Raw genomic sequence first — 56,660 nt, 5'->3', positions numbered from 1 at the left:
TGGAAGCCAAGCGTCGGCTGGGTGTCGATCTCGTCACTCCCTTCAACCTTGGGAGTGTGCTCGTTGATGAAGTTGGTCAGTTCCCGACGAAGTTCGTCGGTATTGGCGGCGCAGGCGCGAAGCACCTCAGCGGCAGAGGGGTTGTCGAGCAGTGCGAGCAGCAGGTGCTCCACCGTGATGAACTCATGACGCTTCTGCCGTGCTTCGACAAAGGCCATGTGCAGGCTAACTTCAAGTTCTTGCGCGATCATTCAATTTTCCTCCATCACGCATACCAACGGATGCTGGTGCTGACGAGCATGGGAAACGACCTGTTCCACCTTGGTTGATGCGATGTCCCGTGGAAAAACACCACACACGCCCATGCCCTCTCTGTGGACTTGGAGCATGACCCGCGTGGCGCGTTCGCGGTCCATGGCAAAAAATTTCTGCAGAACTTCGATCACGAAATCCATCGGTGTGAAATCGTCGTTTAGCAGAAGCACCTTGAAGAGCGGGGGCGGACGAGTGCTTGTCCGCTTTGCTTCCAGTACGAATCCGTCTTGTTTCTGAGTGGCCATGCGACTCATTCTAATCAACTCGATGCAGAGTGCAACTGAGCGTTTGCCAGAATATCTGGGGTTGAAAAATGGGATATCAAGGTCTTCCCTGCGTCGCGTCGTTGCATGAATCGCATTGGAATTCAAGCCAGAAACGTGCCATGGAGGTTCGAAAAGGGCAGGATGTTGTTGCGTCGCAGCAGTTCGGTGGCTGCAATTATCCGTTGACGCTATGCGGACAAGTGCGTAAAAACCGAGACGTGTGTTGATCGTGTGTTGCAAGCGTTGAGTCGGTCGTCAGCTTGTCGGGTAATCGGCAAGGGCGTCAGGTGAAATGTTCGAATGCCTGATTGACGCGCCGTCCGGGAGGGCCCCGGGCTGTACTAAGTCACTTTGAAGGATTAAGGCAATATGGCAACTGGCACTGTTAAGTGGTTCAACGATTCCAAAGGTTTTGGTTTTATTACGCCTGATGATGGTAGCGACGATCTGTTCGCGCACTTCTCCGCCATCACCATGAGCGGTTTCAAGACCCTGAAGGAAGGCGAAAAGGTTTCGTTCGACGTGACCCAGGGTCCGAAGGGCAAGCAGGCTTCGAACATTCAGAGCGCCTGATTTTGCTTGGGCTGCGCCCCGGTGGCGCAGCCAAAAGATAAAGGCCACCTTTGCAGGTGGCCTTTATCTTTTGGAGCATCTAACGAGCGGCGTCTGGCGCCGAGCGTAGCGGGCCGTGGCCCGCTGCTGCATCCTTACTTCAGCTTGATTTCCTTGTACGGGACGTGCTTGCGCGCGACCGGGTCGTACTTGTTGAATTCGAGCTTCTGCGGGGTGGTGCGCTTGTTCTTCGACGTGGTGTAGAAATGACCCGTGCCGGCGGTTGATTCCAGCTTGATCTTTTCGCGGATGCCTTTTGCCATGGCGTTCTCCGTTCAGTTCGCGCGGCGCTGGGCCGCAGGGTTAACGCCAGGGCTTAAAGCTTTTCGCCGCGGGCACGAAGTTCGGCAACGACGATGTCGATGCCCTTCTTGTCGATCGTCCGCAGACCGGCATTGGATACGCGCAGGCGGATCCAGCGGTTCTCGGATTCGCTCCAGAACCGACGGTTTTGCAGGTTGGGGAGAAAACGACGCTTGGTTTTGTTGTTTGCGTGGGAAACGTTGTTTCCCACCATCGGTGCTTTACCGGTCACTTGGCAGACGCGAGCCATACGATGCTCCAGGGAATTCGGATTGCGAAAACGATGGAGGATAGCGTAAGAGCAGGGGTTAAGGCAAGTGCATTATCAGGATTTGCATCGTTAGATGGTTGCCGGCGATTAGAGCAGTCCGCGCTCGGCAAATGACAGCGGCCGCCCGTGGGCCGGGACGATGAAATGATCGAGGATCCGGATGTCTACGAGGTCGAGCGCATTGCGCAGGGTGCGGGTCAGCAACTCGTCTGCGGTGCTGGGCTCGGCTGCGCCGGACGGGTGGTTGTGGGCGAGAATGACGGCGGCGGCGTTGTGTTCGAGTGCCAGTTTTACGACTTCGCGCGGGTAAACGCTGGTCTGGGTCAGCGTGCCCCGGAACAGGTCGACGGCTTCGATGAGGCGGTTGCGGGCATCAAGGAGGAGAATGCAGAAGGTTTCGTGCGGCAGGTGGCCAAGGTGCAGTTGCAACCAGTCGCGGACGGCGGTGGGTGAGTCGAACAGGCTGCGTTCGCTCATCTGCTCGGCCAATGCGCGTCGGGCCAGTTCCATCACCGCCTGCAGTTGGGCATACTTCGCCAGCCCCATGCCGGGAACGGCGGCGAACTCTTCTGCGCTGGCATTGCACAGTCGTGTGAGTGAGCCGAAGCGGGTCAGCAGATTGCGTGCGAGGTCGACGGCGGTCTGTCCGCGGATGCCGACGCGCAGAAACAGGGCGAGCAGTTCCGAGTCGGTAAGGGCGTGCGCGCCACTGCCAAGCAGTTTTTCTCGAGGACGTTCGCATTCGGGCCAGTCGGTGATTGCCATGGCGATCCCGTTTATTCCAATGTACTGATAGTTTAACCTGAATGTCATGAATGAACTGCAGGGCAGGAAACTTGTTCTCGGCGTCACCGGAGGCGTCGCGGCCTACAAGGCGGCTGAGTTGGTTCGGCTTCTGGTAAAGGCGGGCGCCGATGTTCATGTCGTACTCACAGAGGGGGGCGCGCGTTTCGTTACCGCGGTGACCTACCAGGCGCTGTCGGGCAATCCGGTGTGGACGGATCTGTGGGATGCGCGCATGGATAACAACATGGCCCACATCGACCTCAGTCGCGATGCCGACGCAGTGCTCGTTGCACCTGCCACCGCCGACTGTCTTGCGCGGCTTGCGCAGGGCCGGGCCGATGACCTGCTGACCACCCTGTGCCTCGCGCGCGACATCCCGCTGCTGGTGGCGCCTGCGATGAATCGTCAGATGTGGGAGCACCCCGCGACGCAGCGCAACGCAGCAACACTGGCTGGCGACGGGGTGACGGTCATCGGGCCTGCGGCCGGCGAGCAGGCGTGCGGCGAGGTCGGGATGGGGCGGATGCTCGAACCCGAGGAGATCCTGGAGGCGGTGATCGCCTTCTTCACGCCGAAGCGTCTTGCAGGGCGCAAGGTGGTGCTGACAGCGGGGCCGACCTTCGAGGCCGTGGATCCGGTGCGCGCGATCACCAATACCAGTTCCGGAAAGATGGGCTATGCCCTCGCCACGGCATGTGCGCGGGCCGGCGCCGAGGTGGTGCTGGTGAGTGGCCCGGTGGCGCTGACTGCGCCGGCCGGGGTGCTTCGGGTCGATGTGCGCAGTGCGCTCGAGATGCGTGCGGCCGTATTTGATGCGCTGCCTGCGGCCGACGTCTTTATCGGGGTGGCGGCGGTGGCGGACTACCGGCCGCTGCAGGCTGCGGAGCACAAGATCAAGAAGTCGGGCGATACAATGCGCATCGAGTTGACGCCCAATCCCGACATTCTCGCTGAAGTAGCGTCGCGCCCCGATGCGCCGTTCTGTGTCGGTTTTGCGGCTGAAAGCCGCGATCTCGATGCCTACGCCGAAGGCAAGCGCAAGGCCAAGAAGCTGCCGATGCTGGTGGGCAATCTGGTGTCCGACGGCATGGGCGGAGACGACAACACCATTGTTCTCTACGACGAGCGTGGTCGCCATCCGCTGCCGCGCGCGGCCAAGTCGGTGCTGGCACAAGAGATTGTCGAGCATCTGGCGAATCTGCTCGCGCCCGCAGGGCGAGAGCACAACTGACAAGGAAGAGTCATGCAACGCATTGATGTGAAGTTGCTCGATGCCCGCCTCAAGGGCCATCCCCCTGCGTACGCCACCCAAGGTGCGGCCGGGCTTGATCTGCGCGCTTGCCTCGACGCGCCGATTCTGCTGCATCCGGGCGAAACGACGCTGGTGCCCAGTGGCCTCGCCATTCACCTCGCCGATCCCGGGCTCGCGGCGATGGTACTGCCGCGTTCAGGCCTCGGGCACAAGCATGGCATCGTGCTGGGCAACCTTGTGGGCCTGATCGACTCCGACTACCAGGGGCAGATTTTCGTCTCCGTTTGGAACCGCGGCCGCGACGTGTTCACCATTCAGCCGATGGAGCGCATCGCGCAACTGGTGGTCGTGCCTGTGGTGCAGGTGGGCTTCAACGTCGTTGACGATTTTGCGTCCAGCGAGCGCGGGGCGGGTGGTTTCGGCAGTACCGGAAAGCATTGAGCAGGCATGACGCATCCAGGTATTCCAACCGGTGTGCATGTGCTGTGCGAGACAGCGGACCGCATCCTGCTGATGCGTCGCTCGGGCACTGGTTTTTTTGACGGCCAGTACAGTCTTCCCGGAGGGCATGTCGAACCCGGTGAATCCGTGCATCAGGCGGCAGTGCGTGAGATGCGCGAGGAAACCGGATTACGTTTGCGCGAGGCAGACCTTCAGTTTCTCGGTGTCGTGCATCGACTGTCTGACACCAATCGCATCGATTTCTTCATGCTCGCCCGCGACTGGGCGGGGGAGCCCGCGATCTGCGAGCCGACAAAGTGTGACCATCTGGCGTGGTTTGAGCGCGACGCCTTGCCGGAATCCGTCGTGCCTTACGTCCTGGCCGCGCTCGATGCCGGCATGGGGCCGTGGGTGATGGAGCTGGGCTGGCCTGCCGAGGTCTGAACGCGGCGTGTGGCACGCGCTTGATGTATTAGCGAGTTCTGATAGTCTTTCCTGTCCAAACACAAGAACAGGCGGGAGACGAGAATGAGTCACTGGAAACGTGCGGTAATTTCGAGCTTGCTGGCGCTCTGCGCGTCGTCCGCAGCCTGGGCGGCAGACTTTCCCGAGGTTGATCTTGCCCGTGCGGAAGAGATCAGCATGGGGCGCTGCTTTCTTTGCCACGGTGCAGAAGGCGAGAGCACAACCGCGCTGTATCCGCGCCTGGCCGGGCAGCACTATCAGTACATCGCCAAGCAGCTGGCCGACTTCAAGGCCGGTCGGCGTCAGAGCGACACCATGGTGAACATGGCAGCCGACCTCTCTCCCGAGGAGATGCTGGCCCTCGGTGTCTATTTCGAGCAGAAGCCGACGCGTGCGCAGGACGTGCAGGATGGCGAACTGGCGGCGATCGGTCGCTTCATCTTCCGCCGCGGAAACGAGTATTCCGGCGTGGCCGCCTGTGCGTCCTGTCATGGAGAGCGGGGGCTCGGGACGTCGCAATTGCCCCGGCTGGCGGGGCAGGTGCCGCAGTACATCGAGAGACAGTTGCGCTCGTTCAACACGCGCAACCGCACCAATGACAACGCGGTGATGCATTCGATTGCCTCCAGGCTGACGGAACTGGAGATCAGGTCTGTCGCCCTCTACATCAGTTCCTTGAACTGAGTCGGCAGGGCAAAAGAAGGGGCCCGCCCGGGGCCCCTTCATCATGCACGCAGCAGGTCTGCTGCAAAGGCGCTGGCATCAGGTCAGCATATCGGCCCAGATGTTCTGTGCCCAGGCATGTGCGAACTTGCCTTCGATCTCATTCGCCGCAACCGACACGCCGCCTGCACCCGAAACCGGCATCGGCTGCTTTTTCACGTCGTCGTACTGGTGCACCGACGCGACGTGCATGGCATTCTTTCCGTCGACGAAGCTGTAGCAGGTGTTCATGACCACCGGTGTGGGGTTCGGTGCCTGTCCGGCGAGCAGGTTGATGATGGCGGCTGCCACCACCTTGGCCTGCTGATTGGCCATGTGCCCGGACTTCGGCATCGTCGGCGCAGGGAAGAGCGCGTCGCCGATGACATGCACTCCCGGTACGCCACGGGCTTCGTAGCCAAGCCATTCGACATCGACCCAGCGGTCGTTGATCAGCGGCAGCCCCGACTGCGTGGCGATGTTGCCCGCACGCATCGGGGGGATGACGTTGAGCACGTCTGCCTTGACCTTCTCGAAATCGAGTTCGGCGGTGCGCGTCTTTGCATTTACGCTGCGCAACTCGTTGTTGGGCATGTATTCGATCATGCCCTTGTAGCCCTCGAAGGCCTTGGTGAAGAGTGCCTTCTTCGACTGGATCTCACCGTTTGAGTCGAGTACAAGCACCTTGGATTTTGGCTTCGCCGTGCGCAGGTAATTGGCCACCATGCAGGCCCGCTCGTAGGGGCCGGGGGGGCAACGGTAGGGCGACTTGGGGATGTGCATGGCGAAAACGCCGCCATCCTTCATGTCCTGCAGTTGCTGGCGCAGCACCACCGTCTGCGGACCGGCCTTCCATGCGTGGGGGATGAGCTCTTCGTTGCCGGCGAGGCCGCCGATGCGCTCGGACATGAAGTCGATGCCGGGCGAAAGGACGACACGGTCGTATGCGATGGTGCCGTTCCGTGCGGTACTGATGGTACGTTTGGTCGCATCGAGCGCGAGCACTTCATCGGTGATGACCTTTACACCCCAGCGCGTGCGCAGATTGTCATAGCTGATGGTGATGTCGGCCATGTTTTTCAGTCCGCCGATGACGAGGTTCGACATCGGGCAGGAGACGAACTCGGTGTTGCGCTCGATCAGCGTGACACTGACCCGGCCTTCGCTCCACATACGAAGATATTTGGCGACCGTGGCGCCGCCATACCCGCCGCCGACCACCACCACATGTCCGCCCGAACCACGGGCCATGCCCGCACAGCCGGCGAGCCCAAGCAGGGTGGAGCCGGCACCAAGCATGCCGGCTGATTTCAGGAATTCGCGTCTGTTCTGCATTGTTTTCTCCCCCGGTTCTTACTTCATCGCTGCGTAATACGCGGCGATCATGTCGAGTTGCTCTTCGGTGTAACCCTTGGAGATCTGGTGCATGATCGAGGCCGGTTTTGCGCCAGAGCGGAAGTCGGCGAGTTTTTGCAGGAGCTTTTCCTTGGGCTCGCCCGCGAGGCTTTCCATGCCACCGAGGCTCTTGCCGCTGGTGCCGTGACAGTTGGCGCAGGTTGCCGCAAGGTTGCGCGCCAAGTGGGGGTCCTGGTCTTTCGCGTGCGCGAGCCCGGCGAGGCTTGCCAGGCACAGTGTGGTGAGTGCAAGTTTGGCGTTCACGTCTTCCTCCTCTTGATTTCTTGGTGTGTGCGAACGCCATCGACCGGCGCTGCGGCCACGTGCGGGCGCGTGTCTTGCGCTCGAAAGGCACTTCGCCAAATCAGTATATCCCAGCTGTTTCGCATTCAAAGCACCGTTTTCTGCGTATTCCTTCGGGATTTTTCGCAAAGATGATTTTTGCGCAATGCACAAATATTAGTAGTTGACCATATACGTGTATGGTTATAGATTGATTCAATCAGTGCATAAGGCCAATCGCGTCATGAACGAGTTGCACAAGGTCTTCGAAAGCGTGGCTGAGTACTTTGGACTGCTGGCGGAGCCCACTCGACTCAAGATTCTTCACTGTCTGTGCAGTGAGGAGCGTGCGGTCAATGAGGTCGTGGAGGCGATCGGGCTGACGCAGGCGAATGCCTCGCGTCACCTGAATCTGTTGTATCGCGCAGGGGTGCTGGATCGTCGTCGCGATGGCGCTCAGGTCATCTACCGGATCATCGATCCGAACTTCGCCGATCTGTGTCGCACGGTGTGCGTGAGTATCGCTTCGCGCGGCGACATGTCGGCGCCGCAGCGTGAGGAGTTGCTCAGGCTCGAGCAGGATCTCGGCTCGGGGCATTGAATGATGCGCATCATCAAAAAATACGAGTGATCGAATGCAGAGGGGAGCGTAGGCATGGAAAACAGTGAGTTCCGGCTCGGTCGGGTGAGACCAGCGCCAGAAAACTTCCTGACCGACGAGGATATTCAGTCGGTAAAGGAGGGGAGGCGTGATTTCTTGCGCAAGGCGTTCATCGGCGCCAGTGCTGCGATGATGGCACCTGCCGTGGCGCGCGCGGCAGGTGAAGGGGATCCGGCGATCCTCAACCTTCCGCCGTGGTCCACAAGCCTCGGGCTGCCGGTGGCAGCAAATCCCTATGGACTGCCGTCGAAGTACGAGCGTGGCCTGGTGCGGCGCGAAAGCCCGGGTCTGACCCGGGTCGGTGGCTCTTCGGTCGCCTTCACGCCACTGCAGGGCTTGTTCGGGATCATCACCCCGTCAGGGTTGCATTTCGAACGTCACCACCAGGGCTGGCACGACATCGATCCCTCAAAGCACCGCTTGATGATCAACGGTCTGGTGAAGTCCAGTTCGGTGTTCACCATGGACGACATCATGCGGCTGCCTTCGGTGTCGAGGGTACATTTCATCGAATGCGGTGCGAACACCGGCATGGAATGGGGCAATGTGGCGGTGCCCACGGTGCAGTACAGCCATGGCATGCTGTCCTGTTCGGAATTCACCGGTGTGCCGCTGAAGGCCATTCTCGACATGTGTGGCGCCGACTACAAGAAGGGGCGCTTCATTCTCGCCGAGGGGGCTGACGGCTCGTCGATGACCCGCACCATTCCGATGGAACTGGTCGAGTCCGGCGAGGTGCTGGTGGCTTACGGCATGAACGGCGAGATGCTGCGCCCGGAAAACGGTTACCCCTTGCGCCTGGTGGTGCCTGGGGTGCAGGGCGTGAGCTGGGTCAAGTGGCTGCGCCGCATCGAAGTGGGCGACATGCCCTGGGCCACGAAGGACGAGGCCGTTCATTACATGGATCTGATGCCCGATGGACAGCACCGGCAATACACCTCGGTGCAGGAGTGCAAGTCCGTCATCACGACACCGTCCGGCGGTCAGATTCTGCTCGACAAGGGTTTCTACAATATATCGGGCATGGCGTGGTCAGGTCGTGGCAAGGTCACCCGCGTCGATGTGTCGGTCGATGGTGGCATCAACTGGCGCCAGGCGCGCCTGGAAACGCCGGTGCTGTCGAAGGCGGTGACCCGCTTCAACATTGACTGGGTGTGGGATGGCAAACCCGCCATCCTGCAGTCGCGCGCGACGGACGAATCCGGTTTCGTGCAGCCGGGCTACGGACAGTTGCGCGCTGCACGCGGCACCAAGTCCATCTATCACAACAATGCCATCCAGTCATGGAAGGTGGTCGAGTCGGGGGAGGTGAGCAATGTCCAGGTTCTCTAAGACACTGTCCGTGCTCGCTGTCGTCGCTGCGACCGCCGGGCTGGTCGCCCCCGCAGCTGCCTTTGATCGCTACCCCGGCCTTGGCCGGGCAGCCACGCCAGCCGAAGTGAAGGCTTGGGATATCGATGTCCGCCCCGACTTCACCGGCCTCCCGAAGGGCAAGGGAACGGTCGATCAGGGCATCGAGGTGTGGGAAGCACACTGCGCCAGTTGCCATGGTGCGTTTGGTGAGTCGAACGAGGTCTTCACGCCGCTCGTAGGCGGTACGACGCGCGACGACATCAAGACCGGTCACGTCAAGTCGCTCGTCAGCGGGTCATTTCCGCAGCGCACGACGCTGATGAAGGTGCCCACCGTATCGACGCTGTTCGACTATATTCAGCGTGCGATGCCTTGGACTGCACCAAAGTCGCTCAAGCCCGATGAGGTCTATGCCGTTGTTGCCTATCTGCTCAATCTTGCCGAAGTGGTTCCGGCTGACTTTGAGCTCAGCGACCAGAACATCGCTGAAGTACAGCAGCGCATGCCCAATCGTAACGGGATGACGACCGATCACGGCATGTGGCCGGGCGCGTCGGCGGCCAAGGGCGGGATTGGAAATGGTGGAAAGCCCGATACGAAGAACGTTGCCTGCATGAAGGACTGCAAGAAGGATGTGCAGATTGTCTCTTCGCTGCCCGCGTATGCTCAGGACGCCCACGGCAACCTCGCAGAGCAGAATCGTTCTGTGGGGCAGACGCGTGGCAAGCAGACCGGCGAGCCGGTTTCTGCAGCGGAGCCTGCTGCAGCCTCTCCGGCAGCCGCGGCTCTGGCGCTGGCAAACGAAAAGGGTTGCATGGCGTGCCATGGCGTCGCAAACAAGATTGTGGGCCCGGCCTACGTCGATATTGCGGCAAAATACAAAGATCAGGACGACGCTGGCGCGAAGCTGATGGCCAAGGTCAAGGCAGGCGGTCAGGGTGTCTGGGGGGCGGTGCCAATGCCGCCGCAAGGCCACGTGAAGGACGAGGAAATCAAACAGCTCGTCCAGTGGATTCTGGAGGGCGCGAAAGCGCAGTAATAATTCAATGAGGAGAGACGGGATGAACAATCAACGCAGGGAGACCCTGAAGGCGGGCGGCGGTCTGGGCATGCTCGGTCTGCTGGCTGCGGCCGGTCTGATCAAGCCCGAATTGGCTGAGGCTGCCTGGAACAAAGGCGCTTTCGACGCCAAGACTCTTGATGCTGCAATGTCGGCCATGGGTGCGGGCAAGCCGGTGGAAAGCGCCGATGTCCAGATCGCCGCGCCCGATATCGCGGAGAACGGAGCCGTTGTGCCGGTCGGGGTGGTGAGCAACCTTCCGAAGACCGAGCAGATCTCGATCATGATCGAGAAGAATCCGAACATGCTGGCAGCGTCTTTCGATATTCCGGCAGGCACGCTTCCCGATGTCCAGACCCGGGTCAAGATGGGGCAAACATCGGATGTCTACGCGGTGGTCAAGGCCGACGGCAAGTTCTACATGGCCAAGAAAGAAATCAAGGTCACGCTCGGCGGCTGCGGCGGCTGAGCACGGTCACGAAATCAAGGAGATAAATCGATGGCAAATCCGATGCGTATTCGCGCAGCAGCCAAGGAAGGCGTGACTGAAGTGCGCGTGCTGATGTCGCACGTCATGGAAACCGGCCAGCGCAAGGACTCGTCCGGTGCGCTGATTCCGGCGCACTTCATCACCGAACTGACTGCCAAGCACAACGACAAGGTGGTGCTCTCGGCCCAGTTTGGCGCCTCGGTGTCCACCAACCCGTATCTGGCGTTCAAGTTCAACGGCGGCGCCAAGGGTGACAAGGTCACGGTGAGCTGGGCGGACAACAAGGGCGACAGCCGCACTGACGAAGTGCAGATTTCCTGATCGTTCGCCTGGGGCCGCACGCGGTGTGCGGACCCAGGCAGCGCCGGCGATCACGCCGGTGCGCCCACAAGCAGGGGTCTTAACGAAAGGTCCCAGGAGGAGAGACGATGAGAAAACAATTCATGTTCACCGCGCTCGGCGCTGCAGTGATGCTGACCAGCCCGCTGGCATCGGCGAACGAGGAACTGAACTTCGACGCCTATCGCGAAATGCTCGCCGACGGTAATCCGGCCGAGCTTTACGAAATGGAGGGCGAAGAGCTCTGGCGTACCGCACGCGGGCCCAAGAACGCGACGCTCGAGCAGTGTAACCTTGGCCTCGGGCCGGGTGTGGTCGAGGGCGCCGCGGCACAGTTGCCGCGCTACTTCGATGACACCGGCAAGGTGCAGGATCTCGAGTCGCGGCTGATGCACTGCATGGAAACCCAGCAGGGCATCCCCTCGGCCGAGATCATCAATGGCAAGTTCCTGAAAGGTGAGCGGGGCAAGCTTGCAGCGCTGGTGGCCTACGTGGTTACGCACTCGAAGGGCAAGCCGATCGCGGTCGACCTGTCGCATCCCAAGATGAAAGCGATGTACGACATGGGCGAGCGTGCCTTCTTCTACCGCACCGGTTCGATGGATTTTGCCTGCTCCACCTGCCACAGCCAGGACGACAAGCGCATCCGTGCGACGTCGCTGCCCAACATCACCAAGCCCGAGGGCGCAGCGGCGGGCTGGGGATCGTGGCCGGCCTACCGTGTGTCCAACTCGCAGTTCTGGACCATGCAGCACCGCCTGTGGGACTGCTTCCGCCAGCAACGCACGGCCGAGCCGGTGTTCGCTTCGGATGTGACGATTGCGCTGTCGGTGTTCATGGCGGGCAAGGGTAACGGTGCCGCGGCCCAGTGGCCCGGTGTGAAGCGCTAAGGAGGACATGACATGAAGAAACTGATCTGTGCGCTCCCGCTCGTGCTTGCCGCATCCTTCGCCCACGCCGACGAGATTCAAGGCAAGGTCGAGCAGATGATGGTGAGCTCGTTCAAGGCCAGCGGCATCGCTTCACTCGATCGCCAGAAGCAGGATGCGATCCAGAAGGCCTGCTCCAGCCTGACGCCGCTCGACGCGGAGACCATGAAGCGGCTCGAAGCCGCCGAGATGAAGACGATCAAGTGGCCGTCCGACGGCAACTACACAGGTGGCGACTGGAAGGAAGGGCAGAAGATCGCGGCCAGCGGTCGTGGCCTTACGTGGACCGACAAGACGCCCGACAACAACGGTGGCGGCTGCTACAACTGTCACGCGATGGACCCGAACGAGGTGTCAGAAGGCACCATCGGCGTCAGTCTCGAGGGCTACGCCAAAATCCGCGGCAACTCGGAAGAGATCGTCAAGTACACCTGGGGCAAGCTGTGGAACTCCAAGGCCTACAACGCGTGCAGCGACATGCCGCGTAACGGCTATGGCGGCATCCTCACTGAAGAGCAGATTCGCCACGTGATGGCCTACCTGTTCGATCCCGAGTCTCCCGTCAACAAGCGCTGACAATCGACCCACTCCGGCCCGGGCCGTGATACGGCCCGGGCTTTTTTCCGCCCGAATTTCCGTTTTTCGTCCATTTTCATGACGTAAGGATTCAGATCATGAGCATGAATCGCCGCGAATTTCTTCAGCTCCTGGCCATTGCCTCTGCAGGTGGCATGACCTTGCACAGCGATATTGCGCGCGCCGAAGCGGCTGCAGAGAAGCTTTACGAACTGCCAAAGTTCGGCAACGTCAGCCTTCTGCACATGACCGACTGTCACGCGCAGCTGATGCCGATTTACTTCCGCGAACCCAACGTCAATCTGGGTGTGGGCGACATGCTCGGCAAACCACCACATGTGGTGGGCGAAGGCTTCCTCAAGGCCTTTGGGGTCAAGCCGGGTGGCGCCGAGGCGCATGCCTTCACCTATCTGAACTTCGTCGAAGCCGCGAGGAATTACGGCAAGGTGGGCGGGTTCGCGCATCTGTCCACCCTGGTCAAGCGCATGAAGGCCAGTCGGCCGGGCGCGCTTCTGCTGGACGGCGGAGACACCTGGCAGGGCTCGGGCACGGCCTTGTGGACCAATGCGCAGGACATGGTCGATGCCTGCAAGCTGCTCGGTGTGGATGTGATGACGCTGCACTGGGAGTCCACCTACGGCGCCGACCGGGTGAAGGAAATCGAGGAGAAGGACTTCGCCGGCAAGATCGACATCGTGGCGCAGAACGTGCGCACGACCGACTTCGAAGACCCGGTGTTCAAGCCCTATGTGATCAAGAACATCAACGGCATTCCGGTGGCAATCGTCGGTCAGGCCTTCCCCTACACGCCGATCGCGAATCCGCGCTGGATGACGCCGAACTGGAGCTTCGGCATCCAGGAGCAGGGCATGCAGGAGGCTGTGGATGCCGCCCGCGCAGAAGGCGCACAGGTCGTCGTCGTGCTCTCGCACAATGGCATGGACGTGGACCTAAAGCTCGCTGGGCGTGTAACCGGGATCGATGCGATCTTCGGCGGACATACGCACGATGGCATGCCGGCGCCGACCGTGGTGACCAACCCCGGTGGCAAGACCCTGGTGACCAATGCGGGCTCCAACGGCAAGTTCCTCGGTGTGATGGATTTCGACGTACGGGGCGGCAAGGTTGTGGATTTCCGCTACAAGCTGCTTCCCGTGTTCGCGAACATGCTGCCCGCGGACAAGGAGATGGCCGACTTCATCGACAAGGTGCGTGCCCCCTTCATCGAGAAGCTCTCCGAAAAGCTGGCGGTGACCGAAGGCATGCTCTATCGCCGGGGCAATTTCAACGGTTCCTGGGATCAGTTGCTGGTCGATGCGCTGATCGCGGAGAAAGACGCCGAAATCGCGTTTTCGCCCGGCTTCCGCTGGGGCACCTCGCTGCTGCCGGGCGACACCATCACCATGGAGCACCTGCTCGACCAGACCGCGATCACCTATCCGTGGACGACGGTGACCGACATGAGCGGCGAGATGATCAAGACGGTGCTCGAAGACGTGGCCGACAACCTGTTCAACCCCGATCCCTACTATCAGCAGGGGGGCGACATGGTGCGTGTTGGCGGTCTGCAGTACAGCTGCGACCCGAACGCGGGCATGGGCAAGCGCATCGACAACATGATGCTCAAGGGTAAGCGCATCGAGCCCGGCAAGACCTACAAGGTGGCGGGCTGGGCGCCGGTGTCGGAGGCCGCGAAGGATTCCGGGCCTGCGGTATGGGATGTGGTGGCCAACTACCTGCGGGCGCAGAAGGTCATCTCGCAGCGTCCGCTGAACCTGCCCTCGCTCAAGGGCATGGACGGCAATCCGGGCGTGGCGGTCTGAGCTTCGGGACGACGGGCGGCGCGCGGCCGTCCGTCGGTTTGTGGCAAGCGGAGCATTACGGCGATTGAGCTGAATCCGGTGCTGGGCAGGGCTACGCGCCTGCCCAGCACGGCCATGCTCACTCAGTGTCTGATGCTGGTGCCTGTCCTGCCTGCGCCGGGTAGAGATTGCAGAAGCGCAACTCCTGCGGGTAGGGGAAGAAGTCCTCCACATGGCCGCTGCGAATGCTGTCCTGTGCCTTGCGCCAGAAGTCCGGCGCCAGCAGGTCGCGGTGATGCTTCAGAAAGGCCTTGCGAATGCGAGGGGTGCCGAGCAGGAAGGTGGCGAACTCTTCCGGGAATACATCCATGGGGCCGGTCGAGTACCAGGGCTCGGCCGCCATCTCCATTTCCTCATAGGGTGCCGGCGGGATGGCGCGGAAGTTCATGTCCGTCATGTACTCGATCTCGTCGTAATCGTAGAAGACCACGCGACCGTAGCGGGTGACGCCGAAGTTCTTCCATAGCATGTCGCCCGGGAAGATGTTGGCGATTGCCATCTCGCGAATCGCGTTGCCGTACTCGCGCACCGCGTGTTCCACGCCTTCGTCGCTCGCATGCTCGAGATGGATGTTGAGCGGTGTCATGCGGCGTTCGATGTAAAGGTGCTTGATGACCACCGAGTCGCCATCGAGCTCGAACGATGTCGGTGCCAGACGGCTCAGCTCTTCGAGCAGGTCTGGATGGAAGCGCGACAGCGGCAGTGCGGCGTAGGAAAACTCCAGTGTGTCGGCCATGCGCCCGACCCGGTCGACATGCTTCACCATCAGGTACTTGCGTTTGACGGTGGCGCGGTCCATGTTCTTCGATGCCCCGAAGACGTCCTTGATGATCTTGAACACATAGGGGTAGGACGGCAGCGTAAATACCAGCATCACAAGGCCGCGAATGCCCGGCGCGATGCTGAACTGGTCGTTCGAGTGGCGCAGGTGCGAGACCAGATCGCGGAAGAACATCGTCTTGCCCTGCTTGCCGAGGCCAAGCATGGTGTAGATCTCGCTGCGCGGCTTGTTGGGCATGATCGAACGCAGAAACTGGACATAGCCCGAGGGCACTTCCATTTCGACCATGAAGTAGGCGCGCGACAGCGAAAACAGCACCGAGATGCGCCATGGGTCGAGCAGCAGGGTGTCGATGAAGAGCTTGCCCGACGGCGTATGGCGCACTGCCAGCGTGAAGGGGTATTCCTGATAGCCGTTGATCGCCTTGCCGATGATGTAGGCAGTCTTGTTGCGATAGAAGGCGGAGTACAGGACCTGGATCTGGCAGTTGACCTCCATCTCGGGCCAGGACGCCAGATGCGCTTGAGTGGTGCGCACGATGAAGTCGACATCGCGTTCGAGATCCTCGAACGGGCGCTGCCAGTCGAAGTCTTCGATGATGTTCCTTACCGTGGCGCGCAGCCCGGCTTCCTGCGGGTAGTAGCTGGAATACACTGGCGGGTAGGAGTCGATGTATTCGGTCGAACTTGCCGGCCGCGCGAAGATGTAATCGTTGTTGAAGTAGGTGCGATGCAGGATCTTGCAGCACACCGAGTTGAAAAAGGTTTCGGCGAGCTCGGGTTGCTTGTGCCGGATCAGCATGCCGATGAAGTGGAGTTTGACCTGCTGCCAGGTGGTGTCGTCGAGCGAATCTGCGTCGAACTCCCCGTGCAGGCGGGCAACGGTTTCGTTCACCCGGCCGTCGTAAAACTGCACACGCTCGCGCACTGCGTCGAGTTGTGCCTGCCATTCACCCGACTCGAAGTACTCCTTTGCCCGCCGGGATGTGTCGCGAAAAATCCGGTAGTGCTTGTTGAAGCCTTCGATCAGGGTTTGCGCGATCGCCTGCGCAACCGGATTTTCTCCCATTGGTGCATCCATCCCCGCTCTCCTCCGTCAGGACTCGTTTGCGATTGCCCGGATGGTGCTCGGGGCTGGTCTGGATTTTATCATTCGCGCTTCTCGTGCAAGCTAGTGCGTATTGTTTCGGACGTGCCGGATATCATAGATAATCATTGCTCGGTGGCGTGGCGACGGGGCTCCAGAGACAAGTCCTTTCGTCCCGGCTGTCGATGACAGCCGCACCCTTCGAAAGATCAACAGAGTCCAGCGAGGGAACTGCAATGAGCGAATCCAAAATCACGGTGCCCACCGGCGGCCAGAAAATCGTACCGGGGCAGCCGATCCCCGACAATCCGATCATCCCGTTCATCGAAGGTGATGGCATTGGCGTGGACATCACGCCGGTCATGATCAAGGTGATCGACGCCGCGGTCGACAAGGCCTATGGCGGCAAGAAGAAGATTCACTGGATGGAGGTCTTCGCCGGCGAGAAGTCCACCCAGATCTACGGTCCAGACGAATGGCTGTCGAAGGAAACCTTCGACGCACTCAAGGAGTTCTCGGTTTCGATCAAGGGGCCGATGACGACGCCCGTCGGTGGCGGCATCCGCTCGCTGAACGTGGCGCTGCGCCAGGAGCTTGACCTGTACCAGTGCGTGCGCCCGGTGCGCTACTTCAAGGGCGTCCCCTCGCCGCTGAAGGATCCGACCAAGACCGACATGGTGATCTTCCGCGAGAACACCGAGGACATCTACGCCGGCATCGAGTGGCAGGCCGAGTCCGAAGGGGCGAAGAAGGTCATCAAGTTCCTGACCGAAGAGATGGGCGTGACCAAGATCCGCTTCCCGAATACCTCGGGCATCGGCATCAAGCCGGTCTCGAAGGAAGGGACCACCCGGCTGGTGCGCGCAGCGATCAAGTACGCGATCGACAACGACCGCAGAAGCGTCACCATCGTGCACAAGGGCAACATCATGAAGTACACCGAGGGTGGCTTCCGTGACTGGGCCTACGAACTGGCAAAGACCGAGTTCGGTGCGGCGCCGATCGATGGAGGTCCGTGGTGCAGCTTCAAGAACCCGAAGACGGGCCGCGAGATCATCGTCAAGGACGCGATCGCAGACGCGTTCCTGCAGCAGATCCTGCTGCGTCCGGGCGAGTACGACGTGATTGCCTGCTGCAACCTCAACGGCGACTACATCTCCGATGCGCTCGCTGCGCAGGTTGGCGGCATCGGCATTGCGCCGGGGGCGAACATCTCCGACCAGTATGCCTGCTTCGAGGCAACCCACGGCACCGCGCCCAAGTATGCCGGCCTCGACAAGGTGAACCCCGGTTCGCTGATCCTGTCAGCCGAAATGATGCTGCGCCATCTGGGCTGGACCGAAGCGGCCGATCTGGTCATCAAGTCGATGGAAGCGGCAATTGGCGACAAGGTCGTGACCTACGACTTTGCCCGTCTGATGGATGGTGCAACCGAAGTCAGTTGCTCCGCGTTCGGTGATGCAATGATCGAACGCATGTGATTCCGCTCCGGCCTGTCGTGCCTGGAGCCAGACTCGCTGCGAAATAAGAAACCCCCGCATCCGAAAGGATGACGGGGGTTTTTCATGGCAGATGAAGCCCGGGTCAGTGCTCGCCGCGCACAATCAGCACCGACACGTGCACCTTGCGCACCAGGTTCTCGGCCACGCTGCCGAGCAGCATGCGACGGAAGCCGCGGCGCCCGTGCGAGCCGACGACCAGCAGGTCGGCGCCGGATTTTTCAACGGCCAGTGCGATCTGGTCCGCGGCATGCAGATCCTCAGCCGCAAGAAAACGCTCGCGCGGCGTCAGGCCCGCAGCGCGCGCAGTTTCCATTGCAGTCTTCAGGGTCTCGCGCCCGCCATCGAGCAGGGCGTCCTGCATCTTTCCGTGGTCCACCAGCGTCACGCCGTGATTTGAAAACGCCTGCAGCATGGACTCATCCACCGCGTGAGCGATCTCCAGTACCGCGTCGTGAAGTCGCGCCAGCGCGATGGCTTCGTCGAGGGCTTTGGCCGAGGTCTCGCTATCGTCGATTGCGACCAGAATATGTTTGTACATCATGGCTCCCGTGCCGGAAAAATATCGCCGCAAGCCTAGCACCGGAGGGGGCATCAGGGCATCGGCGTTTTCCTGTAAGCGCCGTGACCGGCGTGGGTGAATATTACGCGGCAATCAGGAGGCAGGCAGCATGGATTTCTCTCTTTCCAGTCTTCGCTGGGGGGCGACCTGCGCATGGCTGTTCGTTGAAGCTGACGAAGAAGTTTCCCTTTGTAAGCCAGAAGTAAGATCCGCATTCATATAATCCTCCTGCAGTTTTGTCGGCTGGCCTGATTTCGGCCCGTCCGGTCGCAAGGCAGGCAACAATCATCGAGAGGAGACAGTATGGAAAACAACAGTTCAGCCTATTGGAAGGCTACGCTGGCGCTGTTAACCAAGATCCTGATCATCTGGTTCTTGGTTTCATTTGGCGCCGGCATTCTCTTCGCGCCGATGCTCAACAACATCCACCTTGGTGGCTACCCGTTGGGATTCTGGTTCGCGCAGCAAGGGTCGATTTATGTGTTCGTCGTCCTCATTTTCTACTATGCGAAGAAGATGGGTGATCTCGACAAGCAATTTGACGTTGACGAAGAGTAAGGGGCGGACACATGGATCTTCAGACAATTACTTATGTGGTGGTCGGCGCGAGTTTTGCGCTGTACATCGGCATCGCCATCTGGGCGCGTGCCGGTAGCACCAGCGAGTTCTATGTCGCGGGCGGCGGAGTTCACCCGATCGCCAACGGCATGGCAACCGGCGCTGACTGGATGTCGGCAGCGTCCTTCATCTCGATGGCCGGCCTCATTTCCAACATGGGCTACGGCGGCGGTCTGTTCCTGATGGGATGGACCGGCGGCTACGTTCTGCTGGCGATGCTGCTTGCACCGTACCTGCGCAAGTTCGGCAAATTCACCGTGCCCCAGTTCATTGGCGATCGCTTCTACTCGAAGTCTGCCAGTACTGTTGCGGTGGTCTGCCTGCTGACCGCTTCCATCACCTACGTTATCGGTCAGATGACGGGTGTGGGTGTGGCCTTCTCGCGCTTCCTCGGCGTGACCAACGACACCGGTATCTACATCGGTATGGGCATTGTGTTCATGTACGCCGTGTTCGGCGGCATGAAAGGCATTACCTACACCCAGGTAGCCCAGTACGTTGTTCTGATCCTGGCCTACACGGTTCCGGCGCTGTTCATCTCGCTGCAACTGACGGGCAACGTCCTGCCGCAGATCGGTCTTGGCGGTACGCTGGTCGGTACCGATACGACCCTGCTGATGCGTCTCGACCAAGTGGTGACGGATCTCGGCTTCGGTGAATACACGACCTCTGTTCCGGGCAGCACGCTCAACATGTTTGTCTACACCGTGTCGCTGATGATCGGTACTGCAGGCCTGCCGCACGTGATCGTTCGCTTCTTCACCGTGCCGAAGGTCAAGGATGCACGTTCGTCCGCTGGTTGGGCGCTGGTCTTCATCGCCCTGCTGTACACGACTGCACCTGGCGTTGCCGCCATGGCCAAGTACAACCTCCACGCCACGGTGAACTCCGCTGTTGCGGCGGGTGGTGATCTGTACGCTGCCGAAGCCAGCCTCGAAGCTGAAAAGCGTCCGGCCTGGATGAAGCGTTGGGAGCAAACCGGTCTGCTGGCCTTCGAAGACAAGAACGGCGACGGTCGCATCCAGTACTACAACGACAAGCCGACTGCCAACGCCGAATCCAAGGCCAAGGCTGAAGCTGCGGGCTGGAAAGGCAACGAGCTGACGGTCAACCCCGACATCATCGTGCTGGCCAACCCGGAAATCGCACTGCTGCCCAACTGGGTGATCGCACTGATCGCTGCAGGTGGTCTGGCTGCTGCGCTCTCCACGGCTGCCGGTCTGCTGATGGCCATCTCGTCCGCCGTGTCGCATGACCTGGTGAAGAACGTGATCAATCCGGATATCTCGGACAAGAACGAACTGCTCGTGGGCAAGATCTCCATGGCTTTCGCGATTGTTCTGGCCGGTTATCTCGGTCTGAACCCCCCGGGCTTCGCCGCCGGTACCGTGGCTCTGGCCTTCGGTATTGCTGGTAGCTCGCTGTTCCCGGCCATCATGATGGGTATCTTCTCGAAGAAGATGAACAAGGAAGGCGCCATTGCCGGTATGCTTTCCGGCCTGCTCCTCACCCTGTTCTACGTGTTCGCTCACAAGGGTATCTTCTTCATCAAGGGTACTGAATTCACCGACATGATCGGCGGCCCGAACTCCTTCTTCGGCATCACGCCGGAAGCGTTCGGTGCAATCGGCGCACTGGTGAACTTCGCAGTTGCCTTCATGGTCGATAAGGTTACGAAAGAGCCGCCCGAGCACATCCAGGCTCTGGTCGAAAGCGTTCGTATCCCCCGCGGTTCCAAGGCGGTCGACGGCGCGCACTAAGCACGCATGTAGTTAGTCTGCATCGCGTGGCTCCCAGCGAGGCGCGCGATGCAGGTAAAACCCTGCCGGATTCAATGGCGGGGTTTTTTGTTTTGTGGCACCTTGCGGGCAATTTCGGTGTGTCTGCAAGCCTGTATAAGAGGAGTGCCTGATGACTATTAGTGTTGCCATTACCTGGATTCTTTTCCTGGCCTTGTTTCCTATCACTTTCTTCTGGATGAGACGTGCGTGGCGCATCGTCTTCAAGCGGGATTTTTCCGAGGTTGCGCTCAAGCGTGGCGAGGCACCACCCAATCCTGAAAAGTACGCACCCTATGCAGCAGCGATCAACCTGATTGGCGCCGGCATCATCATTTTCATCGTCGGCTGGGTTGTTTTGTATATCGCGTTTGGCGTTGGCGGAACTGCGCCTGACTACGAGACCTGGAGCGCAGTTGCTGGCAGCACGATCTGGTGCAAGTTTTTCGCTGATTTCATTCTCAGCCGGCAAGCTCATCCGATGGTGATCAAGAAGCGCGGCAAGCCTGCATCCGCTGCGGAGAAGCAGGGGCAGTAAGCGCCCGTCGGAAGGTTGCGGGATTGGGGCTCATGGCTTGCTGAGGCAGATTCGCGGCTCGGCAAGCAGGCCGGAGCCGGCTCAGGAGCGGCGTTCGGATACGCCGTAGCGGCGGTCCATCCGGTTCATGACCCGCACGTAGATGCCGATGATCAAGAGATAGGCGATCAGCGAGCCCTGCGCGAAGACGTAGAAACCGAGCGGGAAACCCATGAAGCTCAGGGAATTGAGCTCTACAGCGTAGTAGCCGGCGACGAAGGTACCGACGAACCAGATGGCCAGCAGGGTGCCGGTCAGCATCAGATTGCGCCGCCAGTAGGTGCGGTGACGTTCGGACAGTTCCATTGCGTTTCGGGTCGCGACTCAGGTTTTTTCTGGCGAACAGGCATGCCGGGTCAATGAATTCGCCGGCGTGACCCGCAGGCCGCGCCGGCGTTGCATCGGGACTACTGTGCGCTGTGTTCCCGGCGCAATTGTGCCTGTGTTTCGGCCGCGGCAGGCTCGTAGCCGCCGGCTTCGATCATGAATTCGCTCTCTCCTGCGCAAATCGCTTTCAGCCGCGCTTCAAACCCATCCATGCTGGCCATCGGCACGCGCGCCGAGATCATGGTCCAGCCGCTCGCCGGGCTGTCGGTAGCCGTCAGGTGGCCGCGGCGCCCCGCAAGCTCGGCGCTGACCTCGCCAAAGCGGTCGTCCGCCACCTTCACCGTGATCTCGAGCATGGGTTCGAGGATCTGCGGGCGGGCGGCGAGCACGGCTTCGGTCAGGGCGTGACGGGCTGCGGTGGAAAACGAGATCTCGTTCGAATCCACCGCATGGTGCTTGCCGTCGGTCACGATTACCCGCAGGTCGTGGATCGGGAAGCCCGCCACGGCGCCTTCGGTGAGCGCCTGACGGACGCCCTTTTCGACGGCGGGCATGAAGTGCGTGGGAATGGCGCCGCCTTTCACCTCGTCGGCAAGCTGCAGACCTTCGCCGCGAGCCAGTGGCTCGACGCGCAAGGCAACTTCACCGAACTGCCCCGAACCGCCGCTCTGCTTTTTGTGGCGGTAACGTGCCTCCGCTGTCGCCGAGATGGTCTCGCGGTATGGAATTGCCGGTGGGGCAGTGTCGAGCTGCAGGTTCCAGCGACTGGCGAGCTGGTCGAGCACGATCTTGAGGTGCTGCTCGCCCAGCCCGCGCACGACCGTGTGGTGTCCGCGTGCGTCGTAGCTCACCTCCAGACAGGGATCCTCGTCAGTCAGGCGCACCAGCGCCTCGGCCAGCTTGTGCTCGTCAGCCGGTTTGCGTGCGATCAGCGCCAGCCCGAATACCGGCTGGGGATAGGTCGGCGGCGCAAGGTGGAACTGGTCTTCGTCGTGTGAGTCGTGCAGGACGGCATCGCGATGGAGCTCGTCGACGCGTGACACGGCGCACAGGTCTCCAGGCACCGCGAGCGCGGTTTCGATCACGTTCCGCCCCTGCAGGCGCAGGAGGTGGGCGACCTTGAAGGGTTTGCGCGCATCGCCGATGAAGAGCGCGCTGCCGGGTTCGACCTTTCCCTGATGAACGCGGAACAGCGCAATCTTGCCGCGGTAAGGGTCGTTGCTGATCTGAAAAACATGGGCCAGGACGTGTCGTGCCGCATCGGGCTCGGTGCTGACGGCGACGGCCGCCGGCCCTTCGCCCTTGATGAAGCGGGGCGGGTTGCCCTCGGTCGGGTCGGGCATCAGCCGCCCCAGGATATCGAGCAGTTCGTTCACGCCGGCGCCCGTTCGGGCCGATACGAAACAGACCGGAATCAGATGGCCTTCGCGCAATGCCTGTTCGAAGGGCGCGTGCAGCTGTTCGGGGTCGAGCGCTTCGCCCTGCTCAAGGTAGCGCGCCATGAGCGCTTCATCGAGCTCGATCACCTGATCGACGATTGCGTCGTGGGCTGCAGTGGGCGACGAGAATGCGGTTGCAAGCGACGCGTCGGGTGCGAAGAAGCAATCGATAACCGAGCTGCCGTCGGCCGATGGCAGGTTGATCGGCAGGCACTCGCGGCCGAATTCGTCGGCGATGGCAGTCGTGAGTGCAGCGAAATCGGTGCCGGCAGCGTCGATGGCGTTTACCACGATCATGCGGCATTTGCCCGCAGCGGCAGCCATCATGCGGCGCGTTCCGCTCTCGATACCGGTTGCCGCATGGACCACAATCGCCGCGGTTTCGACCGCGGGGAGGGTGGCGAGTGCGCGTCCGGCGAGGTCGGGCAACCCCGGTGTGTCGAGCAGATTGATCCAGTGACCCGACCATTCGAGATGGGTCAGGCTTGCGGCAAGCGAATGCCCCATGGCCTTTTCCTGCGGGTCGTGGTCTGAAACGGTGTCGCCACGTGCCACGCTGCCACCGCTGGGAATGGCGCCGGACGCTGCGAGCAGCGCTTCCACCAATGAGGTCTTGCCGCAGCCGGCGTGGCCGAGCAGGCTGATGTTGCGGATGTCGTGAACCGACTCTGGCGTCATTGCACATCCCTCCGTGTAACGAATGGCTCAAGTTTCCGCCAGTGTCGGAGCCATGGCAATGCGCTATATCAAGCCGGATGCTGCGGGCTTCTTCCCGAACGTCCATTTGCACGGCAGCACGTGTTTTAAGGGAACCAAAGCGGCAATTGCATGTAGATATGTGCAAGCATGTAAGCCGTGTTTCTGAACCTGTTCCAGGTGTCCGTAAATGAATGCCAGATTCGAACATGATCCGGGTGGCGCGCAGGCCGATTGGCATGCCTGCCCGGCCTCCGATGCCATTGAGTGCCTGAGTGCGAACCGGCGGCTCGGGCTGAGTGCTGCCGACCTTCAGGAGCGCCAATCGCGCTTCGGCCCGAATGCGCTGCCGCCGCCCAAGGGGCGCGGCCCATGGCTGCGTTTTCTGCTCCAGTTTCACAATGTCCTGATCTACGTGTTGCTGGCTGCGGGCGTTGTCACGGCAACCCTGGGGCACGCGGTCGACGCCGGGGTGATCTTCGGTGTAGTCGTGATCAATGCCATCATCGGCTTCATTCAGGAAGGCAAGGCAGAGCGTGCGCTGGATGCGATCCGCAACATGCTCTCGCTGCAGGCCCAGGTGCTGCGTGACGGACGCCGGCAGGAGGTGATGGCAGACACGCTGGTGCCCGGAGACATCGTCTTTCTGGTCTCCGGTGACAAGGTGCCGGCCGACCTGCGCCTGCTGGAGGTGCGGAGTTTGCGCATCGAGGAAGCAGCGCTCACCGGCGAATCGCTCGCGGTTGAAAAGGGCACGGCAGCGGTGAGTGCAAGCGCAGCGCTTGGCGATCGTGTCTGCATGGCCTACTCCGGAACCCTTGTCATTTACGGTCAGGCAGTCGGAGTGGTCGTGGCGACTGCGACGCGGACCGAGATCGGTCGCATCAGCGCGATGCTCAACGAGGTGCAAACGCTCAGTACGCCGCTGCTGCGGCAGTTGGCCGGTTTTGGTCGTGTGCTGACGTGGGCCATACTGGCCATAGCGACGGTCACCTACGTGTTCGGTGTCATGGTGCGGGGATATCCGTCGGGCGAGATGTTTCTTGCAGCGGTCGGTCTTGCTGTCGCGGCAATCCCGGAAGGGCTGCCTGCAATCATGACGATCACGCTGGCAATCGGCGTGCAGGCGATGGCGCGACGCAATGCCATCATTCGCCGCCTGCCGGCGGTCGAGGCGCTGGGTTCGGTCACCGTGATCTGCACCGACAAGACCGGCACCCTCACGCGTAACGAGATGACCGTGCAGCAGGTGTTGATCGCTGACGGGGCGCTGGCGGTTTCAGGGGCGGGTTACGCGCCCCATGGCGGCTTCAGCCGCGACGGGCGCGAACTCGACGCGCTTGAGTGTCCGGGCTTGCAGCGTATTGGCCGCGCGGCGCTATTGTGCAATGACGCCACGCTGGCGCTGGACGATGATCTGTGGCATCTGGTCGGAGATCCGACCGAGGGCGCCTTGCTGACGCTCGCAGCCAAGGCCGGTCTGGATGCGGCGTTCGAGCGCGAGGCCCTGCCGCGGGTCGACGCCATCCCGTTCGAGTCCGAGCACCGCTTCATGGCAACCCTGCACCACGACCACCGTGGCGGCGGGCTGATTCTGCTCAAGGGGGCGCCCGAGCGGGTGCTGTCCCTGTGCTCGACTCAGCGTGAAGGCGAACTTGATGGCCCCCTGCAGTGTGAGCGCTGGTATGCCAGCATGGAGGAGGCTGCGGCACAGGGCATGCGTCTGCTGGCGATTGCCGAGCGCTACGATACCGAGCGTCAGAGCGCGCTCGATTTCGCCAATGTCGAAGCCGGTGGCTTCACCTTGCTCGCGATTCTCGGCCTGACCGATCCGCCGCGCGACGAGGCTGTAGCCGCGGTCGCCCGGTGCCTGTCGGCAGGCATCCGGGTCAAGATGATCACCGGTGATCATGCGGTCACTGCGCGGGCGATCGGGCAGCAACTCGGACTGGCTTCGGCGCAGAGCGTCATTACCGGGGCGGAGATCGAAGCGCTCGATGATGCACAGCTTGCAGGCGTGGTCGGCGACGTCGATATCTTTGCCCGCGCCAGCCCCGAGCACAAGTTGCGCCTGGTGAAGGCGCTGCAGGCGCAGGGCGAGGTGGTCTCGATGACCGGGGACGGTGTCAATGATGCACCCGCGCTCAAGCGTGCCGACGTTGGCGTGGCGATGGGACGCAAGGGCACCGAGGCGGCCAAGGAGGCGGCCGAGATGGTCCTTGCCGACGACAACTTTGCGTCGGTGGCCGCTGCGGTGGAGGAGGGGCGGCGGGTGTACGACAACCTCAAGAAGGCGATCGTGTTCATCCTGCCCACCAATATCGGTCAGGGGGCAATGGTTTTGGCTGCGGTGCTGTTCGGCCTTACGATGCCGATTACGCCGGCACAGATCCTGTGGGTGAACATGATCACGGCGGTGACGCTCTCGCTAGCGCTCGCCTTCGAGGCGCCCGAGCGCGACATCATGCAGCGTCCGCCGCGTGACCCCATGGAGCCGCTGCTGACCCGTTTCCTGGTATGGCGTATCGTGTTCGTCGGCGTATTGCTGGTCGCGGGCGGGATGGGGCTGTTCCTGTGGGAACTCAATCGTGGTGCCGGACTGGAGGCCGCAAGGACGGTGACCGTAAATGCGATCCTGATCGGCGAGGTCTTCTATCTGTTCAATGTGCGCAGCTTTTACGGATCCATCCTCAATCGCGAGGGCTTCTTCGGTAATCGCTACGTGCTGTATGCAATTGCCTTGCTGCTGATTTGCCAGGCGCTGTTCACCTACCTGCCGGCGATGCAGGCACTCTTCGGTACCGAGGCGCTGGGGATGGACGAGTGGGTACGGATTCTGCTGTTCGGCATCATCGTGCTGCTGGTGATCGAGGCGGAGAAAGTCATGCTGCGCAGGCTCTGAGCCGGTAAAGCCCGCGCGGGGCGCAATTCGATAACGGACCGGGGTCGGCAGCGATTCCGGATGAGATGAGGGAGGGTGATCCATGCAATCGATTCGTACGCTGCTTGCGGCAAGTGATCTTTCCGCCTTTGCGCGGCACGCGGCGGAGCGTGCTGCAATGGTGGCAAGCGAGGTCGGTGCCCGGCTGTCGATTGCCCACGTGGTGAATGGCAGCGGGCTTAACGCCTTGCGGCATCTGGTCGATGTCGGTACCGGTGACGTGGCGGCGCGTCTGCTCGACGAGGTGCGTGGCGAGGTCCGCGAACTGGTCGATGATATCGGCCAGCGCTATGGCGCCAGGGTCGACATGCATCTGGCTACCGGTGCGGTGATGTCGGAGCTGAGCGAATACGCGGAGGTCATCGATGCGGACCTGCTGGTGTTGGGCGCTCGCGGATCGAGCGTGGTTCGCGAGTGGCTGCTCGGGACGACGACCGAGCGCATGCTGAGCAAGAGCTCACGGGCCATGCTGGTGGTCAAGCAGATGCCGCATGAAAACTATCAGCGCGTACTGGTTCCGGTCGATTTTTCGCCGCGCTCCGCAGATGCGTTGCGTTTTGCCCGCTCAGTGGCGCCAAAGGCCGATCTGATCCTGCTGCACGCATTCGAAGTGCCTTTTGAAGGCAAGCTGCGTTACGCCGGCGTCGAGAGCGACGCCCTGGCTGCCCTGCGGGTAACCGCCAAGCGTGAGGCCGTCGAGAAAATGAATGCCCTCGTGGATGCCGCGGGGCTGGGGGACGCAGGTGTTCGTCGCATCGTCTTGCACGGAGATGCGGCTGCCACGATTCTCGCGCAGGAGCAGGAGCAGGATTGTGACCTGATCGTGATCGGCAAGCGCGGGCTGGGCTTGCTCGAAGAGTTGCTGCTGGGTAGCGTGACCAAACACATCCTCGCCCAGTCCAACGGCGATGTCATGGTGACCGACCGCGAGTTCGATTGAGTTCGGCGACTGACTTCAGTAACTGACTTCAGTAACTGACTTCAGTAACTGACTTCGGCGACCGAGTTCGTCGGGGCGAGCGGTTCCCGTTTTCCGGCTTTGCTTCATTACGCACGTTCGTCTTGTGGTTGGGCATGTGGCCCCGGGCGCCTTACACTTCCGGTTTCGCCGCAAGTCGCAGCCAAAGCCGGAGTCAGAATGAGAACCGAACAAGCCCCCACCATTCAACGGGTCGATTACCAGCCCCTGGCCTGGAGTGTCACGCGCATCGACCTCCATTTCCGGCTCGAGCCCACGGCCACGATCGTCACCAACCGCATGATTTGCGTGCGCAACCCGGCTGCAGCTGTCGATGGTCCCATCCGGCTGTGGGGCGAGGCGCTGGAGCGCGTCTCGCTGAGCATCGACGGGGTGACGCCGGCGGCTGGCGCGCTGCGCGAAAAGGGCTCCCTGCTCGAGATCGATGTGGCCAGTCCTGCGCAATCGGTGACGCTTGAGGTGGTCACCCGGGTCAATCCGAAAGCCAACACCACGCTCTCCGGGCTCTACCTGTCGAACGGCGGCTTCTTCACGCAGTGCGAGGCGGAGGGTTTTCGCCGCATTACCTGCTTCCCCGACCGCCCGGATGTGATGGCGCGCTTTACCGTCACCCTCGACGCCGACCGTGAGGCCTGCCCGGTGCTGTTGTCGAATGGCAACCTGCTCGAGCAGGGTGAGCTGCCGGACGGGCGCCATTACGCGAAATGGGAAGACCCCTTCCTCAAACCGTCCTACCTGTTTGCACTGGTGGCGGCAAAGCTGGTCGCGCTCGAGCGCGAGGTGGAAACCGCGTCCGGACGCAAGGTGCTGCTCCAGGTGTGGGTGGAGGAAGGCAATCTCGACCGCTGCGAGCATGCGATGGATTCGCTCGTCCACTCGATGCGCTGGGACGAGACAACCTTCGGCCTCGAGCTCGATCTCGACCGCTTCATGATCGTTGCAGTGGCCGATTTCAACATGGGGGCGATGGAGAACAAGGGCCTCAACATCTTCAACACCAAGTTCGTGCTGGCCAAGCCGGACACCGCAACCGACATCGACTACGAGAACGTCGAGAGTGTGGTGGCGCATGAGTACTTCCACAACTGGACGGGTAACCGCGTGACCTGCCGCGACTGGTTCCAGCTCACGCTCAAGGAAGGCCTCACCGTGTTCCGTGACCAGCAGTTCTCGGCCGACATGCTCGCCCGCGCAGCCGGCCCCGAAGGCGCTGCCTCGGCGCGGGCGGTGAAGCGCATCGACGATGTCCGGGTGCTGCGTGCGGCACAGTTCCCGGAAGACGGCGGGCCGATGGCGCACCCGATCCGCCCCGACAGCTATCAGGAGATCAACAACTTCTACACCGCCACGGTGTACGAGAAGGGGGCGGAAGTGATCCGCATGCTGCACACCCTGCTCGGGCCCGAGGGTTTCCGCAACGGCATGGATCTGTACTTCAGCTATCACGACGGCTGCGCCGTGACCTGCGACGATTTCGTCGATGCGATGGCCGAGGCCAATGGTCGCGATCTCGACCAGTTCATGCACTGGTACAGCCAGTCCGGCACGCCACGCCTGCGGGCCTCCGGCGCGTGGGATGCGGCCAGCGGCAGCTACACGCTGAGCCTGAGTCAGCATACGCCGCCGACTCCGGGCGAGGCCGAGAAGCAGCCGCTGGTGATTCCGGTGGCGCTCGGCCTGATCGGTCCGGACGGGCGTGACTGCGCACTGCAGCTGGAGGGTGAGGCTCAGCCGGGTGCAACGACGCGGGTGCTGGCGCTGAACTCGGCCGAGCAGTACTTCCGTTTCATCGGTCTTGCAGCCGAGCCCGTGCCCTCGCTGCTGCGAGGCTTCTCGGCGCCAGTGATTCTGGAGCTGGACGAAGACGATGCGCGCCTGGCATTCCGCATGGCTCACGACAGCGACCCCTTCAACCGCTGGGATGCCGCGCAGCGTTACAGCGAGCGCATCATCCTGGCCTCTGCCGGCGGTGCCATGCAGGCTGTGCCCGAGGCCTTCGTTGCGGCTTTCCGCACGCTGCTCGAAGACACGGCGCTCGACCCTGCCTTCCGTGCTCAAGCGCTGGCCATGCCGGCCGAAGGCTTCCTGCTCGAGCGCATGACTGTTGCCGATCCGCAGGCGCTGCGCGCTGCGCTGGTCGGGCTTACGCGCCATCTGGGCGCTGTCCTGGCCGATGAGTGGCGCGCCCTGTTCGCTGCAATGCAGGTGCCGGGCGAATATCGCTACCACCCGGCGGACGCCGGTCGCCGTGCGCTGGCCAATCTGGCCCTGCGCTATCTGGCCGCTGCGGGCGATGCTCAGGGCCTGGTGCTGGCGCAGGCGCGCTTCGATGCCGCGACCAACATGACCGAGCGTTTCGGTGCGCTGGCTGCGCTCGCGCAGGTCTCCGGTGCCGCACGCGAGGCTGCGCTGCAGGCATTCCATCAGCGCTATCTCAAGGACCCCCTGGTGCTCGACAAGTGGTTTGCGCTGCAGGCCGGTGCCTGGCGCTGGAGCGATGCGGCAGAGCCGACTGTGGAGCGGGTGCGCGCCTTGATGGCTGATCCGGCCTTCAGCCTGTCGAATCCGAACAAGGTCTATGCCTTGCTCGGCACCTTCTTCCGTGCCAACGCGGGCGAGTTCCATGCCGCGGACGGCAGTGGGCACCGGTTCTGGGCCGATCAGGTGATTGCGCTCAATGCGACCAATCCGCAGGTGGCTTCGCGTATGGCGCGGGCGCTGGAGAACTGGCGGCGTTACACCCCTGAGTTGCAGGCCAGCATCCGGCCGCAACTCGAGCGCGTGCTGGCGTCTGAAGGGTTGTCGCCGGATGTTGCAGAGGTTGTGGGCAAGGCTCTGAACTGAGCCTGCAGGGCTGTCTGCTGGCGGATGAGCCCCTTTCAGGGGCCTCCGCCAGACGAGACTCAGGTCGCGAGATCGCCGGCGATGTAGCTCGACAACTGATCAATGGTGGCCTGTTGCTGGCTGACGATGCATTTCACCATGTCGCCGATGGTCACGATGCCGGCGATCTTGCCGTCTTCGACAACCGGCAGGTGACGAAAGCGGTTTTCCGTCATGGTCTGCATGACCTCATCGACCGTGCACGACGGCGTGACCGTGCGCGGGTTGGGGGTCATCAGTTCACGGATTTTTACGTCGCGCGATACGAGGCCCTTGAGCACGACCTTGCGTGCGTAGTCGCGCTCCGTGAAGATGCCCACCAGACGCTCGCCCTCGATAACGAGCACTGCGCCGATGTCGTGTTCCGCCATGATCTGCAACGCGTCGAGCACGGAGCTGTTGGGTAGCACTGCCATGGCCTTGTTGCCCTTCTGGGCAAGAATCTGTCCTACGGTAGTCGTCATCTCCGGGTTTCCTCCTCTGGGTCTTTACTGCCACTCGCCTTCAGGGGCGATTCTGATTCGTCATAGCTTGAGATGTTACGCGTCAGCTTGCAAGGCAGGGCGAACCCTGATGTGACACCGCGGCTCAGATTTCGAGGTTGTCGATCAGTCGGGTCACACCAAGCCTTGCCGCCGCGAGCACAACCAGCGGATCGTTGGCATGTACCGGCGGCTGAAGGTCTGCGCGGTGGCGAATGGCAACGTAGTCGGGTTTCCAGCCGCGCGCCGCGAGTTCGCTCATTGCCTCGGTTTCGAGCTTCAGGAAGTCGTGGTCACCGCTGCGTACCGCCGCGCTGATGCGTGTCAGCAGGCGGTGAAGGGCAGGCGCCTCGGCACGCTGCTCGGCCGTCAGGTAGCCATTGCGGGAGGACAGCGCGAGGCCGTCTTCGGCACGTACGGTCTCACCGGGCACAACCTCGATCGGGAGCGCCAGTTCGCGCACCATGTTCGACAGCACCATCAGCTGCTGATAGTCCTTCTTGCCGAACAGGGCCACGTCGGGCTGCACGATATTGAGCAGTTTCAGCACCACGGTGGCGACGCCCCGGAAGTGTCCCGGACGGAATTCGCCGTCGAGAATCGAGACCTGGGCCGGCGCGGGATCGACGTGATAGTGCTGCACTTGCGGATACATCACCTTTTCGTCGGGCGCGAACAGGTGCTTGACCCCTGCTGCCTCCAGCTTCTCGCAGTCGGATTCGAGCGTGCGCGGATACTTGTCGAAGTCCTCGCTGGGGCCGAACTGCAGTCGATTGACGAAGATGCTGGCGATCACGCAGTCGGTTTGAGCTCCGGCCTGCCGCATCAGCGCGATGTGTCCCTCGTGAAGATTGCCCATGGTGGGCACCAGGGCGACACGGCCGGCTTTGGCGCGGGCTGCACGCAGCGACTCGATCGTGGTGTGAATCTGCATGTATTGAACCTCTTGATGTCCGCGAGCGGATTGCTTCAGTAGCAATGTTCCGCTGCCGGGAAGCTGCCATCCTTGACTGCAGCGACGTAGCTGCCGACGGCCTCGTCGATACTGCTCGCGCCGTTCATGAAGTTGCGCACGAAGCGGGCCGTCTTGCCCGGGTAGACGCCGAGCAGGTCATGCAGTACGAGGACCTGGCCATCGCACGATGGGCCGGCGCCAATGCCGATGGTGGCCATCGACTTGAGAATGGAGGTGATTTCGGTGGCTACCGTCGCCGGCACCATTTCCATGACCATCAGGCCTGCGCCGGCATCCTCGAGCGCGCGCGAGTCGGACTTGAGGCGTTCGGCGCCGGCTTCGTTGCGGCCTTGAACCCGATAGCCGCCCAGTTGATGGACTGATTGCGGTGTCAGACCAATATGGGCGCATACCGGGACGCCGCGTTCGACCAGGAAATGCACCGTTTCGGCCATGAACTCGCCACCCTCGAGCTTGACCATCTGCGCGCCGGCGGCCAACAGTCGCGCGGCATTGCGCATGGCCTGCGCCGGGCTCTCGTGGTAACTGCCAAAGGGCATGTCGGCCACGATGAACGGACGGTTGCATCCGCGCGCGACGCATTCGGTGTGATACACCATGTGGTCCATGGTGACCGGGAGCGTGGACTTCTGGCCCTGGAGCACGTTGCCGAGGGAGTCGCCCACCAGTACCACGTCCACGCCGCAGCGCTCTACCAGCGTGGCAAAGCTCGCGTCATAACAGGTGAGCATGGCAATCTTGCGGCCTTCGGCGCGCATCTTGCCCAGCTCGAACAGGGTGATCGGTTTGTTGTCCTGGAGGTAGCTCATCGTTCGCTCCTGAAAGGAGGGCGCAGTTTTCACCAAACTGGTGCAATGCACAAGCAGGAATTGAACGTGCGGTCCGACAGCTTAGCCCGCGTAGGCGAAAAACTCGCGATAACTGCGCATGTTGCGCAGGCGGTCGACCAGCAGTTCGAAGTCAGCCTCATTATCAACCGGATTGAGTATGCCAGCATCGACGACGAACAAGGGTGCGTCTTCGTACTGGTAGAAGAACCGTGCGTAGTGGTCGGCTACGCGTTCGAGGTAGGCTTCGGTGATACGTCGTTCGGCCTCCATGCCGCGCTTGCGGATGCGCTCGACCAGGGTATCGGCCCGTGCCTGCAGGTAGATCACCAGATCCGGCTTGGGCGGCGCGGCCGGTTTCATGGCGTCGAACACGCGCTGATAGAGCGCACGCTCTTCGTCGGTGAGGTTCAGGCTGGCAAAGAGGGGGTCTTTCTCAAGCAGGAAGTCGGAGACGATGCGGGGTGCTTCGGCATCGTCCTGAGGCAGCGCTGCGAGCTGGTCGATGCGCTGAAACAGGAAGGAGAGCTGCGTCGACATCGCCCAGCGCTCGGCATTCTGGTAGAAGCGCGCCAGGAAGGGGTTGGCTTCGGGTTGCTCGAACAGGGTGTTGGCCTGCAGATGCTCCGCCAGGCGGATGGCGAGCGAGGTCTTGCCTGCGCCGATCGGCCCTTCAACGACGATATAGCGTGCCTTGTCGAGCATCGTGGATTTGTCTGCCTGTTGCATGGAAGTGAAGTTTCAAGCCCGGACCCGCAGCGATCCTAACAAAAAAGCTGACCCGAGAGAAAACGGGCGAACTCGACGTCGGCCATGGGTGCGCCGAACAGTGGCCCCTGTTGGAGTTCGCAGCCAAGCGCGAGGAGGAAGGACTGTTGCGCCTCGTTCTCGACCCCGCGGGCAAGAACCTTGAGCCCCAGCGGTGCGGCCATGCACACGATGGCCTCGACTACGGCGTCGCAGTCATCGTCCTTGCCTACGCCGCTCACCAGTTCCGGTGCAAGCTTCAAGGCCTGGATGGGGTAGCGTTTAAGACGCGGCAAGGAGTTCAGGCCGTGTCCGAAGTTGTCGATGGCGAGGCGCACGCCGAGCTTGGCGAGCGAACTCAGCGTGGCCGAGACATTGTCGTCCGGCACTGCCAGTACCTCTTCGTCGAGATCGAGCTCCAGACGCTTCGGCGCGATACCGCTTTCGCTCAGTGCGGTGATGACCTGCTGCACGAGGGCGCCATGCATGATCTGTTCGATCGCGACATTGACGGTCACGGTGGGCGCCCGCCCCTGTGTGAGCGGCCACGCGTTTGCAGCACGGCATGCCGCACGCAGCGCCCAGCCGCCAAGCTCGGGCAGCCGGCCATCATCGCGCGCAGCGCCAGCGAATTCGCGGAATGGAATCAGCCCGAGCCGGGGGTGGTGCCAGCGCAGCAGAGCTTCGCCCGCATGAATCGCCCCGCTGCGGACATTGACCAGGGGCTGGAAGTGCAGGTCGAGGCGGGTGCTTTCGATTCTGGGGTGCTGGAGGCCGCGCGGCCCCTTTGTGCTGGCGGACACAGGGCCGCCGACGACGTCCGTGCGGGGCGGCAGCAGCAACAGGTGCCAGCCGTCGCGGGGGCCGGCAAGGATACGGGCGTCGAGCGCCTGGGTATTGCCGCGCGGGCTGATGCGGGCCAGCGGGGGGGTGCCAGGTGCTGGCCAGTGGATGTCGAGGCAACTGTCCGCGCTGTGGCCGATCAGTTCGCTGCGGTTCATGCCAAGGGTGTCGAGCGCAGCGGCGTTGGCGGCATTGATGCGATTGCGGTCGTCGATCACGATGACCGCTTGAGCGAGCGCGGCGGCGAGTCGGGGCCATACGCTGTCGGTCTGGGCTGCAGGAGCGGTGTCTGACGGCCCGGCCGGAGTCTCCGTCAGGTTCTCGGGGCTCAGAATCAGGGCGTGAATGCCCGGTCGCAGGCGTGCAGCAGCGACAAAGCGGAAGTCGCGTGGGCGTCCATCGGGGAGCGCGATCTGGAGGGTGCCGCGCATTTCGCCCTGGATCAGCAATCGGGCGCGCGCCTCGAGGAAAGCCTGCTCGTCGACAAAGAGCTCGGTCAGCGGGCGGCCGGCGATCTGCCGGTAGTCGCGTTCAAGCAGGCGGCACGCGGCGCTGTTGGCGTCGATGATGCGCTCGTCGCCGGTAATGATCAGGCCTTCGTCGATGAGTTCGAGAAGGGCCAGATACACGCCGGTTTCAGCCCCCTCCGAGAAGTCGGGGACGAAGGGCTCATCAGGATTGTTGTTGTCCCTTGCGGGACCAGCGTGCTTCATTGGCGACAGCATGTCCAAGTGTCCAAGCCTGTTATCGGCATGAGTTCAGGATACTTGAAGTGCTGCCGCCAAATCGGTCGAATAGCCGGGCGACGCGGGCCTATTTCCGCCCCAGCCCGCCCAGCAGAACCGCGATCGGACGCTGCGGGCGGCGCGGCGCGGCTTTTTCAGCGGGTGCGCCGGTGTCCGCTGCCGCTTCGGGGGTGCGGGCAGATTCGTAGGGTTTGCTGAAATCGAAGCCGTCCGGTGCGACAGTGGACTTCTGCCTGCCGCGATTTCCACCGCCTGTGTTGCCACTGCGGCCGCCGCGCGACTCCCCTGTGGCAGGTGCAGCGCGGGGCGCAGCCGGCGCTCTCTGCCGTGGTTCGGCTGGCATGGATGCGCTCGCGCTGGCGCCGCCACTGCGCCGACCACGATGACGGCTGCCGGCCTCGAAGAAATCGGGGTCGGGGTCGAAGCCGGGCACGATTTCCTGCGGGATATCGAGCTTGATGAGCTTCTGGATGTCGGCGAGGTAGTGCTTTTCTTCGGAGCACACCAGCGACACGGCGTTGCCCTTGTGGCCGGCACGGCCGGTGCGGCCGATCCGGTGGACGTAGTCTTCCGCCGTGTGCGGCAACTCGAAGTTGATGACGTTGGGCAATTCGTCGATGTCGATGCCGCGCGCGGCAACGTCGGTGGCGACGAGGACGCGCAGCTTGCCGGCCTTGAACGCCTCCAGGGTTTCGGTGCGCTGCTGCTGCCCCTTGTCACCGTGGATGGCATCGGCGGAGATGCCGCTGCGCTCAAGGAAGTGGGCAAGGCGGCCGCATACGATCTTGGTGGCAACAAAGACCAGTGCCTGGGTGTCGGGCTGATGGCGCAGCAGGTGCGCGAGCAGGTTGCGCTTCATGCCTGCCGAAACCGGGTGCACGACGTGCGTGATGGTTTCCGACACCATGTTGCGGCGTGCGACCTCGATCAGCTGCGGGTCTTTCAGCATCTGGTCGGCGAGCTTCTTGATCTCGTCGGAGAAGGTGGCGGAGAAGAGCAGGCTCTGACGGCTGGCCGGCAGCAACTCGAGAATGCGCTTGATGTCGGGGATGAAGCCCATGTCGAGCATGCGGTCGGCTTCGTCGAGCACGAGCATTTCGACCTGGTTGAGCTGGATGGTCTTTTGCTGGACGTGGTCGAGCAGGCGCCCAGGCGTGGCGATGACGATTTCGATGCCGCGGCGCAGTTCGGCGACCTGGGCCTTCATGTCGACGCCACCGTAAATGCAGGTCGAGCGCAGCGGGATGTGCTTGCTGTAGGTTTTGACCGACTCATACACCTGCATCGCCAGTTCGCGGGTCGGTGCGAGAATCAGTGCGCGCGTCTGGTGACGGGCGGGGGATGTGCTGGTGCTGGCGTGGCGGGCAAGGCGTTGCAGCAGGGGCAGGGTAAAGCCTGCGGTCTTGCCGGTGCCGGTCTGGGCGCCGCCCAGAATGTCTTTGCCGGCAAGCACGATGGGGATTGCCTGGCTCTGGATCGGGGTGGGTTCGGTGTAGCCGGATTCTGCTACGGCTTGCAGGAGTTCCGGGATGAGGCCGAGGTCGGCAAAACTCATGAGCGCCTTTCTGGTTGGGCCAACTGCCGCGCAATCATGTGACCACTGTGGGTGTCAGGATGAGCATGCGCCGGGAATGCGCCCTTGACGAGTGCGGGTGCCGGCGGGCGGGCTGGATACGGAAAAAAGAAAGGATTATACACACAGGCCGAAAAGCGTTTTGTGACAAGTGCTTCCGGCGCGAGTGCATGTGCGGGAGTGTCGTGCCGGTCTCCGCGGCGGATGCCGTCGCGCGAATGCGCACATCCCGCGCAATGCCGGCAAAGTCGGCTTGCGCGGGACGCTGGAACGGTCTCAGCGCTTGAGCGTCAGGTAAGCGGTAACTTCTTCGCGGTCGTGATAAAGCTGCTTGATGCGCAGATCGTAGGGGCCGACGCTGGCGAGCCGCTTCTGGATCAAGATGCGGCACTGCTCCACGGCTTCGAGGCGGCGCTTCATCGGCAGCTTGAGGTTGAAGATGGTGTGGCGGCAGCGTCCAGTTGCCACCCAGTCGGCCATCAGCGACGCAATCCGGCTCGGTTGCTCGACCATGTCGCACACCATCCAGTCCACCGCGCGCTGCGGGCGCCAGGTGAAGCCGTCGGCCTTGAGGTGCTCGACCATCTCGGTCGCCATCACCGAATCCTTCATCGGGCCGTTGTCGACGGCAATCACCCGCAGGCCGCGATTGGCGAGTTGCCAGGTCCAGCCGCCGGGCGCTGCGCCAAGGTCCACTGCGCGCTGACCGGCGCGGATGTTGTTTTCACGCTCCTCGTCCGAGAGCAGGGTCATGAAGGCTTCGGCGAGCTTGAGCGTGGAGCGGCTGGGCGCGTTTGAGGGCATGCGCAGGCGCGGGATGCCCATCGGCCACGGCGCGCACATGCCGGGCAGGCCGGAGGCAAGCCAGGCCGTGGTCGGGCTGGTGAAAACGACATGCAGCAAGGGCAGACCGGTCTTGCTGGTGCGCAGACGTCCGGCCTTTTCGAGCGCCCGCGTGAGGGGCTCGGCAAAGCGACGGCAGAAGCCCGACTGCTGCTTGGCTTCGTCATTGTCAGGCGTTTCCAGCACGACGCCGGAAAAGCGCTGTCCGGACGCATGCACCGCGGCAACGATAGGCGTGGCGCGGTCGCGTTCGGGCAGGTCCTCGACCTTCGCGAACCAGGGCAGGAGCTGACGGGCGAACACCGGCTTGCGCCAGTCGGCGTGCTCGCCCAAGGTGGAGACGGGGACGGGCTCGAAGGCTTCGAAGGCCGCATAGCCCGAGTTGGGCTGGGTGCGGACGAAGCCGATCATGCCGGCGTCAGCGGCGATGTCGTCCAGTTCGGAGGCCAGCTCTTTCTCGAAGCCGGGGCGGCAATAGGCGAGCAGGCCGGAGATGGCGATACTGGCGGGCGGGGTATGGTCGGACATGGGCAGGTGGCGCCGGAGCGCTGAAGTATCATGGTGATGCGAAGGGTCGCATGATATGTCGTGACGGCTTGAATCAACAGGAGAAATGCGGATGAGCGATGGCGGGATGATCTATCGGGTGCTGGGCGCGCAGGGGCCGCGGGTGTCCGCGGTGTGCCTCGGGACGATGACGTTCGGGCAGCAGACGCCCGAGAGTGACGCGCATGATCAGCTCGACATGGCGTTTGAGCGCGGTCTCAACTTCATCGATACGGCCGAAATGTACGCGGTGCCTGCGCGCGCAGAAACCTATGGCGCGAGCGAAACCATCGTCGGCAACTGGTTGAGCAGACAGGTGCGGGAAAAAGTTGTGCTTGCCACCAAAGTGGCGGGGCCGGCACGCAGTCTGGGCTGGATTCGCGGCGGGCCACTGGCGCTCGACCGCGCAAACATTCGCGAGGCGGTCGAGGGCAGCCTTAGACGCCTGCGGACAGACTATATCGACCTTTATCAGCTGCACTGGCCGGAGCGCAATCAGCCGCTGTTCGGGCAGTGGCAGTACGATCCCGCCAAAGAGCGCGAGTGCACGCCGATCCGCGCGCAGCTCGAGGCGCTGGCCGAACTGGTGGCGGAGGGCAAAGTCCGTCACGTGGGCCTGTCCAACGAGCATCCGTGGGGCGTAATGGAATTTACGCGCATTGCGAGCGAGTCCGGCCTGCCACGAGTGGTGTCCACTCAGAACGCTTACAGCTTGCTCACGCGGGTGTTCGAGTATGGTCTGGCCGAAGTCTGTCATCGTGAGCAAGTGGGGCTGCTGGCGTATTCCCCGCTTGCATTCGGGCACCTGACGGGCAAGTACCTTGCAAATCCGGCTGCGCCTGGCCGCCTGACTGAGTTCGAGTCCTTTGGGCAGCGCTATACCAAGCCGAACGTTCAACCCGCTGTCGCGGCTTATGCAGACCTTGCGCGCGAGCATGGTATGACGCCGACCGCGCTGGCGCTGTCCTTTGTGTATCACCGTGCCTGCGTGGCCAGCACCATCATCGGCGCCAGTACGTCAGGGCAGCTGGCGGAGGATCTGGATGCCTGGGCGAAGCCGCTTTCGCCCGACCTGCTTGAGGCGATCGAGCGCATTCACCTGCGCTACACCAACCCCGTCCCCTGACTTTGTATTACGCCCGGTCCTCAGTGTCCGCCGGCTTTGGCCGGGGGCGCGGAGGCGGGCGTTCCCGCCGGTGCTGCGGCAGCGGGTTCGGGCGCCGTCGTTGCCTTGGTCTGAAGCTGGGACGGGACGACCTCCAGCTTGTTTTCCATCATGTAGTCGTTCATCGACCGCCAGCCTGCGAACACGGCTGCCTTCTGTGCCGACGGGTTGAGGATGTAGCAGTCCTCCAGCGAGCGCCCGGCATGACGACAGGCGCTGCCGATAGCCTGGCCTTCCGCCTCTGCCAGCGCGGCCTCCTTCGCCGGGTTGGGAAGCTCGAGCAGTTCGATCAGCTGGTCGCACCCCGTTGTCAGCGGAATCAGGGCCAGCAGGATCAGAAACCGAATCTTCTTGCGCATGGTCTGTTCGAATCGATTGACGATATTGATGCTAACGGCAGTGCGGCCGAAATCTTGAAGCATGTATCAAGATGTGAGCGCATGTGAGCCCTTCACGATCTTCTCACGCACGCCGTCTATAATTTGAAACTTATCGCACGCCTTGTGCGTTATCCCGAACACGGCTCGTTCCAGTCCTGAGATCAAGATATCCCATGCATTCATTCGTTTCCCGATTCGGTATTCGTCGCGCACTTGGCTTTGGCGCAGTGGCCGTGCTTGCGGTCGCTAGCCATGCAGTCGCGGCTGCGCCCGCCAAGCCTGCTGAGGTTCAGCAGATCGAGCTCTTTCAGCGCCTCCCCGCCGAAGGGGCTGCTTCCCTGCAAGCCTTGATCGAGCGCTTCAATGCGCAGAGCAAGGAGTACCAGGTGGTGTTGTCCGAGCAGGACTGGAAGTCTGCCAATGCACCGCACCTGATGATTCTCGAAGGCGACGACGAAGAGCGTTTCCTGGCCGGCAAGCCCCGCTTCAAGCCGCTGTATGCGGTGATGAAGGAAACCGGCAGCGCGCTGCAGACGCTGCGCCCGCCTGCAATGATGACGCGCACCCCGGTCGATTCCAAAGGCCAGCTGCTGGCCCTGCCGATCGGCCTGTCGACGCCGGTGCTGTTCCTGAACCGCGACGCACTGCGGCGCGCCGGGATGAATCCGGAAACCACCAGCGTGGCAACGTGGTTTGACCTTCAGACCGTCCTCGGACGCCTTGCCGATGCCGGGCATACCTGCCCCTACACTGTGGCTGAACCGGGGCGGGTGATGGTGGAGAACCTCAGTGCGTGGCACAACGAACCGGTTGCAGCGATGCGCGGAAAAGTGTCCGCACCGTCGTTCAACGGCATGTTCCAGGTCAAGCACGTCGCGATGATGGCGAGCTGGCACCGGGCGCGTTACCTGCAGGTGTTCGAGCGTGGGAACGAAGCCGGGCAACATTTTGCCAGCGGCGAATGCGCGGTCATCGCGGCCCCGTCCAACAGCTGGGCCGGATTCCGCAGCAAGGGCACGATCGATGTCGGTGTGGCGCAGCTGCCGTACTACGACGATTTTCCGGGGGCTCCGCAGAACACGCTCGCCGACGGTCCGGCCATGTGGGTTGCGGCAGGCAAGAAAGCGGCTGAGTACAAGGGGGTCGCAAAATTCGTCAGCTTCTGGCTGCAGCCCGAAAACCAGGTCGTCTGGCAGCGCGAAACGGGCTATCTGCCGCTGAATCGTGCGGGTCTGCTGGCCTCGCGCAGCGAACTGCTGGGGACAGATCTTGAGAACATCAAGGTGGCAGTTGGCCAGCTTACCAACAAGCCGGTGACGGGCGACTCGGCCGCTCAACCGGTCGTGGGGCGCGAGAAGGTAAGGCGCATCATCGACGAAGAGTTGTCAGGCGTCTGGGCCGACCGCAAGGCGGCCAAGGAAGCACTCGATAACGCCGTGGTGCGCGCTGCCGGGAGCTGATCCAAGTGCAGCTGTGGCCTCTGCCTCAGGTGCTGGCGCATCGCTGCGGCGGTGCGCTTGCGCCGGAGAACACGCTGGCCGGGCTTGAAGTTGCGGTGAAGCATGGCTGTCGCGGCGTCGAGTTCGATGTCATGCTCAGCGCCGACGGCTTTCCGCTGCTGATTCACGACGAAACGCTGGAGCGAACGACAAGCGGCCACGGTGAGGTGAGTCGTCACACGCTGGCGCAGCTGCGCCAGCTCGATGCCGGCAGCTGGTTTGATGTGCGCTTTGCCGCCGAACGGCTGCCGACGCTGGATGAGGCGCTCGCGCGCTGTGCGGCCCTTGGTCTGGCGGTGAATCTCGAGATCAAGCCCGCAGCCGGTTTCGAGCAGCAGACCGGGCGCGTTGTCGCCGACTATCTTGCCCGGGGGCGCGCCAATGGCGTGCCGGGGCTGGTCATCTCCTCTTTTGAAGATGCGTCCCTGGCCGCGGCAATGGAGATCCTGCCCGGTGCGATCTACGGCCTGCTGGTCGAGGAGCTGCCTGAGGACTGGACAAGCCGCGCAGCAGGCCTGGGCGTGCACGCGATTCATGTCTGCGCAAGCGCGCTCGATGCAGCACAGGCCCGGACGATCCGTGACAGTGGCTATCATCTTGCGGTGTACACCGAAAATGACGCCGAGCGCGCGAAAGCCTTGCTGCGCATGGGGGTTGAGACTGTAATCACCGATTTTCCCGACCGGGTGCGTGCCTCGGATATGTTTCCTGCCTAACAGAGGCTCGTTTCTCGACCGATCAATCCGCGGTCTTCCTTGACGCGCCTTGCAGCAGCCCCCTACCATCCCGTTTTTTCCGCGAGCATCCAGTCTTGTCCGCCCAGCAGCTATTTGCACCTATTGCCGCCGATATGCAGGCGGTGGATGCCGTCATCCGACAGCGACTTCACTCCGATGTGGTTCTGATCCGGCAGGTCGCGGAATACATTATTCACAGCGGTGGCAAGCGCCTGCGCCCCGCGCTCGTCCTGTTTGCGGCCGGCGCGATGGGCTACCGCGGCACACATCATCACGAGCTGGCTGCGGTGGTGGAGTTCATCCATACCGCCACCCTGCTGCACGATGACGTGGTCGACGAATCCGAACTGCGGCGCGGCAACAAGACCGCCAACGCCCTGTTCGGCAACGCCGCTTCGGTTCTGGTGGGCGACTTCCTCTACTCGCGCGCCTTTCAGATGATGGTGAGCGTCAACAACATGCGGGTGATGGACGTGTTGTCGGATGCAACCAACGTCATCGCCGAAGGCGAAGTGCTGCAGTTGCTCAACTGCCATGATGCCGACGTCGAAATCGACGACTACCTGCGCGTCATCCGCTACAAGACGGCCAAGCTCTTCGAAGCGGCCGCCCGGCTTGGCGGCATCCTCGCCGGTGCGGATGAAGCCACCGAGACGCGTCTCGCAGCCTTCGGCATGCATCTCGGCACGGCTTTCCAGATCATCGACGACGTGCTCGACTACTCAGCTGACGAAGCGGAAACCGGCAAGCACCTCGGCGACGACCTCGCCGAAGGCAAGCCCACCCTGCCGCTGATCCATGTCATGCAGCACGGTACGCCCGAGCAGGCCGCCCTGGTACGAGGCGCCATCGAGAACGGCGGACGCGACGATTTTGCGGCCGTACTCGCCGCCATTCAGAGCACCAAAGCGCTGGACGAGGCACGGCGCTATGCGCGGGAAGAAGCTGATCGTGCAATCGACGCAATTTCTACACTTTCCCCTTCCATTTTCAAGGATGCGTTGCTACAATTATCGGACTTTGCAGTTGCGAGAAATTACTGATATAGTTTCTGGCTTCGCAGAGCACGAAGAAAAGTTGTAAATCAGTGTCGGGGAATAGCTCAGCCTGGTAGAGCACTGCGTTCGGGACGCAGGGGCCGGAGGTTCGAATCCTCTTTCCCCGACCAAAGAATCCCGCGGAAAAGCCTTGATTTATCAAGGCTTTTTTCGTTTACTGCGGTGCTTTGGAGCAAGGCCGGATACGGGATTGCTCCATTTCTGCGCCAAAGAAATTCGGAGCCAGGTTCGCCGCGCGACTTTTTCGCGCCGTACCGTCGCATCTTGCCGATCAAGATGCCCGCACTGCATCCTGCTTCACTCCCCCACTGCAAGCACCACACTCATCGGCGCGCTGCCCGTATGGCTGACGTACCGGACCCGTCCGTAATACGTGAAAGGTGCGGCCTTGCCCGCTTCAAGCTTGTGTTCGCGCACAAACAGGTGAAGCGCCAACCCCTTCTTCTGATGTTCGATGATCTCGCGGCCCCGCTTGCTCTCTGGCGTCGTCGCGTTCTGGCTTTGCCAGTGGAAGCTGTGCTCGTCGATCCAGTGATCCAGATAGCGGTGGTCCTCGGCTTTGCCTTGTTTGTTCAGTGTCACCAGCAGGATGTGCGCATTCTTGTTGGCAAGTACGACATGCCCGCTGTTCCAGTTGCCGGGGTTGAACGCCTCGCCAAACAGTGCGGGAATCTCCTCCCGCATCAGGCGTTCGCCATGCATGAGTTCCAGCGGGTCGATGACGGCCTTGAATCGCGCCAGCGTACGCATCTCATCGCTTGACGGCATGTCTTCGTAAGCGGGGTTGTTGGCCTTGAGAACGTATTGCCCATCGGGCCCTTTGGTGACGACCCGCAGCAGGTACTGGTTGTCTCCAGTGCCGTCGCCACGTTCGATGGCAACCGTTGCGCCCGTGATCGAGCCCGCACTGCCCGGGCTGATGAGCTCCAGCAGGAGATAGTCGCCGTCCCGGATCGGGTGCTTGCCGCCGTCCATCGAGTTGCCGCTCGCCCGGGCGATGAAGTGGCGAGCAGGGTCCAGGCGGCCGTAGCCGGCCCCAAGGCTGCGGTGTTCTTCGGCATCCGCCCGGCCGGTCCTGAAATGGCCGCAGGCGATTTTCAGATTCGGAAAGTAAGGCAGTTCGGTGCGCTCGGGCGCGGGTCTGCGCAGCGGGATGACATTGCCGCCGCCTTCCGGAGCGGTCGCCTTTCGCACCTCGTAAGCAGCAAGACGATAGTCGACCAACTCCTGCACCAGCTCAGAGAATGCGGCTGCGCGATCTTCTGGTACGACGAAGGTCCGCACGAACCGGTCATCAAGCACGCGGAAGAATGTGTCGGCACCGTTCGTTCGATTGCCACCGATCCAGGCATTGACCGGATTGTCCTTCCAGTACCGTAACCAGGTTTCCGGTGCCTCGTCGGTCCCCGTGGAGAGTGTGGCAGGCAGATCTGCCAACAAGGGGCGCCGCCGCTGAAGCACCCGCCATGACTGCGAAGCGAGCGCATGAAGTGTCGGGGGTTCCAGCCAGCCGTTCAGCTCCTGCAGCGCCTCCAGCAAGACCATCTTGTAGCTCTTGGTCATCGCCGTATTTTCGACCTCACGCAGGAAGCGCTTCTGTGCGAGGGCGACGCTTTCCTCATCAGCCGACAAATCCTTTTGGTCGAGCACGAGTTCGAACCACGAGCCGTGTTGCTGACGCATGCGCGATACGCTGACGCCGGCGCGGTAGAACTCCGCCAGGGAGGGGCGGCGGCCGAGTGCGCCTTTCAGCGCCTCGTATTCCTTGGCTGCGCTGTCACTGTCGAGCGACTTCAGAAACTCGATGAGCTGGAGGTCGTAGTTGATGAAACAGCCATCCGGTAATTCGAGGTTGCCGTCCTCAAGTTTGCGTGCGAAGGCCGCCAGTTGCCGATAGCTCGTACCCACCGCCAGCAGTGCCTGGGGCTTGTGCAGAAAACTGTGGTGGTTGCCGATGAAGTCGAGCACGACGAGCTTGTCCTTGTGCGGCGCTTTGCGCAGCCCGCGACCAAGCTGCTGCAGGAACAGGATCTTGGACTCGGTCGGGCGCAGCATCATTACCGTGTCGATGGCGGGGAGGTCGACGCCCTCGTTGAACAGATCGACCGAGAAAATGACCTTCAAGCGGCCTTCCGCCAACTGCTCAAGCGCATCCCCACGACTCATTGCTGATCCAGCATAAACTGCAGCGCTGGGAATGCCCGTGCGTTGAAATTGCTCGGCCATGTACTCCGCGTGCCGAATCGATACGCAAAATGCGAGCGTGCGTGCCTGGGCGCGCGACTGCCACTGGCGCAATGCGTGTCGTGCACGCGCAAGGGTGGCAAGCTTGTTGGACAACTGTTCGGGGTCGAAACGGCCATTGCGCCACGGAATGCCGGTGTAGTCGACCGACTCGTCGTAGATGCCGTAATAGTGGAAAGGCACGAGCAGTTCAGCCTCGATACCGGCAAAGAGCTGGCAGGTGAATACGAGGTTGTCGTCGCACAGGCTGAGGATGTCCGACTGATCGGTCCGGTCCGGCGTTGCGGTCAGGCCAAGCAGAAAGCGCGGCTCGAAGTACGCAAGCAAACGGCGATAGGTCGGCGCAGCCGCGTGGTGAAATTCGTCGACCACGATGTAGTCGAAGTGCTGCGGCCCAAAACCCTCCAGGTGCGCTGCTCGCCCAAGCGTTTGCACGGACGCACAGAGGACGTCGACATCGCGATCCCGTACTTGCCCGGCATAGAAGCCCACGCGTGCCGCCGGCCGGATGCGAAGGAAGGTTTCGGCGGCCTGCTGCAAAATCTCCTCGCGGTGCGCGACGAACAGCACGCGACGGGCTCGCACCTGCTCGGAATCAAACGCGGCAAGCCATGTCTTGCCGAGCCCTGTGGCCAGCACGACCAGGCCACGCTTGTAGCCTTCAATACGCGTCGCCACCAGCGCCTGCAGCGCTTCACGCTGAATCGCCGACGGGACGGGAGGTGGCTCCATCTCGTTGCTGCCGGGCGAGACTGCCTGCGGAAGTTGAACCCGGCGGCGCTCGTAGGCATCGATCCAGTAATCAGTCAGCTCCACCGTGCGCGGATGCCGAAACAGCTCCTCAAAGCGCGAGCGTGCCTGAAGGAAACCGTCATCGCCCGGGTAGTCGACGCGGTAGTTCCATTCGAGGCCATCCTTGAGCGCCTGACGACTGATATTGCTCGACCCGATGAAGGCCGTACCGCGTAACTCATTGCCGCCGTGAAGATGTGCGAACAGATAGGCTTTCATGTGGAAGCTGCTGCCCGCGGATTCAAATACCCGGATCTGTGCGCCGAGTTCCTTCAGCAGCATCAGCAACCGCAGTGCCTCGGGATCGGTCACGTCAAGATAGTCGCTGGTCACAACGCGCAGTTGCACCGGCGCGCGCGTCCCGTCATTCGCCTCACCTTCCTGAGGGGTGAGCGCTGCGCGCAGATCGGGCAAGAGCAGGCGCAGACCCGTTGTCTTGATGAAGGCAACGGCGAGGTCAATCTCGTCCGCCCCGCTGATTGCTGCACACAGATGAGGCAGGAAGTGATTACATTCGCCACCGACAATGAGCTTGGTCGCAGCGGGCCCGCGCTTGCGGATCAGCGCGTTGATCCACTGCTCGGTGCGTCCAGGGCGCTGATCCTGTGTTGTCCAGCACTCCGCTGCAGCAAGGTCGGCGAAGGGGGCAATCCAGGCACGGATCCTTGCCTCGGTTGCATCGGTAAAGTGGCGCCCGTCCTGTACCCGCTCACCCTCTCCGAGCTTGAAGCTCAGGTAGAAAACGCCATTGGGCTTGAGTGCGGCCCACAACCGTGCCAGCGCAGCATTCATATCCACGTCGGGTAAATGAAGCAGGCTCGCGCACGCCCAAATGCCGTCGTAGCAGAGCAGTTCATCGACATCGTCGAAACCGCGCGTCTCGACCGCCTGTCCGATGTGCCGTGAAGCCAGTTCGCATAGCGCAGCACTGGCGTCGAACGCCCGAACCCGGTAGCCGCGGTCTAGAAACGCTCGGCTGTCCCGGCCCGATCCACAGCCTGCATCGAGGATCAGGCCCTTTGCCGGGATCCCGGCCAGAAAGCGCTCATGCAGGGCGGACATATCGACGTCCACCGTGCTGGAGAAAAACTGCGGGGCATTCTTGTCGTAGTAGTTGTTTGTGCTGGACATCGTGGCAGTGACTGGAAACGCAGGCGCTTGCGACATTCGCAATGCATTTCCGAGAGACTACCAGGTCATGCCGCGATGCGAGCAGTCCGGAGTGCCGCACGTTCTTGGTGGCGACTCGCACTGCGTGCATCGCCGGGCTGCTAGCCCTGCCTCAGGACGCGCTGGCGCGTGCCATCGCAATCAGGCCCCGAGTGGAAGCGTCATGTTCGCCCGCCGGGCCTCCTGCCAGCTCGCCGGCGATGCGGGTGGCGATCTGCTTGCCGAGCTCGACGCCCCACTGGTCAAAGCTGTTCACATCCCAGATGACGCCCTGCACGAAGACCTTGTGCTCGTAGAGCGCGATCAGGGTGCCGAGCGTGCGTGGTGACAGCTCGGGCATGAGCAGGGTGTTGCTGGGGCGGTTGCCGGGAAAGACGCGGTGCGGCACGAGCGCTTGCACAGCGTCGGCATCCATGCCGCTCGCGGCGAGCTCCGCGCGCACTTCGGCGGCTGTCTTGCCGACCATCAGCGCCTTGCTCTGGGCGATGCAGTTGGCCAGCAGCAGGCGATGGTGATCGGGCAGCCCGTGGCTGGCCTTGAGCGGCGCGATGAAATCGACCGGGATGAGGTCGGTGCCCTGATGCAGTAGCTGGAAGAAGGCATGCTGCCCGTTGGTGCCGGGCTCGCCCCATACGACCGGACAGGTGGGTGAAGCCACCGGCTGGCCGTCCCGCGTCACCGACTTGCCGTTGCTCTCCATTTCCAGCTGCTGCAGGTAGGCCGGCATGCGCGACAGTGCCTGGGCGTAGGGTGCAATGCACTGGCTGCCGACGTTGAAGAAGCTGCGATACCACACGCCGAGCAGGGCAAGAATCACCGGCATGTTGGCTTCGAGCGGGGCCTCGGCAAAGTGCCGATCCATTGCATGCGCGCCGTCAAGCATGGCTTCGAAGCCCTCGCGCCCCACGCACAGCGCAACCGGCAGGCCAACGGCCGACCACATCGAGTAGCGCCCGCCCACCCAGTCCCAGAAGCCGAACATGTTGTCGGCGGCGATGCCGAATTCAGCCACCCGGGCGACGTTCGTCGATACCGCAACGAAGTGGCGGGCGATATCCTGCTCGCTGGCGCCGCCGGCGAGGAACCACGCCCGCGCACTGGCCGCGTTGGTCATGGTCTCGATGGTGGTGAAGGTCTTGGAGGCGACGATGAACAGCGTGCGCGCCGGAACGACCTTGGCCAGCACACGTGCCAGCTGGTCTCCATCCACGTTCGACACGAAGTGCATCCGCAGCCGCGGATGGCCATGTGCGGCCAGCGCCTCGCACGCCATGGCCGGCCCGAGGTCGGAGCCGCCGATGCCGATATTGACCACGTCGGTGACCGCTTCGCCCGTGTAGCCCGTCCATTTTCCGTCGCGGACGGCCTCGGCGAAGTCTCCTACCCGTTTGCGCACCGCCAGCACCGCGGGCATGACGTCCTCGCCATCGACCTCGACCCGGCTGCCGGTCGGATTGCGCAGGGCGGTGTGCAGCACTGCACGATCTTCGGTGTTGTTGATGTGCGCGCCGGCGAACATCGCATCGCGTGCGGCTTCAAGCCCTCTTTCGCGTGCGAGGGCGAGCAGGTGTCCGACGGTGTCCGTGGTGATCCTGTTCTTCGAGTAGTCGAGTGTCAGGCCAGCAGCACGCAGGCAGAAGCGCTCGAAGCGCTGCGGATCGTCCTTGAACAGGTCGCGCAGTTGGGCTTCGGCAATGTCGGCATGATGCGCGGCCAGGGCCTGCCATGCAGGCGTGACGGGATGCGTAAGTACGGTGGTCGGGTTCATGTCAGTCACCAAATCCGCGGACGTGCTTGAGCGGCGGGTGGTCGCCACTGAAGTCCTGCCGCGCGGAACAGTTAATTTTTCTCATCAGTTACAAAGATACCGGAGTTGCCAATGCCATAGCACCCCAATCTTCATTTGCGGCCAAGGCAAGCGAGTGCAAGCAGCGCCGTATCAGGGGCATATTGGAGGGTGCGCGCTTTCGTGCGAGACTGGGTTCCAGACGCTTGCGGGCTGCTCCGCTTTGTCATTCAGCGCTTCAGAGCTCCTTTTTCATGCCCACTTCGCATCCTGACAGCTTTCCACGATTGGTCGGCGACATCGGCGGGACCAATGCCCGCTTCGCGCTTATTCACGAGCCTGCTTGCCTGCCGCAGCAGGTCGAGACGTTTCGCTGTGCCGACTTTGCCAGCCCGCGTGAGGTCATCGCACGCTATCTGAAGGATTGCGGCGGCGTGCAGCCCGTATGGGCGGCAATCGGCATCGCCACCCCGATCGATGGCGACCAGGTACGCATGACGAATCACGACTGGGCGTTTTCGATCGAAGCGCTCCGCCGCGACCTGGGGCTGGCGCGCCTGTGCTTTCTCAACGACTTCACCGCGCTGGCGCTTTCGATCCCGGCGCTTGCACCGCATGAGCTGCGACAGGTCGGCGGTGGTCGGGCGGCAAAGGGGCGGGCGATCGGCGTCGTCGGCCCCGGCACCGGCCTGGGGGTGTCGGGCTTGCTGCCCAGCGGAAAGGGCTGGATTCCGCTTGAGGGCGAAGGCGGACATGTCACCCTCGCGGCCAGCACCGCACATGAGGCTGAACTGATCGCGCTGCTTGCACGCCGCTATTCACATGTTTCGGCCGAACGTCTGATCTCCGGGGCGGGGCTGGTTGCGCTCCATGAGGCGAACGCGGCCCTGAGCGGGAGGGTGGCCGAGGCGCTGGACCCGGGCGAGATCACCCGCCGGGCCCTGAGCGGTGAGTGCGAACACTGTGTCACCGTGGTGAACGACTTCTGTGCACTGCTCGGCACGGTCGCTGCCGACATTGCGCTGATTCTGGGCGCGCGGGGCGGTCTCTACATTGGCGGCGGCATCGTGCCCAGACTCGGCGCGTTTTTCGATGCCTCGCCGTTTCGCGCGCGGTTTGAGCACAAGGGCCGCTTCAGCGCCTACCTCGCGGAGGTTCCGACCTTCGTGATCGATGCGCCGTGGCCTGCACTGATCGGGGCCGCGCGCAGTCTCGAAAACTGAAACGAGACCCGCGATTTCGTCATCGGCAGCATCCCGGGCAAAGATGCAGAAGGCCGGTCACGCACGCAATACCGCCCTCGGAAGCAGTTTCAAAGTCGAATCCGTTCCTGAATGGGTGGAAATCGCCGAGGAGGTGAGCTTCCAGAACAATGTGGGTGTGACCAGAATCCGGGGATGTGGCCGCGCGCGGCCGATGCTACCGGACTGCCTGGAGTGCTGGGTCGGTCACGCGGGTACCGTGAGCGGACGCTGCCAAAAAAGATGCCCATCCGCTGCTGGCGGACGGGCATGAGGGAGCAAGGCTGAGGAGTGCTGGTTCTGTTTAGCTGGCCGCTGCGCTGAAGCGTCGCAGGTGGCTATCCGTCGTGCCAAACAGCTTTTCGATCGCAAACAGGCGCTTGAAGTAGTGACTGACGTCGAGCTCGTCCGTGACGCCCATGCCGCCATGAATCTGCACCGCCTGCTGGCCGACGAAGCGGCAGGCCTGGCCGATTACCACCTTTGCCGCGGACAGCGCACGGCTGCGTTCGGCGCCAGCTTGCTCGCCTGCGCGAATGGCGGCCAGGTAGGACATTGAACGGGCCTGCTCGCGATGGATCAGCATGTCGGCCATGCGATGCTGCAGGGCCTGGAACTTGCCGATCGGCACGCCGAACTGCTTGCGGGCGCCGGCATACTCGATGGTTGCTGCAAGCAGCTTGTCGAGGCTGCCGGTTGCCTCGGCGCACAGGGCCGCAAGTCCGAGGTCGAGCACGTCGGCGATGACCTCGTTTGCATCGGCCGAGCACAGGCGGGTATCGGCAGGGACGAACATCTGCTGGAAATGAAGATCGGCGGCGCGCCTGCCGTCAACCGTTGGATAGGCCTGCATGCGCAGCCCCGGGGTGTTTGCAGGTATCGCGAACAGCGCGAGCTGGCCTTCGGGAAGCTTCGCGCTGACCAGCAGAAGATCTGCCTGTGGCGCGTGATAGATCACGTGCTTGCTGCCGGAGATGACATAGCCTCCGCCCGCCGGCGTGGCGGTGGTATTGATCCGGAGGGGATCCGAGGACGCTGCTTTCTCCTCGTGTGCAAACACTGCAATAACTTCGCCACCGGCCAGCAAGGGCAACCAGGCCTCCTTCTGGACGGTGCTGCCGAGGCGGGCGATGGCTGAGGTCGACATGACGGCGCTGGTCAGGAAGGGCTCTACCACCAGGCCTTCGCCCAGTGCGGACATGACGAGCATGGTTTCAACCGGACCGGCTTCCAGACCGCCGTTTTCCTCTGGCACCAGCAGGGCAAGCAAGCCGATCTCGGCCAGTGAGGACCAGGTCTTGCGGCTCATGCCGGTTTCGCTGGAGGTGATCTGCTTGCGTGCTTCGAAGCCATATTCGCGTGATACGAATCGACGCGTGGTTTCCAGCAGCATGTTCTGTTCTTCGGTGAAGGAAAAGTCCATGGCGTGCTCCTTACAGCCCCAGAATCATCTGGGAAATGATGTTGCGCTGAATCTCGTTCGACCCGCCGTAAATGGAGAGTTTGCGCAGATTGAGATACTGGGCGGTTGGGGTGATGGCATGGAACGGACCGATGGCCTCGCCCTGATATCCGGCGCTCATGGCCTCTCGCCGATAGGGCAGAGCGTAAGCGCCGATGGCCTCGGTCATCAGTTCGACGATGCCTTGCTGGATCTCGCTGCCCTTGATCTTGAGGATCGACGCCTCGGGGCCGGGTGCGCGGCGCTCGGCTTCGGCGCACAGCACACGCAGGTTGGTGATCTCCAGCGCCATCAGTTCGATCTCAAGTTGAGCGATACGGGAGGCGAACAGTGCGTCTTCGATGAGCGGTCGTCCATCAAGTGACTCGCCTGCCGCAATACGCTTGAGGCGTCCCAGTTCGCGCTTGGCGATACCGATGCCCGCGATGTTGGTGCGTTCATGGCCCAGCAGGAACTTCGCGTAGGTCCAGCCCTTGTTCTCTTCGCCAATCAGGTTGGCTACCGGAACCCGGACGTCTTCCAGCCACACTTCATTGACTTCATGCAGACCGTCCATGGTGATGATCGGGCGCACGGTAACGCCAGGCGTCTTCATGTCGATCAGCAGGAAGGAGATACCGCGCTGGGCCTTCGCCTCAGGGTCGGTGCGCACCAGACAGAAGATCCAGTCGGCGTACTGTCCCAGGGTGGTCCATGTCTTTTGCCCGTTCACCACATAGTGCTCGCCGTCGCGAACTGCGCGGGTCTTGACCGAAGCGAGGTCAGAGCCCGAGCCGGGCTCCGAGTAGCCCTGACACCACCATTCTTCACCGGCAAGGATCGGGGGCAGAAAGCGCGCCTGCTGCTCGGCATTGCCGAAAGCCATGATGACCGGGGCCACCATCTTCAGTCCGAAGGGCACCAGGCGTGGTGCGCCGCCGGCAGCGCAGGTCTCGTCGAAGATGTATTGCTGAACGGCGTTCCAGCCGGTTCCGCCGAACGCCTCGGGCCACGACGAACCGCCCCAGCCGCGTGCATGCAGGGCCTTTTGCCAGCACAGGTAGTCGTCTCGCTCCAGATGCAGGCCATTGAGAACCTTGTGGCGGACCGTAGCGGGCAGGTGGTCGCGGATGAAGTCCCGCACCTCGTCGCGAAAAGCGATCTCGTCGGGTGTGAAGTTCAGATCCATAAAAACCTCGTTGGTCTGCACTGCAGACGTAATGATTGATGTGCAGACAAAGCATATTTCAGCTGAGGGAATTCCGCAAGGCATCAAATCGCGCAGATATATGCAGTGTTGTGCTTGATTAGGCCGTTCAGGCTGTTCAAGACCTCAAGCATGAGTGATAATTTGCAGAATCATTGACTGCATGGTGGAATGTATTGTGATCAACGTCAGATATCTGTCCAGCCCCAGCAGTGTCCAGATTGCGGTGCTGGAAATGCACAACCCGCCTGTCAACGGACTGGGGCACGCGCTCAGGTCTGCACTTGTCGCTGCACTTGACCGGGTAGAGTCGGAGTCCGACACGGATGCGATTGCGCTCACCGGTGCCGGCAAACTCTTCTGTGGTGGAGCCGACGTCCGCGAATTCGGTACTGAAGCGTCTACCGCTTCGCCTGACCTTCGGCAGGTGCTGGCTCGTGTGTTTGCGTGTGAGAAGCCGACTACGGCAGTAATCAACGGGGCTGCACTGGGTGGCGGGCTCGAGCTGGCCATGGCGTGCAATTACAGGCTGGCAGTGCCTGGGGCCAGCCTGGCACTGCCTGAGGTAAAGCTGGGGCTGATTCCGGGCGCGTGGGGTACGCAACTCGCTCCGCGCCTGGTCGGGGTTGGGCACGCATTGAGGCTGGTGACTCGTGGCGACGCTGTTTCGGGCGCAAGTGCAGCCGAATTGGGGCTCGTCGATGCGTTGGCGAGCGATGAGCTGGACTCGTCCATCGTGGCGTTCGTCGAAGCCCGGATGGGGCGTGACACGCATCCCGACACGCGGTTGCGGGTTCCGCCCGATGTCGGCGCGCTGCAGCCGGACTGGATGCAGCGCGCCGCTTTGGAGTTGGCTCAGGATTTTCCTGGATGCCCGGCGCCGCAGGCAGGCGTCGAGGCGGTCGGGCTTGCGCTCGAGCTTCCATTCGATGAGGCCGTACTGCGAGAGCGGGCGCTGTTTGTGCAGCTGATGAAGTCTCCAGAGTCCTCGGCGCTGAGATATGTCTTCTTCGCCGAGCGTGATTGCGCCCGTATTCCAGGCGTGAAGCTGCCGCCTGCTGGCACGAAGGGCGGCGTGCCGGTGGCGGCGGACGCCCCGCACTACTCGGACCTTCCGGGCGCTACCGCGGTGCAGGCAGGTAGCGATGCAGTGCGGCTAGAGACGCTTGCCAAAGGTGGGCGGGGCGACGTGAGCTGGCTCGATTGCGCTCTGCGCGCAGCGGATCAGGTAGCGGCTGTCGGCATGACGGTGTTTCTGCGCGGGGGTGTGCCGGCCTGCGTGGAAGTACGCGTAGGGGGCGATGCAGGTGCTGCCGCACTGGCGCAGGCGTTTGCAATTGCGCGGCGTATCAATCCGGTCGTGGTGGCAAGCGGCGCTGCGACGGGGGCCTCGACACTGGTTCCGCTGCTGGAGGCCGGCAATGCTGACGGACGTGCGGGGCTTGAGGCGTTCCGCCTTGGGGCCGAGGCGGCCGTGGTCAATGGTGGTCTGTACCGCCTGTCCGATGCGGACGTGGTCGCGGTGCACCTCGGATTGATGCCCCGCTATCTCGGCGGGCCGGTTTATCAACATCGCCTGAGTTCGGCGAGTGCGCAGGAGGTATCGTCGTGAGTGGCTACTTTGGTCTGAATGTTCCTTTCATCGAGTACTGCGGCATCAAGGGGCTGGAGTCGGGTCCGGGCTGGACGCTGTCGGGAGTGGATATCGTGCCCGGACTGTGCAACAGCATGGGCAACGGGCACGGTGGCCTGATCATGACGCTGCTAGATGTGGCCATGGGCAGCGCATCGCGTCTGACGGACCCCGTGGCGGTTGGCGTGATTACCGTGGACCTGCATACGACATTCATCGGTCCGGCCCGGGGGCAGCTGCGCTGTCGCGCCGATGTCTTGCGCAAGATGGGACGGACGGTGTTTTGCGAGGCGCTGATACGGGATGGCAACGGAGAGATCGTGGCCAAGGGCGTGGGCACTTTCAAGCTGCGCCACGGACAGGCGCAACCGGGCAGCGAGGGCTGAGCCGGTTGTGCCCGAGGCGCCCTCACGACATCAAGGGTGCCTCGGGGATGAGGCTCAAGTGCGTTCGATCACCATTGCGAGGCCCTGCCCAATGCCGATGCACAGGCTGACGACCGCGTAGCGGCCATTCCTGCGCTCCAGCTCACGCGTGGCGGTCAATGCGAGACGTGCGCCCGAGGCGCCCAGCGGATGTCCGAGCGCAATGGCGCCACCGTTGGGGTTGACGCGCGGATCATCGGCGCTGACACCAAGCAGGTGCAGGCAGCCGAGTACCTGGCTGGCAAAGGCCTCGTTGATTTCAATGAGGTCCATGTCGGCCAGTGTGAGGCCGGCGCGGGCCAGTGCCTTGGGGATTGCGTAGGCCGGGCCGATACCCATCACACGCGGCGCAACGCCGGCCGCAGCGGACGACAGGATGCGCGCCCTTGGTGCCTTGCCGAGTCGCTCGGATACTGCTCGCGAACCGATGAGCAGTGCGGCCGCCCCGTCATTCACGCCTGAGGCATTGCCCGCCGTCACCACGCCGCCTTCGAACAGGGCCCGCAGACGGGCAAGCGACTCTGCCGTCGTTTCCGGCCTGGGGTGTTCGTCGGTGCTGACGACGCGCGGTGGCGTCTTGCGTCCGGTAGGTACGGACACGGGATGGATTTCGCCGTCGAAAAAGCCTTCCGCACGTGCTTTTTCGTAACGTTGTTGCGACGTCAGCGCGAAACTGTCCGCAGTTTCGCGGTCGATGCTGTAATCGTGAGCGACGTTGTCGCCAGTCTCCGGCATCGAATGACCGCCGAAGCTGGACACGAAGCGGGGGTTGGGGAAACGGGTGCCGATGGTGGTGTCGAACATGCGGAAGTCACGACTGAAGGGGGTCTCCGCCTTGGCCATCACAAAGGGCGCGCGACTCATGCTTTCGACACCGCCGGCCAGGTAGAGCTCGCCTTCACCTGCGGTGATGGCGCGGGCGGCATCCGCAATCGCGGCCAGGCCGCTCGCACACAACCTGTTCACCGTCTGGCCCGGCACCGACTCGGGCAGGCCGGCCAGCAGGGCGACGAAGCGGGCTACGTTGCGCGAGTCTTCGCCTGCCTGGTTGGTGTTGCCGAGGATGACGTCCTCGATCAGGTTGGCGGCTTCGGGCGTGCGTGAAATCAGGGCGGCGACGAGATCGGCTGCGAGGTCGTCCGGGCGCACTGTGGCAAGCGCGCCGGCATGGCGTCCGAAGGGCGTTCTAAGTCCGTCGTAGATATAGGCGTCAAGCATGGGTCAGTCGTCCTGTGAGAGTAGGGAGAGGCCAAGGGCTGCGCGTCGGCGCAGCCAGGGAGACGGGCGGTAGCGCGGGTCGCCGCTGGCTGCCGCGAGGTTTTCGAGCATGGTCAGCACTACCGTGGCGCCCAGGGTGTCGCCCCAGGCCAGTGGGCCATGCGGGTAGCCCAGGCCGAGCGAGACTGCGCGGTCGATATCCGCCGGCGAGGCGACGCCCTGCTGTGCGATCTCGCAGGCGATGTTCACGATATGCGCTACGACCCGTTGGGCCACGATGCCGGCGCTGTCACGCACGGCGTCGACCGGCACGCCATCGGCGCCAAGAAGGCCGAGTGCGAGATCGCGCCATTCGGGCGTTGTCGCCGGGGTGGTCATCAGCACGCGTCTGCGATCCAGCCCGAATACCGCGTCGATGGCAACGGTCCGCGTGGCGTCGAGGTTCTGGGCGGCGGCACAGGTGCTGGCGTCCTCGCCCAGCGGGGTGAGGACGATGAGCTCGTCTTCGTCAGGGTGTGCTGCGTCCGACACCGTCGCCCCCAGCCGTTGCAGGAG

Annotated in this window: 52 protein-coding genes and 1 tRNA gene (2 of these 53 cut by a window edge); 28 read left to right on the top strand and 25 right to left on the bottom strand. The window is 62.6% G+C overall.

Features of this window, described 5'->3' with window-relative positions; all coding sequences use genetic code 11:
- A protein-coding gene (clpA, locus tag CEW87_RS00505; RefSeq protein ID WP_108971077.1) for an ATP-dependent Clp protease ATP-binding subunit ClpA crosses the window boundary here: on the bottom strand, positions 1-251 show its start. The gene continues 2,023 nt to the left of window position 1, outside the view; the window shows 251 of its 2,274 coding nt (coding positions 1-251); its start codon is at positions 249-251; the stop codon falls past the left edge of the window.
- Positions 252-560: an ATP-dependent Clp protease adapter ClpS gene (gene clpS, locus CEW87_RS00500; protein ID WP_108949191.1), complete on the bottom strand. Its 309-nt coding sequence runs from the start codon at positions 558-560 to the stop codon at positions 252-254.
- 390 nt (positions 561-950) lie between these two features.
- On the opposite strand from clpS, the gene CEW87_RS00495 reads away from it, so the two are divergent.
- A complete protein-coding gene (locus CEW87_RS00495; protein ID WP_108949190.1) occupies positions 951-1,154 on the top strand; it encodes a cold-shock protein in 204 nt (67 codons plus the stop codon).
- A gap of 134 nt (positions 1,155-1,288) precedes the next feature.
- Here the strand turns inward: CEW87_RS00495 and rpmG are convergent, their stop codons facing one another.
- From rpmG to radC, 3 genes are all read right to left on the bottom strand, one after another.
- On the bottom strand, positions 1,289-1,456 hold the full coding sequence (gene rpmG / locus CEW87_RS00490; protein ID WP_108949189.1) for a 50S ribosomal protein L33: 168 nt from the start codon (positions 1,454-1,456) through the stop codon (positions 1,289-1,291).
- 53 nt (positions 1,457-1,509) lie between these two features.
- Entirely contained in the window at positions 1,510-1,746 is a 237-nt protein-coding gene (rpmB, locus tag CEW87_RS00485) for a 50S ribosomal protein L28 (RefSeq protein ID WP_108949188.1), read from the bottom strand.
- Between the two features lie 108 nt (positions 1,747-1,854).
- On the bottom strand, positions 1,855-2,532 hold the full coding sequence (gene radC / locus CEW87_RS00480) for a RadC family protein (protein WP_108971076.1): 678 nt from the start codon (positions 2,530-2,532) through the stop codon (positions 1,855-1,857).
- A gap of 46 nt (positions 2,533-2,578) precedes the next feature.
- Here radC and coaBC point away from each other — a divergent pair, with 46 nt between their 5' ends.
- From coaBC to CEW87_RS00460, 4 genes are all read left to right on the top strand, one after another.
- Positions 2,579-3,784 (top strand): bifunctional phosphopantothenoylcysteine decarboxylase/phosphopantothenate--cysteine ligase CoaBC, encoded by a 1,206-nt coding sequence (coaBC, locus tag CEW87_RS00475; RefSeq protein ID WP_108971075.1) that lies wholly within the window; start codon positions 2,579-2,581, stop codon positions 3,782-3,784.
- Between the two features lie 12 nt (positions 3,785-3,796).
- On the top strand, positions 3,797-4,246 hold the full coding sequence (gene dut, locus CEW87_RS00470) for a dUTP diphosphatase (protein ID WP_108971074.1): 450 nt from the start codon (positions 3,797-3,799) through the stop codon (positions 4,244-4,246).
- A 6-nt stretch (positions 4,247-4,252) separates the two neighbouring features.
- Positions 4,253-4,690, top strand: a complete 438-nt coding sequence (locus tag CEW87_RS00465) for an NUDIX hydrolase (protein ID WP_108971073.1) — start codon at positions 4,253-4,255, stop codon at positions 4,688-4,690.
- A gap of 84 nt (positions 4,691-4,774) precedes the next feature.
- A complete protein-coding gene (locus CEW87_RS00460; RefSeq protein WP_108971072.1) occupies positions 4,775-5,395 on the top strand; it encodes a c-type cytochrome in 621 nt (206 codons plus the stop codon).
- 78 nt (positions 5,396-5,473) lie between these two features.
- On the opposite strand, the gene CEW87_RS00455 is transcribed toward CEW87_RS00460, so the two are convergent.
- Both CEW87_RS00455 and CEW87_RS00450 read right to left on the bottom strand, forming a co-directional pair.
- Complete coding sequence (locus tag CEW87_RS00455; RefSeq protein ID WP_108971071.1) at positions 5,474-6,748, bottom strand: NAD(P)/FAD-dependent oxidoreductase; 1,275 nt, start codon at positions 6,746-6,748, stop codon at positions 5,474-5,476.
- Between the two features lie 18 nt (positions 6,749-6,766).
- A complete protein-coding gene (locus CEW87_RS00450) occupies positions 6,767-7,072 on the bottom strand; it encodes a c-type cytochrome (protein WP_108971070.1) in 306 nt (101 codons plus the stop codon).
- 262 nt (positions 7,073-7,334) lie between these two features.
- Between CEW87_RS00450 and CEW87_RS00445 the strand changes: the two genes are divergently transcribed.
- The 8 genes from CEW87_RS00445 (at position 7,335) to soxB (ending at position 14,321) form a co-directional block, all read left to right on the top strand.
- The gene (locus CEW87_RS00445; protein WP_108976836.1) at positions 7,335-7,691 is read left to right on the top strand and encodes an ArsR/SmtB family transcription factor; all 357 of its coding nucleotides are present in this window, start codon (positions 7,335-7,337) and stop codon (positions 7,689-7,691) included.
- Positions 7,692-7,745: 54 nt separating this feature from the next.
- Positions 7,746-9,083 carry a sulfite dehydrogenase gene (soxC, locus tag CEW87_RS00440; RefSeq protein WP_108971069.1) on the top strand — a complete coding sequence of 446 codons (1,338 nt, stop codon included), beginning with the start codon at positions 7,746-7,748 and terminating at the stop codon, positions 9,081-9,083.
- Positions 9,067-10,143: a c-type cytochrome gene (locus CEW87_RS00435; protein ID WP_108971068.1), complete on the top strand. Its 1,077-nt coding sequence runs from the start codon at positions 9,067-9,069 to the stop codon at positions 10,141-10,143. Before soxC ends, CEW87_RS00435 begins: the two co-directional genes overlap by 17 nt.
- Before the next feature lie 22 nt (positions 10,144-10,165).
- On the top strand, positions 10,166-10,633 hold the full coding sequence (gene soxY / locus CEW87_RS00430) for a thiosulfate oxidation carrier protein SoxY (RefSeq protein ID WP_108971067.1): 468 nt from the start codon (positions 10,166-10,168) through the stop codon (positions 10,631-10,633).
- 30 nt (positions 10,634-10,663) lie between these two features.
- Complete coding sequence (gene soxZ / locus CEW87_RS00425) at positions 10,664-10,975, top strand: thiosulfate oxidation carrier complex protein SoxZ (protein WP_199917097.1); 312 nt, start codon at positions 10,664-10,666, stop codon at positions 10,973-10,975.
- A gap of 107 nt (positions 10,976-11,082) precedes the next feature.
- Entirely contained in the window at positions 11,083-11,883 is an 801-nt protein-coding gene (soxA, locus tag CEW87_RS00420) for a sulfur oxidation c-type cytochrome SoxA (RefSeq protein WP_108971066.1), read from the top strand.
- Positions 11,884-11,895: 12 nt separating this feature from the next.
- Positions 11,896-12,498, top strand: a complete 603-nt coding sequence (soxX, locus tag CEW87_RS00415; protein ID WP_108971065.1) for a sulfur oxidation c-type cytochrome SoxX — start codon at positions 11,896-11,898, stop codon at positions 12,496-12,498.
- Between the two features lie 98 nt (positions 12,499-12,596).
- A complete protein-coding gene (gene soxB / locus CEW87_RS00410) occupies positions 12,597-14,321 on the top strand; it encodes a thiosulfohydrolase SoxB (RefSeq protein WP_108971064.1) in 1,725 nt (574 codons plus the stop codon).
- Between the two features lie 118 nt (positions 14,322-14,439).
- On the opposite strand, the gene aceK is transcribed toward soxB, so the two are convergent.
- The gene (aceK, locus tag CEW87_RS00405; RefSeq protein ID WP_108971063.1) at positions 14,440-16,221 is read right to left on the bottom strand and encodes a bifunctional isocitrate dehydrogenase kinase/phosphatase; all 1,782 of its coding nucleotides are present in this window, start codon (positions 16,219-16,221) and stop codon (positions 14,440-14,442) included.
- 242 nt (positions 16,222-16,463) lie between these two features.
- Between aceK and icd the strand changes: the two genes are divergently transcribed.
- Complete coding sequence (icd, locus tag CEW87_RS00400) at positions 16,464-17,708, top strand: NADP-dependent isocitrate dehydrogenase (protein ID WP_108971062.1); 1,245 nt, start codon at positions 16,464-16,466, stop codon at positions 17,706-17,708.
- Between the two features lie 103 nt (positions 17,709-17,811).
- Here the strand turns inward: icd and CEW87_RS00395 are convergent, their stop codons facing one another.
- Positions 17,812-18,270, bottom strand: coding sequence for a universal stress protein (locus CEW87_RS00395; protein ID WP_234421627.1), 459 nt, complete (start codon positions 18,268-18,270; stop codon positions 17,812-17,814).
- A gap of 321 nt (positions 18,271-18,591) precedes the next feature.
- Between CEW87_RS00395 and CEW87_RS00390 the strand changes: the two genes are divergently transcribed.
- The 3 genes from CEW87_RS00390 to CEW87_RS00380 all read left to right on the top strand — a co-directional run bounded on the left by CEW87_RS00390 (position 18,592) and on the right by CEW87_RS00380 (position 21,222).
- Entirely contained in the window at positions 18,592-18,846 is a 255-nt protein-coding gene (locus CEW87_RS00390) for a DUF4212 domain-containing protein (protein ID WP_108949170.1), read from the top strand.
- An 11-nt stretch (positions 18,847-18,857) separates the two neighbouring features.
- On the top strand, positions 18,858-20,666 hold the full coding sequence (locus CEW87_RS00385) for a sodium:solute symporter family protein (protein WP_108971061.1): 1,809 nt from the start codon (positions 18,858-18,860) through the stop codon (positions 20,664-20,666).
- A 151-nt stretch (positions 20,667-20,817) separates the two neighbouring features.
- A complete protein-coding gene (locus tag CEW87_RS00380) occupies positions 20,818-21,222 on the top strand; it encodes a hypothetical protein (protein WP_108971060.1) in 405 nt (134 codons plus the stop codon).
- Between the two features lie 81 nt (positions 21,223-21,303).
- On the opposite strand, the gene CEW87_RS00375 is transcribed toward CEW87_RS00380, so the two are convergent.
- Both CEW87_RS00375 and fusA read right to left on the bottom strand, forming a co-directional pair.
- Positions 21,304-21,567, bottom strand: a complete 264-nt coding sequence (locus CEW87_RS00375) for a DUF4212 domain-containing protein (RefSeq protein ID WP_108971059.1) — start codon at positions 21,565-21,567, stop codon at positions 21,304-21,306.
- 101 nt (positions 21,568-21,668) lie between these two features.
- On the bottom strand, positions 21,669-23,705 hold the full coding sequence (gene fusA / locus CEW87_RS00370) for an elongation factor G (protein ID WP_108971058.1): 2,037 nt from the start codon (positions 23,703-23,705) through the stop codon (positions 21,669-21,671).
- Between the two features lie 208 nt (positions 23,706-23,913).
- Here fusA and CEW87_RS00365 point away from each other — a divergent pair, with 208 nt between their 5' ends.
- From CEW87_RS00365 to pepN, 3 genes are all read left to right on the top strand, one after another.
- Positions 23,914-26,625: a cation-transporting P-type ATPase gene (locus CEW87_RS00365; RefSeq protein ID WP_108971057.1), complete on the top strand. Its 2,712-nt coding sequence runs from the start codon at positions 23,914-23,916 to the stop codon at positions 26,623-26,625.
- A gap of 82 nt (positions 26,626-26,707) precedes the next feature.
- Positions 26,708-27,604, top strand: coding sequence for a universal stress protein (locus CEW87_RS00360; RefSeq protein ID WP_108971056.1), 897 nt, complete (start codon positions 26,708-26,710; stop codon positions 27,602-27,604).
- A gap of 198 nt (positions 27,605-27,802) precedes the next feature.
- Positions 27,803-30,487, top strand: a complete 2,685-nt coding sequence (gene pepN / locus CEW87_RS00355) for an aminopeptidase N (protein ID WP_108971055.1) — start codon at positions 27,803-27,805, stop codon at positions 30,485-30,487.
- A gap of 59 nt (positions 30,488-30,546) precedes the next feature.
- On the opposite strand, the gene CEW87_RS00350 is transcribed toward pepN, so the two are convergent.
- The 7 genes from CEW87_RS00350 to rlmM form a co-directional block, all read right to left on the bottom strand.
- Positions 30,547-30,990: a CBS domain-containing protein gene (locus CEW87_RS00350; RefSeq protein ID WP_108971054.1), complete on the bottom strand. Its 444-nt coding sequence runs from the start codon at positions 30,988-30,990 to the stop codon at positions 30,547-30,549.
- 124 nt (positions 30,991-31,114) lie between these two features.
- Entirely contained in the window at positions 31,115-31,942 is an 828-nt protein-coding gene (panC, locus tag CEW87_RS00345) for a pantoate--beta-alanine ligase (RefSeq protein WP_108971053.1), read from the bottom strand.
- A 35-nt stretch (positions 31,943-31,977) separates the two neighbouring features.
- A complete protein-coding gene (gene panB, locus CEW87_RS00340) occupies positions 31,978-32,793 on the bottom strand; it encodes a 3-methyl-2-oxobutanoate hydroxymethyltransferase (RefSeq protein ID WP_108971052.1) in 816 nt (271 codons plus the stop codon).
- Between the two features lie 81 nt (positions 32,794-32,874).
- Positions 32,875-33,516 carry a deoxynucleoside kinase gene (locus tag CEW87_RS00335; RefSeq protein ID WP_108951322.1) on the bottom strand — a complete coding sequence of 214 codons (642 nt, stop codon included), beginning with the start codon at positions 33,514-33,516 and terminating at the stop codon, positions 32,875-32,877.
- 59 nt (positions 33,517-33,575) lie between these two features.
- Entirely contained in the window at positions 33,576-35,126 is a 1,551-nt protein-coding gene (locus tag CEW87_RS00330; RefSeq protein ID WP_108971051.1) for an EAL domain-containing protein, read from the bottom strand.
- An 88-nt stretch (positions 35,127-35,214) separates the two neighbouring features.
- Entirely contained in the window at positions 35,215-36,702 is a 1,488-nt protein-coding gene (locus tag CEW87_RS00325) for a DEAD/DEAH box helicase (protein WP_108971050.1), read from the bottom strand.
- 294 nt (positions 36,703-36,996) lie between these two features.
- Positions 36,997-38,091, bottom strand: coding sequence for a 23S rRNA (cytidine(2498)-2'-O)-methyltransferase RlmM (gene rlmM, locus CEW87_RS00320; RefSeq protein ID WP_108971049.1), 1,095 nt, complete (start codon positions 38,089-38,091; stop codon positions 36,997-36,999).
- A gap of 106 nt (positions 38,092-38,197) precedes the next feature.
- Here rlmM and CEW87_RS00315 point away from each other — a divergent pair, with 106 nt between their 5' ends.
- Entirely contained in the window at positions 38,198-39,235 is a 1,038-nt protein-coding gene (locus tag CEW87_RS00315) for an aldo/keto reductase (protein ID WP_108976830.1), read from the top strand.
- 20 nt (positions 39,236-39,255) lie between these two features.
- Here the strand turns inward: CEW87_RS00315 and CEW87_RS00310 are convergent, their stop codons facing one another.
- The gene (locus CEW87_RS00310; RefSeq protein ID WP_108976828.1) at positions 39,256-39,633 is read right to left on the bottom strand and encodes a hypothetical protein; all 378 of its coding nucleotides are present in this window, start codon (positions 39,631-39,633) and stop codon (positions 39,256-39,258) included.
- A gap of 194 nt (positions 39,634-39,827) precedes the next feature.
- Here CEW87_RS00310 and CEW87_RS00305 point away from each other — a divergent pair, with 194 nt between their 5' ends.
- From CEW87_RS00305 to CEW87_RS00290, 4 genes are all read left to right on the top strand, one after another.
- A complete protein-coding gene (locus tag CEW87_RS00305; protein WP_108971048.1) occupies positions 39,828-41,114 on the top strand; it encodes an extracellular solute-binding protein in 1,287 nt (428 codons plus the stop codon).
- Positions 41,115-41,119: 5 nt separating this feature from the next.
- A complete protein-coding gene (gene ugpQ / locus CEW87_RS00300) occupies positions 41,120-41,869 on the top strand; it encodes a glycerophosphodiester phosphodiesterase (RefSeq protein WP_234421626.1) in 750 nt (249 codons plus the stop codon).
- 95 nt (positions 41,870-41,964) lie between these two features.
- Positions 41,965-42,933: an octaprenyl diphosphate synthase gene (ispB, locus tag CEW87_RS00295; protein WP_108971046.1), complete on the top strand. Its 969-nt coding sequence runs from the start codon at positions 41,965-41,967 to the stop codon at positions 42,931-42,933.
- A 48-nt stretch (positions 42,934-42,981) separates the two neighbouring features.
- Positions 42,982-43,058 (top strand) — tRNA-Pro (locus CEW87_RS00290).
- Between the two features lie 187 nt (positions 43,059-43,245).
- Here CEW87_RS00290 and CEW87_RS00285 read toward each other — a convergent pair.
- Both CEW87_RS00285 and pgi read right to left on the bottom strand, forming a co-directional pair.
- On the bottom strand, positions 43,246-47,151 hold the full coding sequence (locus tag CEW87_RS00285) for a DUF3427 domain-containing protein (RefSeq protein WP_234421625.1): 3,906 nt from the start codon (positions 47,149-47,151) through the stop codon (positions 43,246-43,248).
- A 115-nt stretch (positions 47,152-47,266) separates the two neighbouring features.
- Entirely contained in the window at positions 47,267-48,922 is a 1,656-nt protein-coding gene (gene pgi / locus CEW87_RS00280; RefSeq protein ID WP_108971045.1) for a glucose-6-phosphate isomerase, read from the bottom strand.
- A gap of 272 nt (positions 48,923-49,194) precedes the next feature.
- Here pgi and CEW87_RS00275 point away from each other — a divergent pair, with 272 nt between their 5' ends.
- The gene (locus CEW87_RS00275) at positions 49,195-50,163 is read left to right on the top strand and encodes a glucokinase (RefSeq protein ID WP_108971044.1); all 969 of its coding nucleotides are present in this window, start codon (positions 49,195-49,197) and stop codon (positions 50,161-50,163) included.
- A 322-nt stretch (positions 50,164-50,485) separates the two neighbouring features.
- Here CEW87_RS00275 and CEW87_RS00270 read toward each other — a convergent pair whose 3' ends face one another.
- Both CEW87_RS00270 and CEW87_RS00265 read right to left on the bottom strand, forming a co-directional pair.
- Positions 50,486-51,604 carry an acyl-CoA dehydrogenase family protein gene (locus CEW87_RS00270; protein ID WP_108971043.1) on the bottom strand — a complete coding sequence of 373 codons (1,119 nt, stop codon included), beginning with the start codon at positions 51,602-51,604 and terminating at the stop codon, positions 50,486-50,488.
- A 10-nt stretch (positions 51,605-51,614) separates the two neighbouring features.
- Complete coding sequence (locus tag CEW87_RS00265) at positions 51,615-52,811, bottom strand: acyl-CoA dehydrogenase family protein (RefSeq protein WP_108971042.1); 1,197 nt, start codon at positions 52,809-52,811, stop codon at positions 51,615-51,617.
- 196 nt (positions 52,812-53,007) lie between these two features.
- Between CEW87_RS00265 and CEW87_RS00260 the strand changes: the two genes are divergently transcribed.
- Both CEW87_RS00260 and CEW87_RS00255 read left to right on the top strand, forming a co-directional pair.
- A complete protein-coding gene (locus CEW87_RS00260; RefSeq protein WP_159098057.1) occupies positions 53,008-54,441 on the top strand; it encodes an enoyl-CoA hydratase/isomerase family protein in 1,434 nt (477 codons plus the stop codon).
- Positions 54,438-54,848, top strand: coding sequence for a PaaI family thioesterase (locus CEW87_RS00255; protein ID WP_108971040.1), 411 nt, complete (start codon positions 54,438-54,440; stop codon positions 54,846-54,848). The genes CEW87_RS00260 and CEW87_RS00255 overlap by 4 nt, the downstream gene beginning before the upstream one ends.
- 54 nt (positions 54,849-54,902) lie before the next feature.
- Here CEW87_RS00255 and CEW87_RS00250 read toward each other — a convergent pair whose 3' ends face one another.
- Positions 54,903-56,105: a 3-oxoadipyl-CoA thiolase gene (locus CEW87_RS00250; RefSeq protein ID WP_108971039.1), complete on the bottom strand. Its 1,203-nt coding sequence runs from the start codon at positions 56,103-56,105 to the stop codon at positions 54,903-54,905.
- Between the two features lie 3 nt (positions 56,106-56,108).
- Positions 56,109-56,660, bottom strand: the final stretch of a protein-coding gene (locus CEW87_RS00245) for a 3-hydroxyacyl-CoA dehydrogenase (protein WP_108971038.1). It continues 996 nt past the right edge of the window; 552 of the gene's 1,548 nt are visible here — the last part of the coding sequence; its start codon lies off the right edge, out of view; it ends in the stop codon at positions 56,109-56,111.

It is taken from the genome of Parazoarcus communis (assembly GCF_003111665.1).
In the GTDB taxonomy this organism is placed as follows: Bacteria; Pseudomonadota; Gammaproteobacteria; order Burkholderiales; family Rhodocyclaceae; genus Parazoarcus; species Parazoarcus communis_B.
This window is presented reverse-complemented; position numbering and strand designations above follow the sequence as displayed.

Bases quoted from the DNA above. Each gene is read 5' to 3' on its own strand.
- pgi (WP_108971045.1), bottom strand. From the start codon at position 48,922: ATGAACCCGACCACCGTACTTACGCATCCCGTCACGCCTGCATGGCAG.
- soxB (WP_108971064.1), top strand. From the start codon at position 12,597: ATGAGCATGAATCGCCGCGAATTTCTTCAGCTCCTGGCCATTGCCTCT.
- CEW87_RS00390 (WP_108949170.1), top strand. From the start codon at position 18,592: ATGGAAAACAACAGTTCAGCCTATTGGAAGGCTACGCTGGCGCTGTTA.
- icd (WP_108971062.1), top strand. From the start codon at position 16,464: ATGAGCGAATCCAAAATCACGGTGCCCACCGGCGGCCAGAAAATCGTA.
- CEW87_RS00445 (WP_108976836.1), top strand. From the start codon at position 7,335: ATGAACGAGTTGCACAAGGTCTTCGAAAGCGTGGCTGAGTACTTTGGA.
- dut (WP_108971074.1), top strand. From the start codon at position 3,797: ATGCAACGCATTGATGTGAAGTTGCTCGATGCCCGCCTCAAGGGCCAT.
- fusA (WP_108971058.1), bottom strand. From the start codon at position 23,705: ATGACGCCAGAGTCGGTTCACGACATCCGCAACATCAGCCTGCTCGGC.
- rlmM (WP_108971049.1), bottom strand. From the start codon at position 38,091: ATGTCCGACCATACCCCGCCCGCCAGTATCGCCATCTCCGGCCTGCTC.
- rpmB (WP_108949188.1), bottom strand. From the start codon at position 1,746: ATGGCTCGCGTCTGCCAAGTGACCGGTAAAGCACCGATGGTGGGAAAC.
- CEW87_RS00375 (WP_108971059.1), bottom strand. From the start codon at position 21,567: ATGGAACTGTCCGAACGTCACCGCACCTACTGGCGGCGCAATCTGATG.
- CEW87_RS00330 (WP_108971051.1), bottom strand. From the start codon at position 35,126: ATGCTGTCGCCAATGAAGCACGCTGGTCCCGCAAGGGACAACAACAAT.
- CEW87_RS00385 (WP_108971061.1), top strand. From the start codon at position 18,858: ATGGATCTTCAGACAATTACTTATGTGGTGGTCGGCGCGAGTTTTGCG.
- soxA (WP_108971066.1), top strand. From the start codon at position 11,083: ATGAGAAAACAATTCATGTTCACCGCGCTCGGCGCTGCAGTGATGCTG.
- CEW87_RS00365 (WP_108971057.1), top strand. From the start codon at position 23,914: ATGAATGCCAGATTCGAACATGATCCGGGTGGCGCGCAGGCCGATTGG.
- CEW87_RS00265 (WP_108971042.1), bottom strand. From the start codon at position 52,811: ATGGATCTGAACTTCACACCCGACGAGATCGCTTTTCGCGACGAGGTG.
- soxZ (WP_199917097.1), top strand. From the start codon at position 10,664: ATGGCAAATCCGATGCGTATTCGCGCAGCAGCCAAGGAAGGCGTGACT.
- clpS (WP_108949191.1), bottom strand. From the start codon at position 560: ATGGCCACTCAGAAACAAGACGGATTCGTACTGGAAGCAAAGCGGACA.
- CEW87_RS00270 (WP_108971043.1), bottom strand. From the start codon at position 51,604: ATGGACTTTTCCTTCACCGAAGAACAGAACATGCTGCTGGAAACCACG.
- panB (WP_108971052.1), bottom strand. From the start codon at position 32,793: ATGAGCTACCTCCAGGACAACAAACCGATCACCCTGTTCGAGCTGGGC.
- CEW87_RS00250 (WP_108971039.1), bottom strand. From the start codon at position 56,105: ATGCTTGACGCCTATATCTACGACGGACTTAGAACGCCCTTCGGACGC.
- CEW87_RS00395 (WP_234421627.1), bottom strand. From the start codon at position 18,270: ATGATGTACAAACATATTCTGGTCGCAATCGACGATAGCGAGACCTCG.
- CEW87_RS00380 (WP_108971060.1), top strand. From the start codon at position 20,818: ATGACTATTAGTGTTGCCATTACCTGGATTCTTTTCCTGGCCTTGTTT.
- soxY (WP_108971067.1), top strand. From the start codon at position 10,166: ATGAACAATCAACGCAGGGAGACCCTGAAGGCGGGCGGCGGTCTGGGC.
- CEW87_RS00455 (WP_108971071.1), bottom strand. From the start codon at position 6,748: ATGCAGAACAGACGCGAATTCCTGAAATCAGCCGGCATGCTTGGTGCC.
- CEW87_RS00360 (WP_108971056.1), top strand. From the start codon at position 26,708: ATGCAATCGATTCGTACGCTGCTTGCGGCAAGTGATCTTTCCGCCTTT.
- CEW87_RS00460 (WP_108971072.1), top strand. From the start codon at position 4,775: ATGAGTCACTGGAAACGTGCGGTAATTTCGAGCTTGCTGGCGCTCTGC.
- CEW87_RS00285 (WP_234421625.1), bottom strand. From the start codon at position 47,151: ATGTCGCAAGCGCCTGCGTTTCCAGTCACTGCCACGATGTCCAGCACA.
- panC (WP_108971053.1), bottom strand. From the start codon at position 31,942: ATGCAGATTCACACCACGATCGAGTCGCTGCGTGCAGCCCGCGCCAAA.
- CEW87_RS00315 (WP_108976830.1), top strand. From the start codon at position 38,198: ATGATCTATCGGGTGCTGGGCGCGCAGGGGCCGCGGGTGTCCGCGGTG.
- CEW87_RS00275 (WP_108971044.1), top strand. From the start codon at position 49,195: ATGCCCACTTCGCATCCTGACAGCTTTCCACGATTGGTCGGCGACATC.
- CEW87_RS00305 (WP_108971048.1), top strand. From the start codon at position 39,828: ATGCATTCATTCGTTTCCCGATTCGGTATTCGTCGCGCACTTGGCTTT.
- soxC (WP_108971069.1), top strand. From the start codon at position 7,746: ATGGAAAACAGTGAGTTCCGGCTCGGTCGGGTGAGACCAGCGCCAGAA.
- CEW87_RS00465 (WP_108971073.1), top strand. From the start codon at position 4,253: ATGACGCATCCAGGTATTCCAACCGGTGTGCATGTGCTGTGCGAGACA.
- CEW87_RS00350 (WP_108971054.1), bottom strand. From the start codon at position 30,990: ATGACGACTACCGTAGGACAGATTCTTGCCCAGAAGGGCAACAAGGCC.
- rpmG (WP_108949189.1), bottom strand. From the start codon at position 1,456: ATGGCAAAAGGCATCCGCGAAAAGATCAAGCTGGAATCAACCGCCGGC.
- aceK (WP_108971063.1), bottom strand. From the start codon at position 16,221: ATGGATGCACCAATGGGAGAAAATCCGGTTGCGCAGGCGATCGCGCAA.
- coaBC (WP_108971075.1), top strand. From the start codon at position 2,579: ATGAATGAACTGCAGGGCAGGAAACTTGTTCTCGGCGTCACCGGAGGC.
- CEW87_RS00325 (WP_108971050.1), bottom strand. From the start codon at position 36,702: ATGAGTTTTGCCGACCTCGGCCTCATCCCGGAACTCCTGCAAGCCGTA.
- soxX (WP_108971065.1), top strand. From the start codon at position 11,896: ATGAAGAAACTGATCTGTGCGCTCCCGCTCGTGCTTGCCGCATCCTTC.
- CEW87_RS00335 (WP_108951322.1), bottom strand. From the start codon at position 33,516: ATGCTCGACAAGGCACGCTATATCGTCGTTGAAGGGCCGATCGGCGCA.
- CEW87_RS00495 (WP_108949190.1), top strand. From the start codon at position 951: ATGGCAACTGGCACTGTTAAGTGGTTCAACGATTCCAAAGGTTTTGGT.
- CEW87_RS00310 (WP_108976828.1), bottom strand. From the start codon at position 39,633: ATGCGCAAGAAGATTCGGTTTCTGATCCTGCTGGCCCTGATTCCGCTG.
- radC (WP_108971076.1), bottom strand. From the start codon at position 2,532: ATGGCAATCACCGACTGGCCCGAATGCGAACGTCCTCGAGAAAAACTG.
- pepN (WP_108971055.1), top strand. From the start codon at position 27,803: ATGAGAACCGAACAAGCCCCCACCATTCAACGGGTCGATTACCAGCCC.
- CEW87_RS00435 (WP_108971068.1), top strand. From the start codon at position 9,067: ATGTCCAGGTTCTCTAAGACACTGTCCGTGCTCGCTGTCGTCGCTGCG.